At 68.3% G+C, this 51552-nt stretch carries 35 protein-coding genes and 1 pseudogene; 14 read left to right on the top strand and 22 right to left on the bottom strand.

Annotated elements, in window-relative coordinates:
• Nucleotides 1–569 precede the first annotated feature (569 nt).
• Genes ACZ7L6_RS40525 through ACZ7L6_RS40515 form a run of 3 tightly spaced genes read left to right on the top strand, consistent with a single transcriptional unit; the run spans nt 570 to nt 7620 of the window.
• Nucleotides 570–1727: a restriction endonuclease-related protein gene (locus tag ACZ7L6_RS40525; protein ID WP_471933034.1), complete on the top strand. Its 1158-nt coding sequence runs from the start codon at nt 570–572 to the stop codon at nt 1725–1727.
• Nucleotides 1724–5002, top strand: coding sequence for a DEAD/DEAH box helicase family protein (locus tag ACZ7L6_RS40520; protein WP_471933032.1), 3279 nt, complete (start codon nt 1724–1726; stop codon nt 5000–5002). The genes ACZ7L6_RS40525 and ACZ7L6_RS40520 overlap by 4 nt, the downstream gene beginning before the upstream one ends.
• A complete protein-coding gene (locus ACZ7L6_RS40515) occupies nt 4996–7620 on the top strand; it encodes an RNaseH domain-containing protein (protein WP_471933030.1) in 2625 nt (874 codons plus the stop codon). Before ACZ7L6_RS40520 ends, ACZ7L6_RS40515 begins: the two co-directional genes overlap by 7 nt.
• A gap of 13 nt (nt 7621–7633) precedes the next feature.
• Here the strand turns inward: ACZ7L6_RS40515 and ACZ7L6_RS40510 are convergent, their stop codons facing one another.
• The 9 genes from ACZ7L6_RS40510 to ACZ7L6_RS40470 all read right to left on the bottom strand — a co-directional run bounded on the left by ACZ7L6_RS40510 (nt 7634) and on the right by ACZ7L6_RS40470 (nt 18416).
• Nucleotides 7634–9895 (bottom strand): helix-turn-helix domain-containing protein, encoded by a 2262-nt coding sequence (locus ACZ7L6_RS40510; protein WP_471933028.1) that lies wholly within the window; start codon nt 9893–9895, stop codon nt 7634–7636.
• A complete protein-coding gene (locus ACZ7L6_RS40505; RefSeq protein ID WP_471933026.1) occupies nt 9892–10131 on the bottom strand; it encodes a hypothetical protein in 240 nt (79 codons plus the stop codon). The genes ACZ7L6_RS40510 and ACZ7L6_RS40505 overlap by 4 nt, the downstream gene beginning before the upstream one ends.
• A 697-nt stretch (nt 10132–10828) precedes the next feature.
• Nucleotides 10829–11527, bottom strand: coding sequence for a restriction endonuclease (locus ACZ7L6_RS40500; RefSeq protein WP_471933024.1), 699 nt, complete (start codon nt 11525–11527; stop codon nt 10829–10831).
• A 263-nt stretch (nt 11528–11790) separates the two neighbouring features.
• Nucleotides 11791–12096 (bottom strand): trypco2 family protein, encoded by a 306-nt coding sequence (locus ACZ7L6_RS40495; protein ID WP_471933022.1) that lies wholly within the window; start codon nt 12094–12096, stop codon nt 11791–11793.
• Between the two features lie 12 nt (nt 12097–12108).
• Entirely contained in the window at nt 12109–15960 is a 3852-nt protein-coding gene (locus ACZ7L6_RS40490) for a trypsin-like peptidase domain-containing protein (protein ID WP_471933020.1), read from the bottom strand.
• 133 nt (nt 15961–16093) lie between these two features.
• Nucleotides 16094–16447, bottom strand: a complete 354-nt coding sequence (locus tag ACZ7L6_RS40485; RefSeq protein WP_471933041.1) for a helicase associated domain-containing protein — start codon at nt 16445–16447, stop codon at nt 16094–16096.
• A 154-nt stretch (nt 16448–16601) separates the two neighbouring features.
• The gene (locus ACZ7L6_RS40480) at nt 16602–17132 is read right to left on the bottom strand and encodes a hypothetical protein (protein WP_471933019.1); all 531 of its coding nucleotides are present in this window, start codon (nt 17130–17132) and stop codon (nt 16602–16604) included.
• Between the two features lie 65 nt (nt 17133–17197).
• On the bottom strand, nt 17198–17827 hold the full coding sequence (locus ACZ7L6_RS40475; RefSeq protein ID WP_471933017.1) for an ISL3 family transposase: 630 nt from the start codon (nt 17825–17827) through the stop codon (nt 17198–17200).
• Nucleotides 17730–18416 carry a transposase family protein gene (locus ACZ7L6_RS40470; protein WP_471933039.1) on the bottom strand — a complete coding sequence of 229 codons (687 nt, stop codon included), beginning with the start codon at nt 18414–18416 and terminating at the stop codon, nt 17730–17732. The genes ACZ7L6_RS40475 and ACZ7L6_RS40470 overlap by 98 nt, the downstream gene beginning before the upstream one ends.
• A 968-nt stretch (nt 18417–19384) precedes the next feature.
• Here ACZ7L6_RS40470 and ACZ7L6_RS40465 point away from each other — a divergent pair.
• The gene (locus tag ACZ7L6_RS40465) at nt 19385–19771 is read left to right on the top strand and encodes a hypothetical protein (protein ID WP_471933015.1); all 387 of its coding nucleotides are present in this window, start codon (nt 19385–19387) and stop codon (nt 19769–19771) included.
• A gap of 163 nt (nt 19772–19934) precedes the next feature.
• Here the strand turns inward: ACZ7L6_RS40465 and ACZ7L6_RS40460 are convergent, their stop codons facing one another.
• The 3 genes from ACZ7L6_RS40460 to ACZ7L6_RS40450 form a co-directional block, all read right to left on the bottom strand.
• On the bottom strand, nt 19935–22187 hold the full coding sequence (locus tag ACZ7L6_RS40460; RefSeq protein ID WP_471933013.1) for a helicase associated domain-containing protein: 2253 nt from the start codon (nt 22185–22187) through the stop codon (nt 19935–19937).
• A gap of 189 nt (nt 22188–22376) precedes the next feature.
• The gene (locus tag ACZ7L6_RS40455) at nt 22377–25406 is read right to left on the bottom strand and encodes an AAA family ATPase (RefSeq protein ID WP_471933011.1); all 3030 of its coding nucleotides are present in this window, start codon (nt 25404–25406) and stop codon (nt 22377–22379) included.
• Nucleotides 25406–26560 carry an exonuclease SbcCD subunit D gene (locus ACZ7L6_RS40450; RefSeq protein WP_471933010.1) on the bottom strand — a complete coding sequence of 385 codons (1155 nt, stop codon included), beginning with the start codon at nt 26558–26560 and terminating at the stop codon, nt 25406–25408. The genes ACZ7L6_RS40455 and ACZ7L6_RS40450 overlap by 1 nt, the downstream gene beginning before the upstream one ends.
• A 527-nt stretch (nt 26561–27087) precedes the next feature.
• Here ACZ7L6_RS40450 and ACZ7L6_RS40445 point away from each other — a divergent pair.
• Together ACZ7L6_RS40445 and ACZ7L6_RS40440 are read left to right on the top strand one after the other, a co-directional pair.
• Nucleotides 27088–29208, top strand: coding sequence for a sensor histidine kinase (locus tag ACZ7L6_RS40445; protein WP_471933008.1), 2121 nt, complete (start codon nt 27088–27090; stop codon nt 29206–29208).
• Nucleotides 29208–29867, top strand: coding sequence for a response regulator (locus ACZ7L6_RS40440; protein WP_471933007.1), 660 nt, complete (start codon nt 29208–29210; stop codon nt 29865–29867). The genes ACZ7L6_RS40445 and ACZ7L6_RS40440 overlap by 1 nt, the downstream gene beginning before the upstream one ends.
• A 914-nt stretch (nt 29868–30781) precedes the next feature.
• On the opposite strand, the gene ACZ7L6_RS40435 is transcribed toward ACZ7L6_RS40440, so the two are convergent.
• The 4 genes from ACZ7L6_RS40435 to ACZ7L6_RS40420 form a co-directional block, all read right to left on the bottom strand.
• Nucleotides 30782–32230 carry a UvrD-helicase domain-containing protein gene (locus tag ACZ7L6_RS40435; RefSeq protein ID WP_471933005.1) on the bottom strand — a complete coding sequence of 483 codons (1449 nt, stop codon included), beginning with the start codon at nt 32228–32230 and terminating at the stop codon, nt 30782–30784.
• Nucleotides 32227–32709: a hypothetical protein gene (locus ACZ7L6_RS40430; protein ID WP_471933003.1), complete on the bottom strand. Its 483-nt coding sequence runs from the start codon at nt 32707–32709 to the stop codon at nt 32227–32229. The genes ACZ7L6_RS40435 and ACZ7L6_RS40430 overlap by 4 nt, the downstream gene beginning before the upstream one ends.
• The gene (locus ACZ7L6_RS40425) at nt 32706–33548 is read right to left on the bottom strand and encodes a DUF6083 domain-containing protein (RefSeq protein ID WP_471933001.1); all 843 of its coding nucleotides are present in this window, start codon (nt 33546–33548) and stop codon (nt 32706–32708) included. Before ACZ7L6_RS40425 ends, ACZ7L6_RS40430 begins: the two co-directional genes overlap by 4 nt.
• A gap of 169 nt (nt 33549–33717) precedes the next feature.
• Entirely contained in the window at nt 33718–33981 is a 264-nt protein-coding gene (locus ACZ7L6_RS40420) for a helix-turn-helix domain-containing protein (RefSeq protein ID WP_471932999.1), read from the bottom strand.
• A gap of 437 nt (nt 33982–34418) precedes the next feature.
• Here ACZ7L6_RS40420 and ACZ7L6_RS40415 point away from each other — a divergent pair, with 437 nt between their 5' ends.
• Nucleotides 34419–35219 carry a hypothetical protein gene (locus tag ACZ7L6_RS40415; protein WP_471932997.1) on the top strand — a complete coding sequence of 267 codons (801 nt, stop codon included), beginning with the start codon at nt 34419–34421 and terminating at the stop codon, nt 35217–35219.
• A gap of 194 nt (nt 35220–35413) precedes the next feature.
• Nucleotides 35414–36040 (top strand): hypothetical protein, encoded by a 627-nt coding sequence (locus ACZ7L6_RS40410; RefSeq protein ID WP_471932995.1) that lies wholly within the window; start codon nt 35414–35416, stop codon nt 36038–36040.
• A 36-nt stretch (nt 36041–36076) separates the two neighbouring features.
• Here ACZ7L6_RS40410 and ACZ7L6_RS40405 read toward each other — a convergent pair whose 3' ends face one another.
• From ACZ7L6_RS40405 to ACZ7L6_RS40395, 3 genes are read right to left on the bottom strand one after another with little or no spacing between them, the layout of a single operon-like run.
• A complete protein-coding gene (locus ACZ7L6_RS40405; RefSeq protein WP_471932993.1) occupies nt 36077–36796 on the bottom strand; it encodes a helix-turn-helix domain containing protein in 720 nt (239 codons plus the stop codon).
• Nucleotides 36796–38886 carry a hypothetical protein gene (locus ACZ7L6_RS40400; protein WP_471932991.1) on the bottom strand — a complete coding sequence of 697 codons (2091 nt, stop codon included), beginning with the start codon at nt 38884–38886 and terminating at the stop codon, nt 36796–36798. Before ACZ7L6_RS40400 ends, ACZ7L6_RS40405 begins: the two co-directional genes overlap by 1 nt.
• Nucleotides 38887–38908: 22 nt before the next feature.
• Nucleotides 38909–39508, bottom strand: coding sequence for a helix-turn-helix domain-containing protein (locus ACZ7L6_RS40395; RefSeq protein ID WP_471932989.1), 600 nt, complete (start codon nt 39506–39508; stop codon nt 38909–38911).
• Nucleotides 39509–39646: 138 nt separating this feature from the next.
• On the opposite strand from ACZ7L6_RS40395, the pseudogene ACZ7L6_RS40390 reads away from it, so the two are divergent.
• The 5 genes and pseudogenes from ACZ7L6_RS40390 to ACZ7L6_RS40370 all read left to right on the top strand — a co-directional run.
• Nucleotides 39647–39733 (top strand): annotated as a pseudogene (locus ACZ7L6_RS40390) (IS21-like element helper ATPase IstB); the annotation flags it as partial.
• Nucleotides 39734–39983: 250 nt separating this feature from the next.
• Complete coding sequence (locus tag ACZ7L6_RS40385; RefSeq protein WP_471932987.1) at nt 39984–40634, top strand: TnsA-like heteromeric transposase endonuclease subunit; 651 nt, start codon at nt 39984–39986, stop codon at nt 40632–40634.
• On the top strand, nt 40631–43015 hold the full coding sequence (locus ACZ7L6_RS40380) for an integrase (protein ID WP_471932985.1): 2385 nt from the start codon (nt 40631–40633) through the stop codon (nt 43013–43015). Before ACZ7L6_RS40385 ends, ACZ7L6_RS40380 begins: the two co-directional genes overlap by 4 nt.
• Nucleotides 43015–44070: an AAA family ATPase gene (locus ACZ7L6_RS40375; protein ID WP_471932984.1), complete on the top strand. Its 1056-nt coding sequence runs from the start codon at nt 43015–43017 to the stop codon at nt 44068–44070. Before ACZ7L6_RS40380 ends, ACZ7L6_RS40375 begins: the two co-directional genes overlap by 1 nt.
• 76 nt (nt 44071–44146) lie before the next feature.
• Nucleotides 44147–44749, top strand: a complete 603-nt coding sequence (locus ACZ7L6_RS40370) for a hypothetical protein (RefSeq protein ID WP_471932982.1) — start codon at nt 44147–44149, stop codon at nt 44747–44749.
• Here ACZ7L6_RS40370 and ACZ7L6_RS40365 read toward each other — a convergent pair.
• Both ACZ7L6_RS40365 and ACZ7L6_RS40360 read right to left on the bottom strand, forming a co-directional pair.
• On the bottom strand, nt 44727–47084 hold the full coding sequence (locus tag ACZ7L6_RS40365; RefSeq protein WP_471932981.1) for an AAA family ATPase: 2358 nt from the start codon (nt 47082–47084) through the stop codon (nt 44727–44729). The genes ACZ7L6_RS40370 and ACZ7L6_RS40365 overlap by 23 nt on opposite strands.
• A 145-nt stretch (nt 47085–47229) precedes the next feature.
• Complete coding sequence (locus ACZ7L6_RS40360) at nt 47230–49509, bottom strand: helicase associated domain-containing protein (protein ID WP_471932979.1); 2280 nt, start codon at nt 49507–49509, stop codon at nt 47230–47232.
• Between the two features lie 139 nt (nt 49510–49648).
• On the opposite strand from ACZ7L6_RS40360, the gene ACZ7L6_RS40355 reads away from it, so the two are divergent.
• Nucleotides 49649–50761: a TniQ family protein gene (locus ACZ7L6_RS40355; protein WP_471932978.1), complete on the top strand. Its 1113-nt coding sequence runs from the start codon at nt 49649–49651 to the stop codon at nt 50759–50761.
• Between the two features lie 43 nt (nt 50762–50804).
• Here the strand turns inward: ACZ7L6_RS40355 and ACZ7L6_RS40350 are convergent, their stop codons facing one another.
• Nucleotides 50805–51419 carry a transcriptional regulator gene (locus ACZ7L6_RS40350; RefSeq protein WP_471932976.1) on the bottom strand — a complete coding sequence of 205 codons (615 nt, stop codon included), beginning with the start codon at nt 51417–51419 and terminating at the stop codon, nt 50805–50807.
• Nucleotides 51420–51552: the final 133 nt, after the last annotated feature.

Raw genomic sequence — 51552 nt, 5'->3', positions numbered from 1 at the left:
GGGGGCGGAGAGCCTGTCGGCTCTTCAGTTGGCCTGGCGGCCAACTACGGGCCTGACGGCCCGTAAGGTGACGTGTCGTCATGCCTTGCGGCATGACTGTGTGTTGGGTGGGTTGGCCCTGACGGGCCAACAGGAATGGAACAAAGCGGGGCCTGGCGGCCCCGCTGTCGTGTGTATGGGGGTGTCAAGCCTGACGGCATGACAGTTGGTTGAAGTGGTATGGGGTTCCCTGCCCTGGCGGACAGGGGTTGGGTGTGTCGGCGCCTGCGGCGCCGTGATGTCGTAAGGGTTTGTTAGACAGTTATCCGGTTCCCCTCCCCCCTTGGTGTGGGCCGGCTGCTGCGGGCGCCTGGCCCTGACGGGCCGACAGAGCGGGGTGAAGCGGGGCCTGGTGGCCCCGCGGCATGCCTGCCGGCGTGTCCGGTTTCTTGCGGTGCCCCGCTGTCGCGGGGCTCATCTTGGTTGGTTTTCGGGGGCGTTGTCAGACCGGGCGTGTAGGTTCCCGGAGGTGTTGGCCCGTCTGGAATGGCCCCCGATACCACTGGTGGGGCGTGGAGGGGTGATGAGCTGTGCCTGAAAGTCAGCGTGTTGCCGCTCGGAGGATCATTACCGCTGCTCTGCGGGCCAGTGCGGCGTGGATCAACCGGGTTGAGGAGCCTCGTGCGTGGCGGGAGCTGTCGCGTATGCACGGGGTGTTGTTGTCGAGTCTACCGGTGGGGGCCGGTCCTTCGACGCCTGCCGAGATGATCGACTTGTTGCCGGTGCGCCTGCGGGAGTGGGTGCCGTTGGCGTGGGACGAACTGCCTGCGGAGATGGGTGATTTGGTTGTCCTGACGGACAACGGTGAGCTGACCGAGGAAGCCTTCGAGGCGGGGATGAACTATCTGGAGGCCCTGTACGGGGACGACGGGTACTTCGATCTCGGTGGGACGTGGCTTCCGGCGTGGGTTCGGCAGACGGCTGAGCAGACGGAGCGGGCTGCCTTTCGGCACATTCGCTCCGGCGGGCAGGCCGGCTATGTGGCGGCGCGGACGATGCTGACCGAGGTGCCGTACGGCACGGAGCGGGCGTTGGTCGAGGAGTACTCGCGGCGTGGGGCGGCGCGGATGGACGTGTATTGGCCCCTTCCGTCAGACCGGGTTTGGGTGGGGGCGTCGTCGTGGTTGTGGCCGTGTCCGCAGTGCCGGTATCCGATGGTGCTGCGGGGTGGGCAGTTGCGGTGTGAGTACCCGCCGCATCAGGGCCGGTTCGGTCTGGTCGCGGGCAGCGGCAAGCGGGGTGGGCCGCCTCTACTGACCGGTGGGCGGGGCCGGCTGGTGACGGCTGCAGAGCCGGCGGAGGGCGTGTTGTGCCTGGACTGGGGGGTGTGGCGGTACATCACCTGTCCCGGGCTGAGTGAGGTGGGCCTGATGCAGTGGCTGGAGAAGCAGCAGGGGGTGCGGGTCGAGCGCTGGGAGAACCTAGATGAGTGGGATATCGGCGTCTACCTGGCGGATGGGCACTGCTGGCGGGTGGACGTCAAGGACCACCAGGACCCGCAGATGATCATCGACCGGCCGCCTGCCGGGGAGACGGTGGTCGTGCCCAACTACCGGCGCAGCCAGGTGAATCAGCTGCAGTCCGGGCTGGGTGCGCTGCGGACTGCTGACAGGCAGCGCTACAGCGTGTTCACGGTCAGCCGTTTCAAGGCGGCCGTGATGAAGCGGCTGCAGGGGGTGGGCGCGTGACGTCGCCGAAGAACGCGAGGTACTCCGTCAGCGTGCCGCTGACGCTGCGGGCGGCGGTGCTGCTGGCCGCGCGGGTGTTCCCCAACCGGGCTCCCAAGGAGCAGGCGGCCTGGCGGCGTGTGGTGGATCTTGCTGATGCGCACTTCCTGGTCACGGGGCAGCTGCATCTGTGGGATGGCTGGCCCGATCTTGCTCTGCCCGATCAGGTGCGGATCACGCGGATGCTGCGGCAGCGGCCGGCGGTCCTGGCTTCCCGCTCGGTGTTTGTCACCGAGGCGGCAGCGGTCCTGGAGATTGGTGAGGCGGTCGAGTTCGCCCCGGGCGACGAGGAGGAGCAGGTGCTGGTCCTGCCCTCGGGTGACGAGGAAGCCCTCGTCGATGCCTTGCTGGACGAGCTCGAGGACAACGCGGCCAAGGGGCAGTCTCAGCCCAAGCCTGCGCCGCCCGGCTCCTACGTCAGTGACCTGCGGATCAAGGATCCGCTCAGCCCGTCGGGCCGGGTGGTGGACGTCTTCTACGACCTCGGCTATCAAGGGCCTCCTGCTCCCAGCGTGGTGCAGGAGCTGGGTGAGGCGCCGGTCGCGGACGAGGTGGTGATCCCCTTCGCCGAGCTGGACGAGATCGCGGGCCGGCTCGATGCGCTGCGCGGGCAGGACTACCGGCGCAAGGCGGTCGCGGACATCCAGCAGCACGCCCGCAACGGCAACGGCATGAACGTGGGCGAGGTCCTGCGTGTTGAGGCCGGGCCGCTGCGGGTCTTCCACGCTCCCACCGGCATGGGCAAGAACGTTCTGAGTGAACTCGCCGCGGTGTGGTGCGCCCGGCAGGGCCGGGTGATCTCGCTGGTCGTTCCGCAGAGTGCGCAGGTCCTGGCCACGGTGTACCGGCTGGAGCAGGATCTGGCCGACCTGGAGATCTCCGCGCAGGTCACGCCGGTAGTCTCTCCCTCCTCCATGATGGAGCTGGCCGAGCAGACGGCCGGCAACCTGCAGGACGACGCGGACTTCAGGACCTGGGTGTACCGGGAGATGTCCTACAGCTGCCCCCTGACCGGGCACGCCACCACCTCCTCCGAAGCGGTGGATGCCTGGAAGCCGGGCCAGGAGCCGTGCGACCAGCTCAAGCCCAACGGGGTCAAGGCAGATAAGACCCTGGCCTGTCCGTGGCGCGGCGGCTGCGGGAAGTTCCGCCACCACCGGGCCGCGGCAACGGCGGACATCCTCGTCACCAACCATGCGAACTTCCTCACCGGGCACATCCACGCGCCGGTGGCGGGCCGGCCCGCCCCGGGCCGGCGCATGACCACCGAGCAGCTCCTGCTGCACCGCAGCCATCTGGTCATCATCGACGAGGCTGATGCACTGCAGGCGCAGGCCTTCGAGCAGGCGGCCCGTCAGGTACTGCTGGCCCAGGACGGTGCGGAGCACACCCCGGTACGGGACCTCGACAGTCAGTTCCGGCGGCACTGCCACCGGCTGCCGATGAGTCTCGAGCAGTATCTGCGGCCGTTGATCAACCACCTGGTGTGGCTGGCCGAGTCCTACGTGTCCCACCTTGTCGGCGGGGTCATCCAGCCCGACCGGGAGCGGCGCAGCATGGTGGTGCCGCGCCGCTGGGATGGGCTGTTCGCGTCCCGGATCTTCCAGCTGGAGGCCGGGACGCGGCCCACTGAGCAGCAGATGCGTGCGATCAACCAGCTCTACAAGCGGGAGGGGCGGCTGGAGTTGGCCGATGAGGTAACGGGGCTGGCGGAGCTGCGGGACCTGCTGTCCTCGGCCACGGATCTGGTGGGTGGCTCGGACCGGCTCACCCATGCCACGTTGAAGCGCATTGGGGAGGCGTTCTCGGCGATCACTGGTGAGGCGGACGACAAGCGGCTGCACTCGCTGGCGCTGCTGGCGGCCCGGCGCGCGTATCTGGAGGAGATGCGCAGCATTCTGCACCGCATCGTGGGGGTCGCGGCGCCGCTGCAGGGGGCGGGGATCTCCGCCGGCAACGGCCTGGTGGACGCGCTGGCCTCGCACGTGCCGTGGCGGGCTGCCCCCTACGGCCCCCTGGGGCGTGCGTTGTTCGCGTTCTCCGAGACGTTCGACCCGGCCGACCGGCACCGGACGGCGCTGCATCTGAAGTCCTATGTCGGGGATCCGCACGTCCACCTGGCCTCTCTGGGCGAGGTGACCGCGCTCGCGCATACCGGCACCCGCCGGGCGGTGATCGGGATGTCCGCTACGGCGTTCATGCCGTACGCGCCGCGTCATCACCTCCTGCCGGAGCCGACGTGGTACGTGCCGGACGACGTCAACGGAAGCCTCACCGTCGAGCTGCAGGCCGGCCAGGACGACGGGGCGGGCATCGTGGTGTCCGGCACCGAAGGAACCAGCCGGCAACGCGCCTACACGGCCATGGGGCGCAGCGTCGGCAAGGACCTGTCCGCGCAGCTCGATATGGTGGCGACCGATCCGGCCACCGCGCACCGCGCGTATGCGCTGCTCGCGCCGACCGCCTACGACGCCGGTCCCGCGCTCGCCCGGGGCATGATCGACGCAGGGGTCGCGGCATCCGAGATCTGTGTGGCGGTGCGCCCGCAGGAGATGGCTGCGCTGGAGCGGATGCCGCCCGGCTGGGTGCCCATCCCCAGCAACCGGCTCGAGCAGTTCCCCCACGCCGTGGGCCACGGCCGGTGCCGGTACCTGATCGCCCCCATGGCCCGCGTCGAGCGCGGCCTGAACATCGTCGACCATGACGGGCGCTCCTTGCTGCATGTGGCCTGCCTGGTCAACCGGCCCATCCCGGTGATGGAAGACCCCCCGGTGCTGCTGTCCCTGGTCAACTCCCTCGCCCACCGTCGGCGGCGGCCCGGCCCGGAGCCTGCAGCAGAGCTGGAGCGGCTGCGGATCGCGGCGGGCCAGATCTTCGACGACATCCGCAGCGGCCAGGGCTACTTCAAGACTTTGGGCGAGGACGTCAAACTCGCCGTCGTCGCGGAGATCCTGACCCGGCTGATCCAGCTGGGCGGGCGCACCCGCCGCGGCGGCGACCCAGGAAGGCTGCGGCTGCTGGACGCCGCCTTCACCCACACCGCTGCCGATTCCACCCTCCCCGCCCTGCTGAAGCAGCTGCGCGGGAAATGGCAGGACGAGGGCCACATGCCGCTGATCGACGCCGTCTACCGCACCACCATGGCCGACGCCCTGCTGGGCCTGGCGGAGCACTCCCCCACCGGATACGGACACGAGATCGAGGACATCGAGGACGAGGAGTCGGGCGAATGGTGAGTGACGACCGCGGCCGCCTGTTCACCCTGTCCTTTCCGCTGGATGACCGGCTGCTGGGCACGGTGCACGCCTATCCGCAGGGCGAGGCGTTCGCGACTGCCTGGCGGCGGCTGCCCAGGCCGCGGGGCAAGGACGCCGTGCAGCCGATCACGTCCCTGCAGACGGCGGCACGCGCCGTGACAGGTGAGCGGCTGGTGTTCACCAACCCCGACCGGCCCGCCAGGACCGGCCGCTGGGCCGGGCAGAGTGTGATGGTCACACCCGGGCCGCTGGACGAGGCCGTGGTGCGCACCCTGATGCGGGAGTGGGAGACACGGCTGGACGGGCACGACGGCCGTGACACCCTCGCCGCCCTGCTGCACCTGGACGACGACGGGCCCCGGCCGCTCAGTTCGCTGCTGCATCGCGACACCATGGGGCGGATCACCGGTCCCCGCTGGGCGTTTCGGGTGGCCGGGTGGCGGCTGGCGAGCATGCTGGCCGCCCAGCCTCTCCACCTCGACGAAACCCTGCCCGCGCTGCGGTTCCACCTCGACAGTGAAGGCGACCTGCTGGCCTGGCAGGCCCCGCTGGTCCACGAACGGACGTGGATCGACGAGGAGAGCGGCAAGCGTCGGCGCATCGCCGGCTACGCCATGGAGCGCATCCACATCGAGGTCGAACCCGCCCCGGGCGGAAAGACGCTTCTCGCGCATCTGACGGCGCGGATCTCGCGCGTCGCCACCCACTACAAGGGCATCCGCAACGTCCTGCTGCGCCATCCCGTCAACCCGGACATCATCCTCAAGGCCCCCATCACCACCCGGTGGGAGAAGGGCCCGGACGGGCTCATGCAACCCAAGGAGATCCGCTACCGCGGGGCCACGGCACAGATCGTCGAGGCCTGCGGCGTCGGCCGGCTGCCCCAGCCGCCCCTGACGGGCCTGGACAAACTGACCGAGGTACGCGGGGTGCACCGCACGGGCAAGCACCCGATCGACAAGGGCGCCGGGGCGATGTTCCACGCCCGGCTCGAGGAGCACGCGACACGCGTCCTCGGCCAGGAACCCGTCGTCTACACCGGCACCGCCATCAAGATCAGCAAGCCAGGCGGGAGCCTGCCGCCCTACGTGCCGGCCGGCAAGATGGCCGACGCCATGGCCGCCGCACGTCTCGATGCGGTGCGCACCGTCGTGCTGTACGAGTCGGCCCCGTGGCACACGCGGGTGATGGGGCAGCTGGCCCGCGACTACGCGCGGCCCGAACTGGCCGATCTGCCCGACGAGCAGCCGGTGGTCCTGGCCCCCGGCTACGAGCTCGTAGCGGTGCGGCTGCCCGAACTGGTGCGCCACGGCAGCCACGACCGCAGCCTGATCCTGAACAGCCTGCCCTGGTTCAAGCCGGGTGCCGGGCGATCCCTGGTCACCGCCCTGTGCGAGACCCGCTACTTGAGCGAGCAGGAGAAGGAGGCTGGAGTGACGGACGCCAAGCACGCACTCAAAGGGCTCTTCGCCCAGCGCGGCATCCCCTCGCAGTTCATCACCATGGACTCCGATCCCGGCGATCCCTACCGGCTGAACACGCCCGAGAAGGTCGCGCGGGCCAAGGCCCGCAACGCGGGGCTGGCGGAGCCGGACGTCGCCTACAAGGACGACCACGCGGTGCAGATCGGACTCGGCAGCCTGCACTCCGACGCCGGTATCATCGACAACCGGCTGGCCGCCACCGCCTTCCACCGTAACGCGCGGGAGACCGCCCTTCACCGGGAGGCCGTGGCCGTGGGGCTGTGGACCCGCCATCACCGCTTCGCCGAACCTCCCGGCCACCCCCGCAAACCCGCCGTGCTGGCCATCACGCTGGTCGCCATGCGCATCCCGCTCGGCGAGGACGCCTACTGGCCCACCCTCATGTACAGCGAGCGGGGCTGGCTCCCCCTGGCCCAGGCCCGCGCCCTGCACCATGCTGGCCCCATCGGCAAACGAGGGCATCACCTGCGGGACGACCACGGCGGCCCGGACAACGTGCGCACCTATGTGGACGGGGCCCTGGCCGCACTCAGGAACCAGTTCCCGATCATCGTGTTCGCCGAGGAGCGGGAGCGGATCTGGCCCGGGCTGTGCAACGACCGGCTCGGGGACGGCCCTGTGCCCGGGCAGAGCCTGATCGCTCAAGGGTGGGATGTGGCGGTCGTGCGGGTCGGCAACGGGCAGGGCGCCCCCCAGCCGTCCCGGCGTACCGGCGGCGGGGGCAAGCTGCCCGGCAACCCGTTGCAGCCGGTCATGCCGGAGAAGATCCTCTACCGTCACGACCACGGGGGCGTGGTGTCCTGGCTGTTTTCCGGGCAGTCCCGCCAGCACGCCGGCGGCCAGCGCACCGGCACCCAGTACACGCGCCGCACCCTACCCGGCGGGCAACTGGCCCAGATGGGCGCCCCGTTCCACGCCATGACCCGCACCGAATACGTCATCGCCCACCCCGGCGGCTGGCGCGAGGAACAGCTGGCAGGCCTGGCAGCGCGGACCTCGGAGCAGGCCGCCATGTGGGACGGACGCACCAACCTGCCCGCACCGCTACACCTGGCGAAGAGCGCCGACGAGAAACATCCGGGCTTTGCGGAGCAGGAGGATTTCGGGGCGTAGGGCAGGCTGGTTGTCACCGACTCCAGCCGTGACGACCCGTCACCCGGCGAGCAAGAATGCCTCGTGCGACTGGCGTGGTGGACGGGGTGCGCTCGTAGTGGCGTGCCAGTACCGGGTCGGTGAAGTGATAGGCGCCTGCTTCCTCTGTCAGCAGGCCCTGATCGCAGGCGTCCGTCAGGACTGCATCCAGGTCGCGGACCGCCTGCCGGTCTGCAGGGACCAGCCAGCAGCGAGCCCAGCTCAGTCCGGCCAGCGTGAACGCGATCAACGCCAGCAACAGTATGAATCCGAACATGTCCGCCAGCGCGATAGTGACGGATCGGTCGGTATCGAACCAGGCGTTGAGGAGCATGAGTGAAGTCCCGAGTGCCAGGGCGAAGCAGACAGCTCCTTCTGAGTGCATACGCGCAGGCTGCCGGTTGCTGTCTGGCCGGCCTGGAAAGGGAGCAGGCTGAATGGCGTCCGTGAACGCGGCCCGGCAGGCGAATGCCGCCGCATAGCCGTAGAAAACGTAAGCGTTCATGCCAGTGTTGGGCCACCCGTGAGACTTTGAGCTGATGTGCGCTACAACAGCGCACATGAGACATGCCACCGCTGGAAGGCTGGCGCGGCTTACGAGGCCGCGTGCCATGTCGGCAGGACGACGGCGACGGATGACGCAGGTCGGAACTCGAGTGACCGCAGGATGCATCACGGCGGCAACCGCTGCGCCGATCATCACTGCATACAGGAACGTTTCCAGAGTGAGCCCGTACTCCTCGCGAATATATCTGTAAGCACCGGTCCCACTCGGAACCAGCATGTTGGCCAGGGTCATCCAGGCATACAGGCATGCCAGGACACCGATCAGCCAGCTGGCGTACGCAGGCTTGGGGCCTGCCCATCCGGCGCCTCCAAGCGTTCGGCTGCCGTCGGCGCGCGGCGGCTGCCTCAGGAACAGGGCGAGCGAGGCGCGGAAGAAGTCGGCGGAATTAGGCTCCGGACCGTGCGGTGGCAGCGGCTTCCGCTTGGCGAAGGCGGGCAGATATCCGGTCTCGATGAGCTGGCGCTCGATCTCGTATCGGGACGTTTTCCTCATCAGGTCCTCGGGATCGGCCCGTCCGTCGCTGCACATAAGGCGAGCTGCGCACGCCAGGGATGGCGCCGACAGTGCCTCCAGCAGGTTTCGTACGCCGGGAGCATCGGGGGCACTGCGGCATTCGGCGAGGACCGGCCGCCACTTGGCGTGCACGAGCGCTTCGTCGGCTCGGTTGGTCTGCTGCAGCCAGCCGTCGAGGTCGTCGAGTTCCAGAGAGCTCAGCACGATGCCGCTGCTGCGGGTCAGGGGGGTGTTCGCGGACTCCACCAGCGCTCTGAAGGGGTCTATTGCGCTGACGAGGATGACGCTGCCGAGCCGAGCGTCGATCTCTTCGAGCGCGCGAGCTCGGTAAGACCGGTCGATGCTGTCGAAGTCGTCCAGGATCGGCAGGAGTTGCCCGGCGCCCAGCAGAACCGATACCCGTTCGGCGGTGAAGTGCTCGGTAGTGAGGTCGTTCAGGCTCTCGGCGATCCACTCAAGGAGGGGGACGCGTGCAGCATGCCATCGGGCGAGCGACATCCTGACGGGAGTGGCCTTGTCCCGCAGCAGGGTTCGCCCAAGGTGGAGTGCAAGTGCACTCTTGCCGCTGCCAGGCTGGCCGAGGATGACCAGGCGTCGTGAGGGCAGCAGCGCGAAGAGGGCCGGCAGGTCCTGGTAGTGGCCGTGGAGGTTGACCGGTGGTGGTCCGTCCATGAGGTCAACTGGGGCAGGAGTGAAGCGGATCGGGATGGGTGTGACCCGATGCGGTGACTCCGCTTCGTCGCGCACGCCCCACCGGGTCATCAGGGATGCGAGCGTGTGCTGGCTGGCACCCTCCAGCCCGGACGGCCTGCCGTGCTCGTCGGCTGTGGTCTGCGGGAGCATCTCGCGGACGGCGGTCGGGAGCTCTTGGTCCAGACCGTGGTGTGCTCGATAGGAGCAGGCTGCCGTTGCATAGCGGTGGCCCCACAGGTCCACGTTCGCCTCGGGCCGGCAGGCGGTGACCCAGGCCCTGACCAGCTCCCACCGGGGCAGGTGGGAGCCGGTGGTGGCTGCTTGCAGGGAGGCTTTGCTCCAGTTGACGCGTTCAGAGAGCTGATCAAGTGTCAGCTCGGCCTGATAGCGCAGGGCCCGCATCTCGCGGGCCAGCTGCGCCAGTTCGGGGATGGTCTCGTCGACTGCCTTCTCCGGGCGTCCTCGCGGCATGGTGCGGCTCACTGCCCTGACGTGGGCCGGAGGTCTTTGAGCGACGGTGTGGGGTCTGGTGCCAGCAGGCGCCGGGCCAGGTCCATGGCGGCCCCTCCGGCGATCGTGATGAGGGCCAGGGCGCTTCCGGCCTCGTAGCCGTGCCGGACCAGAACGAGCGTGGTGGTGACCACGATGATGATGACGGTGACACGTATCCACACTGCATGCGGGAACGGCAGCAGGCAGGGGGTCGGGCGGACGGACATAGCAGGCTCCTGTGGTGACGTGACGGCCCGGATCAGCAGCGCGTCGTCCAGACTGCAGTTGGCGCTGCGCCGGCTGGGGCAGCCGGACGGACGACACACCCCCAACATGCCTCAACTCGCCTTTCCCGCAGCAGGAATGACGCAAGCTCAGCTATGTCACATATGGTCCCTGTTAGGGTGCATTCTCAAACAAATCCAGGTGCCCGGCTCGTGCGCTGAACAATTCCGCGCGCCTGCCTGCTTCTCCTGGACAATGCGGCCCTGCGGCCGCTTCATACCAGGTCACGGTGTCTGAGCGGTCGGCGGCGGGAGGGTGCTGTCCGGGAACAGGGAGAAGTCCTTCCGAACAATGAGCAGGCCTCCGATCCTGCTGTCAGGGCCGCAAGCATGGACAATGGTCTGCGGCCTGGGGGCCCAGGATGACGGTCCGGAACCCTCGCCGGGCGGTGGAAGAGCTGTTGGCGCAGCGCTCCCCCGTCCCGGCACCTCCGTCCACGCGCAGCAGAACTCCCGGGCGCAGCGCCCGTGTTCAGACAGTGAGTTCGGCCAGCGTCTTCTGCCGCTGCGAGCTTGCCCCGCGTGCGACGTCGGCGCGGCTGCTCCGCCGCAGGACAACGGCTCCGATCACATCCCGCGGCCGAGCCGAGCGAGCAGCGTGGCCCTCAGCAGGATCAAAGCGAGGTAGATGAAGTCGAGTTCATCTGGAGTACGTCTGTTTCCAGCGTGCACGGTGGCGAACTTCTCCCTGTCCGCGTCCGTTGACTTCGGCCAGAGACAGCAACGGTGTCCCGTTGTTCCACAAGCCGAAGAAGTCACGGTGCAGGGTGAGGATGTGGTGCTTGACCGCGAACGCCTCGGCCTGGGGGCTGAAGCGTGTGGTGGCGACGAATATGGCCACGTCCGCCGCGAAATGCACCTTGGCTCCCAGCAGATCGCGTACTTCGCGGCTGGCGATCGTCCGGCGGGGTGCGTACCGCTTGCACTGGATCACCATGCTTCGGCCATCGGGCAGCGAGCCGAGCACGTCGGCTCCGTTGTCCCCGCTGCCACCCACTCGACGCACCTGCGTGCAACCGTCACGGCGACACAACTCGGCGACCACTTCCTCGAACTCGGTGCCGGACATCACGTCGATGGCAGCCAGCGTCCGCTGTCCCGCTGCGATTTCCTCCTGCCGCCTCCAGGCCGTGTCCTTGCTTCGCAGGAGCCGGTCGGTACGCCACAGCCGCCACACCATCCAGCCGATGCCCGCTGCGGCGAGCAGTGCACCGAGATACCGCAACAGCATCGGCCGGAACAGGCCTAGCAGGACCAGTGCGGCGAGCGCGCCTGCTGCTGCTTTGTTCCGCGCGGTGCGCCGTCTGCGCATCGCCTTGCCCTTGCGTTTCGCTGCCATTTCTGCCCCCTCTTGCGCCGGCCGGGATGGTTTCCTCCCTGTTGTGCAGTGTGGGCATGCCGCGCGGCCCCGCCAGGGCGCAGTCAGGCCATTGGCTTGAACCTCTTTCCCTTGGCAGGTGGCCGATGCTCGTCGAGAGGGCGGGTTCGCCTGCTTGCAGGCCGAGTTCGGCCAGGGCTGCTTGCCTCTGCGGTTGTAGCCGCCGACTTCGGCTAACGGTCATATGTGAAGCGGCAGTTGGCGAACCTCTGAGACGCCTCGTTTCACTCTTTGTCGCGTACGTTGACGGGGCGTCCATCAGGGCGGTGCGGATCAAGGCGTACGGTGAGTTTGTGCGTGCTGCGGTCGGTCTTTTCCTTCTTGCCTCCGATACTCACCACGCTGAATCGCAGCCCTGCGTTGGCGCCGCCAGTTCGGGCCAGTTCCATCCCCAATTCAAGGGTGATGTCGCTGAGTTCGAAGACGACCCCGCCGTCCCCGTTGTTTTCCAGCCGCTTGCGCGCTTCGGCCACCTGGTCACGTAGCAGCGTGATGGCATCGGCGAGGTCCATCCACTCTTCTTCGGCCATTCTCTTGCTCCTTTATCCCGGCAGCTGCCGAACAGGACGCGAGCGGGCGCTCGTACGCCCGTAGTCACGAGCGAGGTGGTCTTGTAGTTCTCGGTGGCGGAACTGGTAGGCCCCGCCCGCGATGCGTAGCAGACCAATCCAGTGGCAAAACCGCAGGAACCGCCCCAGTCTGGGCGGGAGCAAGCCGTGTGCGCACAGCAGGAAAGACAGGTATCGCACCGAGGCACGCCCTGCGAAGCCGGTGCCGAGCGCGACTGTCAGCCCGAGAGCCAGGCCTGTCCCGAAGCCCGCTGCTGCGTCGATCACCTTCCTCGTCACGAGGGCATACCCGGAACCGATGACGGTGGCGAAGCACAGGCCGAGGCCCAGCCACGCGCGGCGATCACGCCGTAATGGTTCATGAGGGTCGGTGACGGGCCTGTCCTCCGAGCTTGTCAGGCCTTCCGCGAGCCCGAACACGAGTCCCAGCCCCGCCCCGATCGGTGCTCCTTGCGTGAGTCCAAGGGTGGCGCCGACAGTGAGGCTCTCAGCGAGGCGTGTCTGCAGGAGCCGGAGCTCGGCAGGATTGCGGGGCAGTCGCACGCTACGGCGCGAGGGAGCCGGCGCGGGGTGGCCGTGCACGGCAAGTACGGCCAGGAGTATCAGCGGAAACGCCCAGACAAGGACCATGGGGACCTCGCTGGTGACGCCGGGGAGCACGGGGAGCATGACCGCGGGCACGGCAGCAAGGGCAGCGGTGAGGACGTGGTCGGCGTGTCGCACACGGTGTGCGCCTGGCAGCGGCCAGAGGTTCCACAGGGCCAAGTTTGCGGGCGGAGACGCGGTGCCGGCGGTCGGCGCTGGATGACGGAGGTGGCGGGCCAGGACACTCAGGTACTTGCGTGTGGCGGGTGCCGCAGTGTGCGGACCCCGCGGCATGGAGGCGACGGCGGCTTCCACGTAGTGTTCCAGAAGATGTTGGTGCAGGCTTCCGTCGGCTGCTCGGGTCAAGAGGTCGGCGGGATCGTGGATGTAGTGCCCCTGAGCGTCGCGCTGTTGGTAGACGGTGACGGCCAACTCAAGACGCCAGGGCGTGGCCAGAGCGTGTTCCAGCGCCACGGCCTCCTGTGCGGCGAGTGCCTCCAGTACAGGGTGCCAGCGGCCCGGGTGGGGAGAGTTCATGGAGCACTGTTCAAGATATGTCCGGGCCTGCTGTGGGTCGACCGGTTGCAGTTGCCACAGCATGCTGTTGTGTAGCCGGTGACCTGATCGAACGAATGCCTCATATTCGGGGCGGCGGCAGGTGAGTATCAGCTCCCCGTCGTCGAGCCCCGTGACATAGCTGTTGGCGGCGTCCAGCAGCGCAGCGGCGCGATCTGCAGGCAGTTCGTCCACTCCGTCGATGACCGGCAGCACGAGACCGGAATCCACCAGCAGGGCAGCCTGGGAGCGTCGTATCTGCCAAACGTCGGTGAGCTGTTGAGTGAACCAGCGACGCAGGTCGCTGCGCGGCCACGATGTCGCCGGCAGCCGGACGGGGACGGGGTCACGCTTACCCCGTTCTTGCAGCAGGCCGATGATCAGGAGCACTGCCGTCCGTGTCTTGCCTGTTCCTGCGTCCACGTCCCAGGAGGATTGTGGCCGCGGGCCGGTGATGACCAGGCGTCGTGGCTGTCTTGCCGTCGTGAAGGCTTCGACCACCCGGTGCAGCGTGTATGAGGTGTGAGGACCGTTCCGTGCTCCGGGCGCATCGACGGTGAACGCAAGGTCGATGGGCGCGTCTCCCTCTTTGGGGCGCTCTTGCCGGTGGCTGTAGAGCTCTGCGGACGCGACCTTTCCTGCCAGATGTGCAGCGGCGTCCTGAGCACGTTGATCCGCGAGCAGTTGCAGCGCGGCGGCAGCGGTTGCGCGGCTTTTGAAGCGTTGAGGATCGAGGGAAAGGATCGCGGAGATTGCCTCCGACGTCCGCTCGTGGGCATCTGGGCGGTCGCTCTCGCGGTGGCTGACAGCGGCCCGAGCCAGGACGTTCAGCAGTTGGGCCTGCTGTGTGGCTGAACTGGCTTGGAACAGCTGCTCCAAGGGAAAGTGAGGATCGGTGAGTTCGCGCGAGACGTGGAATTCGGCGAGGCGGTCCGGCTGCACGGAGGCCCAGTACTGATCCGGGCCCGGAGGGTAGAGGGCGTGCAGCCATTCGGCGACGTCTCGGGCATTGCTCTCGGGTATCCCAGGGATCCGGCAGATGGTCGCTCTCGCCTCTTCTGCGTTCGCTGCGCCGCATGCTGCGGCCACGGCCACCGCCCGGTGCAACAGTTCCGGGCGCAGGCCGAGATTGAAGCCCGAAGGGCCGGCGGTTCCTTCCCAATAGGGCTGCTCGTGTGTGAGCAGAGCCGCTTCGAACGGCTGAGTCACGGTGGTGTGCGCCGGCCTCCGACCGTGCTCGAGGAGAGCGATGAGCGCGGCCATCTGCAGCGCGAGGGCAGACTCATAGCGCGGCGTTTGTAGGTCAGCGGGAGGCAGCACGCGTTCCGCCACACTGGTCCACTCAATGTCGGCGAGTGCGGGCACAGCAGCAGCATTGGTCGCTAGATCCCGCGCGGCACGCAAGAACGCGGTAGTCCGTGGGTCTTGTGCATCCTCCTGCTCCGGTGCTTCGGGAGGATCCAAGGTCGACAGGTCCAGCACTGGCGCGGAGGCCAACGTGTTCACTACCTGGGTAGCGGCCCGAAGGGTGCTGGTGCGCCATGGCCCATCGGCGCGGGCGATGAGCAGCAGGCGAACCTGGTGGCGGGTGGCATGGAAATGGTCGATCAGGTCCCGGACGGTTTGCGGACGGGTCTCGGCGTAGTCGACCACCAGCAGCAGCGGTAGGGAAGTTTCCAGTGTGGCAAGGTCCGTGGCGGACAAGGTGCCGTCCTCGATGCGTCGTAACTGCCCCGTCACCCACCCGTCAGCCGCTCTGAGCTCGGCCAGTCTGCGGGCGAGGCGTGTCTTGCCCTGTCCACCGGAGCCGGTCATGACCTGGACGCTGAACGCGGTTTCGTCATCGCACCAGGCGGTGAGCAGGTCGATTTCTGCCTCGCGCCCGTAGAACTCGACGCACTCGGCGTCCGCGCTGAGCAGGGCGGCAGGCGAAGGCAAACGCCGCGTCGCCGCAGCGGCCAGCAGCAAAGGGGCCGGTTCGGCCGGCTCGATCAGCGGCGTCCATCCGGTGTGCGCCTTCACAACGGCGCGAAACCGTTGATCGGCCAGCAGGACTTCGGCTGGGACTGCAGTGAGGCGGCTGCCGCCGTGTGCTCTGCGGTCTTGCCAGATCACCCCGCATAACAGGTCATGGGCCAGTACAGGTGCCCCGGATATGCCCGACCAGCGGGTCCTCGTGGAGTCGTCCGGTGCCGGCAGTGGCACGGTGGGATCCCTGCTGAGGACCTCCAGTCGACCCCCGAGCGATCCTGTCCCCGGCACGATCTGCCCGAGGACATGCTCGTCGAGACGTTCGTTGGTGTCGGGGTCCTTTTGCATGCGCGGAAAGCCGACCACATCAACGTCCAGCGGGCGGGTACCGATAACGCGACCCCACCGCTGGGGAGACCACCGGTGTTTGTCGTGATGTGTCTTCGGTGGCGCCCAGCCGGAGTCAGCTTCGACTTCGATCAAGGCCGCGTCCACCGTGGCATCGTCAGGCTGCCATACGATCTGTGCGGCGAACTCCGCCTTGCTGGTGTCTGGCTGGCATACCGTCAGGTGATACGCCGCCCGGGAACCGTCATTCACAACATGGGCAGCGGTCAGAACGAGGCGGGGCGCCACCAGGTAGCCGCTGCCGAAATCCGGAAGGGGGCCGTCGGCGGTATACCGGCGCACCTGTACCCGACGGTCGGTTTCCACCCCTGCACCTCCGCCCCATCTGTCATTGCGAGATGAAGTCACACTTTATGGCCATACCCAGGGCCTGTCCGCAGTTTGCGTCCACAGGGCCTCGTTGGGCGAGGCTCAGTGGTGCCCGGACTGGGGCGAGTTGTCAGCAAGAGGGCGCTGAGGGCGAAGCTCTGGCCTCGCGGGGTATGCCGGCTGCACCGGAGCGGGTGCACACAAAGCCGGTGCCCAGCCAGAGACATTCGTCCGGCACCTGTATTCCGGAGAAGACGGATGCAGGGCGATGGTTGCATCCCCTCCATCGTCTGCGGTACGTGCTAAATCTGCAGGCCAAGCTTGGCCAAGGCGGCTTGCCGCTGGGGCTGAGGCCGGAGTGGCGGCGGCGCTGGTTGCTCAGCCATTGTCCCAGCCGCACCGTTTCGCCCTCGATCTCCTCGACGTGCCGCTGGGGGACGTCGAGATGCCCCTCGCGCTCGCGAAAGGCCCGTGCGGCGGCCAGCCCACGCTGGAAGGCCAGCTCGCGTGCCGGCAGACGACTCTCTGTCGCCTGGCTTTGTCCACGAGAACGGGGTCTGGCTCAGGTTCTGTGGCACCGCCACGTTGAGTGAGCGGATCAGCTCGCGGTTGACCGATCCCGATGCGAGAACCCCGGGTTAGTCCCCCGCCTCGGCTGCAGACCTCTTGCTAAGGAACTGCTTCGCTGCCTCAACCGCTTCCCCGTTGAGTTCCTCGACGGAGACTCCCCAGCTCTCCTCCCAGCCGTCTAGGTTGTGCGCGCAGTGCACAAGGGGTTCTAGCTCTTCCGGGTAGCCGAGGTCATAGGCGATGTCTGCCCAGATGAGGTGAGTGCCGGCGGCGGGATCCAGGGATCCCTCGGCGATCTGACCGGCGATCCAGTAGGCCATAGCCCACTTTGCGGCCCGGGGGTCCGCAGGTGGGTGGAGGAGCAGTCCCAGCTCCTCAAGTACTTGGTCGAAGAGCTCTGACGCTTCGGGCTCTTCGCTCCGGAGGAGTCCAGCCAGCATGGCCAGGGATGGGCTCTCGACACCAGCCATCAGCGCGTCCAGACCTGCCTGAATGAGCCTGTCCGACCCGACATGCCTGCCAAATGCCCTCTCACGCGCGATGTGTCTGAACTGATCGAGGGCGTCGTCGCTGGTCATTACGGTCTTCTCCGTCGGCATCTTGAAAGGGAAGGCTCGCACATCCGCCGACGCCGCTGCCATCGAGTTCCTCCCGTCGTCGTTGATCAGGACATGAGGACGCGCTTCCGCAGGAGGGCAAAGCCAGCGCGGCCGAACATCTGACGCTTGAGCATCTTGATCCGGTTGACGTGCCCTTCCACGACGCCCGAGCTCCAGGGCAGAGTCAGGCCGGCGATGACGGCGTCGCGGTCGCGTTCGATGCCTGCGGCGAGGGTGTGGAGGCTGGGCAGGTCGTCCCGCCGGACGGCATCGAGCCAGTCGGGCAGGCGCTCGCCCTGGCGCTCGGTGAGCATGGTCGCGAAGGAACGGACGTGCCCGGTGAGAGCGTCGAGTTCTGAGCAGTGCGCCCGGACGGCCTTGAGCTGGAGTTGCTCGGTCTCGGTGAGGGTGTCCGGACGGCGGAGGATCCATCCGGCGACGGCCCGGGGCGAGGGTGGCCGGGCGGTCACCGGCTGCGGTGAGGTGCGCTTGTCGTGCAGGTAGGCGCGAACGCGCTGGTAGCTGCCCTTGTAGCCGAGTGGCACGATCTCCTCCCACAGCTTCCAGGCGTTGGTGCAACCCTCGGTCCAGCGGTCATCAAGGTAGAACTTGTAGTCGTCGAGGACGGAGGGCCGGTTCTGCGGTGCACCGGCAGTGGCGCCCTCGGCGAAGAACGGCGCCCGGTCCCGGCACACAACCTCGATGCCAGGCCGATCGGCGAGCCAGGCTCGATGCCTCCCGGTCGGGCAGCAGGTCGATAGGATGGCGGGTTTCGACGTCGACGAGAACGGTGCCGTAGTGGCGGCCCTTACGGGTGGCGTACTCGTCGACGCCGACCACACGCCGGGCGGGCACCTCCGGCTCGGGAAGAGCCTCGACCAAGCGCAGGACGGTGCTCCGGCTGACGGAGACCCCGAGCACGGAGCTCAGGCGAGCGCCCGCCCGGCCTGCCAGGGCGAGACCGACCGCGGCCAGCGTCGAGCGCAGCCGCTCGGTCCGCTGACCGTGCCGACGGGTCAGGCCGGGTATCTGCTCGACGAACGTGCGTCGTGCGCACCCCGAATTACCACAGGCGAACCGGCGGACCCTCAGTCGGAGAACAACGCTTCGTCCGGCGCTCGGTACATCAGCGGGAAACCGCAGGTAGGAACCATGAACCCGGTTCGACCAGACCTCGCACACCGGGCAAGCGGCACCATTCGCAGTGCATTCGGCGTCGACGCGCACTATCGCAATGCTCACGTCCACCGACAGCACTGCGACGTCCGTGATCGACGGGAACATCAGCTCCTGCAACCGGAGCGCGATCTCTTCCACGGCCCCGAACTGTCATCCCAACCGGTCTGACCAAGGCTCATTTTCGGGCGACTTCACATACTGCCGGGAGAAGCTCAGCCGTCACTCAGCGTGGCCGCGTCACAGAAGTTGAGCCAGAATCGAAACTCGTGAACAGAGCCAGTCGCCGGGAGTGCGGGCGGCGTGCCGGGCAGTTCGAAAGGTCCCAACTTCGCGAGTAGGCATCCCTGTACGGGGTGCAGGCGCTCAAAACGCACACGCTGGGCCGCAAACCATGTCTGTGTCGATGCCGGCGCGGGCGACGACGATGCAGGCATGCCGGTGGCGTGAGGTCAGCACGCACAGGCGGCCGGCTTCGAGGTGAAACAGCTACCCCAGCGGTCGTGGACCGGACCCGCAGAACTCGCCGACGCCTGGCCACTGGTCTTCGCGGCAACGGGGCGTCATGCGCCATCTTGATCCTGGGCTCGCCAGCACTGTAGCTGATCTTTGCACCGCTCCCGCCCGCGCTGCTCGAGCCCGGCGCACTGGCCGGCGGCATTCTGCAGTGCTGGGCCAGTTCGTCAGGCTCGACAATCAGCTGACGCTTTACAGATTCGATCAAATGTTTAATCAATTCACCCTGACGGGTGATACTCGCGATGATCTTGTGACATCGACCGGCCTCAGGACCCTTACAAACAGTAAGGGGCTCAGCCCGCCGAACGGAAGAGTGGGCGGCCCACAGTGAGAATTCCAACGGAGAACCCGATCCGATGGGACGCCGTCCTTGGCGGGCCTTGAGGCGGCTGGTGCAGCGGCAAGAGAGGAGCGCGATGTAGACACAGATTGCCCGCCGCCTCCGGGTTCACGGCCACGGGAAGCGGCGGGCCGAGCAAGCAGCCCACCCACGCACATCCAATACGCAGCAGGAGACCGCTATGCCCGCTAAGCGTCGCACGAATAAGGGCGCAAATATGCAGAACGAGCCGGAAGGGGCCCCGGAAGGAGGAACGGTCGAGGAACAGACAGGAGGTCAGGAGGGGAGCCAGGCTCGTACACACGTGTCTGATGCCCCGAACATCGCAAGCTCCGGAAACGAGAGCACACACGACATCGAGGCCCATCGGGCCTCCGCCGAAGGGACGTTGGCCAAGCGCGGCTGGAGGAGGAGGCAGATGGCCTTCTGGACTCCGCCTATTCCGCCCGCCACGGGAATCGGTGTCGGAACTGGCACGGGCTGGTTCATCTTCACGCTCGTCACCGACAACGTGGAGCCGGGTTTCGTGTGGCCCTCCGTCGTCCTCATCGGTATGGGTATGGCCTACGACCTGGGACGGCGGGTAGTCGACCGCCAGGGATAGGTCAGGCGACGTCGATACGACTTGGTAGTGGACTGGATTTCCAGTGAGTGGTGGCGCCGCCCGGAAGGCCGGAGCCACCACTCATTCCGCCATCTGCCCGCCTACCTCCTCAGCACCTGCCGACCGCCTTGGACGAGTGGCCAAGGAGACCGGGGGTCGGCGGCTACAAGCCGAGCTCGGCCAGGGCAGCCTGCCGCTGCGGGCTGAAACCGGAGCGACGGCGGCTCAGGTTGCTCAGCCACTGCCCCAGGCGTACGTGGTCGCCTTCGATCTCTTCGATGTGCCGCTGGGGAACGTTGAGATGGCCCTCCCGCTCGCGGAAAGCCCGTGCGGCAGCCAGTCCGCGTCGGAAGGCACGCTCACGGGCTGGCAGCCGGCTGTCCTCCCTGTTGGGGACGGGCGCATCCGGCAGGTCGAGCCCCAGGTCCTTGAGGAGGCGGCGCTGCTCGGGGTGCAGTTCGTCGGCCCTGGCACGCTGGGCCGTGAGCCACTCCCCCGCCGGTGAGGCGGTCGTGTCCCTTTCCGCTTGCTGGCGGGCGGCGTGATAGGCGCGTTGCCAGGTGATGGGCCATGGCGGGTTCCACCACCGGTCCAGATCGGCGAGCGCGGCTGCGCGCTCGTGCGTGAGGGCCTCTGCTCGGGTGCGTTGGGTGGCCAGCCAGCGGCCCAGGGGGAAGTCGTCGTGGGTTTCGTTGACAGGGGCGGCGAGGTGGCAGTGATGGGCGGCGTAGGCGGCGGCGTGGGCAAGGCCTCGCTCGAAGGCCTGTTGGCGGGGGTCCCAGATGATGCCGAGGCGTTCCAGAGCGCTGGCACGGGCGGCGTCGAGGGCTCCAGTGGTGTGCAGGTGGCGCTGCCAGGTCAGCCAGCGGCCCAGAGGGTAGCCGGTTCCGTCTTCGTAGGCCTGGGGGACGTCGAGGTGGTGGTGGGTGCGGTGGTAGCGGCGGGCGGCTGTGAGGCCGCGTCGCCATTCGGCGCTCTTGGGGGCCAGGACCCGCAGGGAGAGGGCGAGGGCGACTTCCTGGGCCTGGATGGGCCGGTCGAAGTGCAGCCACGCCTCGGGGTCATGCGAGGGCATGGTAGGGCGGTGGGTGCGGGGGTCGGCGAGGCGCGCTTCGAGGCGGTCGTCGTGGGCGCGCAGGGCCCGGATGGTGTGCCACAACGGGGTGTAGGCATCCGCGCCGAGGAGGTCGTCGGGTTCTTCGCCGGGGGTGAGGTAGACGGGGACGACGAGGGTGGCTTTCTTGCCGGCGCCTGGCTTTTGGCGCAGGGCGCGGCCGACGGCCTGGACGGTGTCAACGGGGCTGCTTTTGGGGTCAGCGAAGACGACGGCGTCGATGGAAGGCACATCGATGCCCTCCCCCAGCACGCGGGCGTTGGAGAGCACGGCCGGGCTGTGCGGGTCGCTGTGGGAGGCGAACTCGAGCAGGAGTCGGCGGCGGACCTGTGGGGTGTGGCTGCCGCTGATCCAGTCCGCCCACAGTCCTTGGGGGCGCAGGTTGGTGGGGAGGGTGGCGGCGGTGTCGTGCAGGGTGGTGGCGAAGGCTCGGGCGTCGGCGACGCGATGGTGGAAGGTCAGGACGCGGCGCAGTTGGTGGTCGTGGATGGCGCGCAGGGCGGCGACCTGGCGGCCGGCCAGGCGCAGTCCGTCGACGCCGACGCCGGGTCCGGTGGCGAGCCAGTCGCGCAGGTTTTCGTCGGTGACGACGGGGACGAGGATCTGGTAGTCGGCGAGCAGGCCTAGGTCGATGGCGTCGGAGAGGGTCAGGCGGTAGGCGACCGGGCCGAAGAGGGCTTCGTCGTCCATGGACGCGACCGCCTCGGCGTCCCCGTCCCGGTCGGCGTCGGCGTCCCAGATGCGGGGGGTGGCGGTCAGGTACAGGCGGCGGGCGGCGGGGACCTGGTCGTCGTGGTGGACGGCGGCCCAGGCCTTGCCCAGGCGGCCGGCGGTGCGGTGGGCCTCGTCGACGACGACCAGGTCCCAGGGGGGAAGGCGGTGATCACGGTGGGCGGTGACCACTGCGGGCAGGGAGGCGTAGGTGGCGTAGACGGTGACCGGGCCTGGCCGGGGTGCGGTAGTGAGGGCGGCCAGGTCTGCGGGGTCGGTGGTCATGGGGACGTCGGCGGCAAGCGGCTCGTGGTCGAGGGCCTGGCGGGCCGAACACACCGCAACCGTTGTGCCCTTGCGTCCCGCCGCACGCCAGGAACGGATCGTCTGGGACAGCAGGTCCAGGGTCGGCAGGAGGACGAGGACGCGACCACGAGAGGCGATGCGGGCTGTGGTGCGTGCAGCGATCAGGGTCTTGCCGGTGCCGCACGCAGCCACCACGCTGGCTCGCGGGTGAGTGCGCAGCGTGGTGGTGGCCCCGGTAACGGCTTCCTTCTGATGGGGCCGGAGCTCGATTTCAGCTGTCGGCATGCTCTCCTGCCGGGGGACGCGGGTTACGAGGTGTCTCGCGAATCTGCTGTGGTCTATCTTCCTCCACGCACTGATGCCGCAGGCTAGCCGTCGATCTTGCTGGGTCTGCGTGGACGGGTGGAGAAGAGGGCCGACAGGGGCTCGCTGCTGCCGGAGACGAGTCCGGCAGCAGCGTGGGTGGGAAGGGGGTCACAGGTCGGTGGAGACCAGCGGCCGCAGCGTGGAGCCGTTGCGGTGTTTCATCACGCTGAGCTGGCTTGGGATGCGGCGACTGAGTTCGGCAACGTGGCTGACGATCCCGACCGCCCGGTTGCCGTCGCGCAGTTGGTCGAGTACGTCCATCACGTCCTGCAGGTTCTGCTCGTCGAGGCTGCCGAAGCCTTCGTCGATGAACAGGGTCCCCAAGGGGCGGCCACTGGCTTCCTGGGTGACCACGTCGGCCAGGCCGAGGGCCAGGGCGAGGGATGCAGTGAAGGTTTCGCCGCCAGACAGGGTGGAGGTCTCGCGTTCGGTGCCTGTCCAGGTGTCCAGGATCCGTAGCCCCAGTCCTGCCTTGAGGCGCCCGCGCCGGCCGGCGTCCTTCTCGTCGCTGTGCACGAGGAGATATCGGTCCGAGGTCATGGCCTGCAGCCGAATGTTGGCTGCGTCGGCGATCTCTTCGAGGCGGGCGGCGAGGACGTAGGCTTCCAGTTCCATGCTGAGTGTGTTGGCCGCGATGGTGGCCGAGGCGATGCCCGCCAGGCGGTCAGCCAGGGCGTGGCGAGCTTCTAAGGGTTCGAGTTCGGTCAGGCGGGTTTCAAGGTCGGCGACGAGTGCGGTCAAGGCGGTGAAGCGGTCGCGGGCTTGCTGAGATGCGCCTGCGGTGTTCTTCATGCGTGTTTCGGCTTGCAGGAGCGCATCGCTGGCGGCTTGCAGGTCTGCGGGGGGCTGGGCGCTGGCCTTGAGCAGGTCCGGCGTGTTCAAGGTACCGGTGATGACGGCGTTGTCCTTGTCCCACTGCTGGAGTTCCTCAAGCCACTGTTGCAGGAGTGCGGCCGATTGCATGGCCGCTGCGGCTTCCTCTCGTGTGGAGAACCCCGCGTCCTGGGCTGCATCGTCGGCGGTGGTGCAGGCGTCGCGGTGGCGATCGGCTGCGGCGGCTGTGGTCTGTGCGGCGTCGACGGCGGCTGTGAGGTGTTCTGCGGCACGGGTGAGCTCGGTTATGCGGTCGCCTAGGGTCGCGGCTCTGCCGCGGGCAGCGTCCAGGGCGAGGGCGATGGTGTGCTGTTGCTGTGCCAGGGCTTTGTGGCGTGTCTGGCATTCGGTCAGGCGATCTTTGGCCTCCTGGCTCTGCTGGGTGCGGGTTTCGCACTCGTCTTGGAGCCTGGTCAGTTCTTCTTGGACGGAAGGCAGTTTGCTGGCCTGGTCGCAGGCCGTCTGGTGGGCTGTGCGAACGGCCCGAAGCCGCAGCTCAAGCTGGTCGGGGGGAGTTGATCCGGCTGTTCCGAGCGCCTGTGCGTGCTGTTCGGCGAGGTCACTGCGGGCGCGGCTAGCTTGGCTGCGCGTGGCTTCGGCCTGTTCGTAGACGGTGCGTGCCTTCTCTTCGTCTTCGCGGGTGGGCTGGTTGGGTCGGAGCTTTGCCCGGGCTGGGTGGACGGTTGACCCGCACACCGAGCATGGGGCTCCGTCCGTGAGTTCGGCGGCCAGTTCACCGGCCATGCCGTCCAGACGGCGTTCGCGCAGGTCAAGCCAGTCTTTCTTGGCGTGCAGGGCCTCCGTTTCGCGTATAGTCTCGGCCTCCTCAGCTGCGGCCAGCCGGGCGGCGAGGCTGTCACGCGTGCGGGCTGCTGCGAGTTGTATGTCCAGGGACTGGATGTCTCGCTCGAGCTGGGGGATTTGGTCGGCTGCCTTGGCTATGGCCTCCATGCGGCCGGTGTGCTCGGCCTGCAGGGCGGGCCATGCTTCCAGCCACCGTGCGGCCTCGTCGTAGTCGGCTTGCGCCTGCTCTTCCTTCTTGCTCAGCGCTCCCATCTGGGCTCCGAGCTGGGTGTGTCGCTCCTCGTCCGGCAGAAGACCTTGGAGGCGGCCTCGCTCAGCGTGGTGTTGTTCAAGGGCCAGCTGCAGCTGAGGGATCTCGGCGTGGGTGTGGGCGGCTTGCAGCAGCGTGCGGGCGGTGGCCTCTGCGGTTTGGGCCTTCTGAAGCGCGAGAGCGCTGCGTTCAAGGGCGTCCAGCAAGGGGCGCAGCGGTTCGGCGCGTTGGCCCGTCTCGAGCAGTTCGCGCAGTCGTGGGTGGTCGGCGGCCTGGTCGTCCAGAGCGGCGCGCTTCGCGAGGGCTTGTCTGTGCTGGCGCTGGTGAGTGTCGAGGTCGATGGCGCGCTGATGGTTCTGCTTGGCCCTTTGGTGGGCTTCGTCGCTGCGCTCTTCGTCTGCCAGGGCTGCGGTTTGGGCAGCGGCGGCGCGGGCGAGCAAGTCCTGGGCCCAGGAGCGAGTGGCGGTGGGGTGCTCGGTGTCGGGGCGGACAGAGCGACTCAGGGAGGTGTCGGCCTCCTGGAGGTCGGGGCCGGCTTCCTGGTCGATGCGCTCGCTGAGCTGCTGCACCGCAGTGGCGACTTCGTCGAGCTGTCTCTTCGTGGTCTTGCTGCGCGCGGTGAGCCAGTTCTGGAGTTCCTGGAAGCGTCCGGTGTCAAACAGCCTGCGCAGCAGGGAGGCACGGTCTTTGGCGTCGGCCCGTAGGAATTTCGCGAAGTCTCCCTGGGGCAGGAGAACAACCTGGCAGAACTGTTCCTTGGACAGTCCCAGCGCCGCCTCAATCTCTCTGCAGGCGTCTTCGTTTCTGGCGCAGATCGGTTCCCAGGCGGCGGTGGCGTCCCCGGTGCCGGTCCGTTCGTGCAGTTGGACGGTGGCTTCGGCGGTGGCGGTGCCGGTTTTGGCACGTGCGCTGGGGTAGGTCTGCTTGGGTGTCCGCGTGATCTTCAGACGGCGGCCGGCTGCACTGAACTCCAGTACGACCCTGGTACGTGTGTCTATGGGGGCATGGTCACTGCGCAGGCGGTGGGTGGGGCGGATACCGGGCACGGTGCCGTAGAGGGCGAAGCAGACCGCATCCAGGATGCTGGTCTTCCCCGCCCCGGTGTCGCCGCGCAGCAGGAACAGGCCTGCGCTGGTCAGAGCATCGAAGTCGACGTCTTCAGTGCGGGCGAACGGGCCGAATGCCTGGACAGTCAAACGGTGGAGATACATCAGCTGGCCTCTCGCGCGGCGGCTTGGGTGCGGACGCTTTCCAGTCCCTCGTACAGCAGGTCCTGTTCCGCGTGGGTGGCCGGGATGCCGCTGACGTGGTGGAGGAATCCCAGGGCGATCTCGTGGTCGGTACGGCCCTGGACGCGGGAACGGTAGGATTCGCTCCCGGGCTGACGCTCCTGAGAGAAGCTCAGCCTCAAGGCGTGGGGGAAGCGTTGCTGCAGGCGCTCCATGGCCATGTGCGGCCGGTCCGGATCGGTGAGAGTGATGTGCAGCCAGCACGTCTCGTACTCGGTGTACTCGGGGCTGGTCAGCAGCTCCTGCAGGGCGCCGGTCATCTGTCGCAGGCGGCGCGGGACGGGGCAGAGGACCTTGCGTGCCGTGATGGCGGCGTCTGCGCCCAGGTCGACCAGCCACATGGCCTTGGGGTGCAAGGCTTCAGAAAAGGAGTAGGCCAGCGGGGATCCGCTGTAGCGGATGCGCTCGCTGATCTGCTGGCAGCGGTGCAGGTGCCCCAGTGCCACATAATCCGCCCCGGTGAAGACTGAAGCGGAAACCGAGGGAACGCCGCCAGCGGTGATGTCGCGCTCGCTGTCGCTGGTGTCGGCTCCGGTGACGAACGCGTGGGCGAGGACCACTGACCGGGTACCGGAAGGCCGATCTGCCAGGTCGGCCCGGACCTGGTCCATGGCCGCGCTGAGTACCGCATGGTGGCTGGCGCGCTCTGCGCCGAAGTGGGCGTGTACCAGCCCGGGTTCGAGGTAGGGAAGGCCGTAGAAGGCCACCGGCCCGTGCTGGTCCTGCAGGATGACCGGACGGGCGCAGTCCTCCACGCCGGTGCGCAGATGGATCCCGGCGTGCTCGATCAGACGGGCGTTGACCCCCAGCCGACGGGGTGAGTCATGGTTTCCGCTAATCATGACGAGCGGGACCTGAAGGGCGGCGAGTTCTTCGAGGACCCATTTGAACAGGTCTATCGCATCCAACGGCGGGATGGCGCGGTCGAAGACATCGCCCGCGACGGCCACCGCCTCAACCTCTTCTCGCCGCACCGTGTCCAGCAGATGCTCCAAGAAGGCGCGTTGCTCGGCCAGCAGGGGGACTCGGTGCAACTGGCGGCCCAGGTGCCAGTCCGAGGTGTGCAGGATCCTCATGAGCGCAGACCGTAACCATGGAGGTAGCAGGCGCGGGGGGTTTTCCCGATAAACGGTCATGTTTGAGGTGACGTCGTGACAGACGGGAGGAAGGTTCCTCTTCATGCCACGTTCGAGGTGCGGGCGGGGCCGCTCGCAGCGTAGTGGTCAGTGGCAGGAGGCAAGGTAATGGGAAAGGAGGGAACCGCGCACCGTCCCCGATGCTCCTGCGACGGCCCTCGAGGCACACCTCTCCCCACCCACGCCGCACGCACCGGCGTCGAGGCCGACCTCAGCCGCGCCTGCGGCACACACCCGTAGACCTCGGCCCACTGCGCGATTAGCTCGCCGCGGCCGAGACGTCAGAACATGGGCAATCGCGCCGTACGCCGAAGAGCTCCACTAGACCCCCATACGCCCCATGGCACGCCCTGCCCGATGAGCCGGCACGCGGCAATCCTGTCGTAGCCAGTCCCGGATGCCCGGGAATCGACTCCCTTGTTGACGGGATCACCGCCCGCCGAAAGTGCCCTTACTGGAGGTGAGCCATGAACAAGCTCGCGGGGAACGAAGAGGCACGCCCGATTCCGAGCACGATGCCCCTGCTGGCGAAGCTGGCGCAGAAACGAACCGCCTGGATCCTGTGGATCGCCACGCTGGTCGTGGCGGCGATGGCCGTGGTCTTCGCAGCCCTGTCCCGGGCGGCACCTCGTCCCGAATGGCACCCATGGGCACTCGCCATGGTGGAGCCCGTGGTGCTCATTGCGTACGCCTACCCGGGGTTAGTGGTGGCCAGACACAGACCGCAGAGCCCTACCGGATGGCTTCTTCTGTCCTCTGGGTTCGGAGCAGTCCTTGACTTGCTGGGGCATGCCTACGGGCTCTTCGCGATTCCCCGGAGCTTGCCGGGGGGCGTCTTGGCAGCTTGGGTGTCGAACTGGGCCTTCGCGTTCTACCTCTTCCCGGTCTATTTCCTGTTGCTGCTCTTCCCTAACGGGCGGTTGCCGTCCGCCCGCTGGCGGATTCCCGCCGCGATCGTGGGCGCGTGTTGGGTCTGGGCCCTGCTGTTCTCAGCTTTCGTTCCCGGCCCGATTGATCGTGGCTACTTCCCAACTGTGCGCAACCCAGTCGGCAATTCGGTGCTGGCGTTCGGTGGCCCGAATGAAGGTCTGCTGTCGTTCACAGTTGTCGCGTGTCCCTTTCTGCTGGCGGCTGCTTCGCTGCTCCGACGCTTTGGTGGCAGTGGCGGGGTGGCGCGCCAGCAGATCAAGTGGATGGCGTTTGCGGTACTGGTGGACGTGATCATGGTGGTGGGACTGACCGTGGCCTGGAACAAGGACGCGATGGGATCGATCGCAATCGATCTGGCCAGCGTTGTCCTGAGTGCGGCCATCGCCATTGCGATCGTGCGCCACAACCTGTTCGACATCGATCGCATCCTGAGCCGGTCACTCCTCTATGCGGGCCTGACGGGCGTCGTGGTCGGCCTCTACATAGGGTCCGTGAGTGTCTTCGGACTTGTGCTGCAGCACTCTGCCTCTGGAGTGGCTCCGCTGCTGGCGACCGGCGTTGTGGCCGTTGCGCTACAGCCCCTGCGTGACGTGCTGCAGCGACTGGTCGGCCGGCTCGTGTACGGACTGCGGGATGACCCATATGCGGCATTGACCGGGCTCGGCCGACGGTTGGAAGCGACCACCGATCCGAAAAGGGTGCTGCCAGAGGCCGCAGCGACGGTGGCGCAGGCGCTGCGCCTGCCGTACGTGGCCATCGAACTCGACGACGCCACCGCGCCTGACACAGACAGTGCGCGCGTCGCCGCCCACGGCACCCAATCCCAGGTCGCGCTGCGGTTGACGCTGGTGCACCAAGGAGAGGAGATCGGCGCTCTCGTGGTGGGGGCACGGGCGCCCGATGAGGCTTTGTCTGCCGCGGATCTGCGGCTGTTACGGGATGTTGCCCGGCACATCGCACAGGCCGCCGCTGGTGTTCGGCTGTCCCTGGCACTTCTGCGCTCCCAAGAGCACGCCGTCGCTGGACGAGCGGAAGAGCGCCGACGCCTGGCCCGCGACCTCCATGACGGCGTTGGGCCGGTCCTCACCGGCGCCACGTGGACCCTTCAAGCTGCCACCGCCCAGCTGCGTACCAATCCCGACGCCACCTGTGACCTGCTGAACACCGCTCTGGTCCACATCCGGCAAGGCGCCCAGGACCTGCGCCGGATCTCCATGGGCCTGCGCTCCCCGGTCGACCAGCTCGGACTGAGCGAGGCCATCCTGGCCTACACCGACCGCGTATCGCTGGCCGTACACACAGATCTGCCGCAGCAGATACCCCGGCTTGCCGCGGCAGTTGAAGAAGCCGCGTACTGGATCCTGGTCGAGGCGGTGGCAAATGTGCTGCGGCACGCGGAGGCCGCCAACTGCTGGGTATCCCTTGAAGTGGGCGACGACGCACTCCAGATGACGGTCGCCGACGACGGACAGGGCCTTCCTGCCCGGATGCGTCCCGGGGTGGGGGTGGGGTCCATGCGCGAGCGTGCCGCCGAGATCGGAGGCAGCTGCGAGATCCGGCCGCGGAACGGCGGCGGTACCGAGGTCGTCGTGCGCCTGCCCGTCACGTTGCCAGGCGCAGAAGACACCAGCCGCGCCGAAGCAAGCAGGAGCATGTGATGGAGCAGGGCATCCGCGTCGTGATTGCCGACGACCATCCCTTCACCCGCTACGGCCTGCGCGTATTACTGGAGTCAGATCCCGGCATCACCGTGGTCGCCGAAGCGTGCGACGGCCGCGAGGCGGTCAGTCGCGTCCTTGAGTTCCAACCCGATGTCGTCGTCATGGACGTGCGGATGCCCAACGGCGACGGTCTGTGGGCCACCCAGGAGATCCAGCGCGCCCGGCCCGGCACGAAGGTCCTGGTGCACTCGGAACACGAGGCCGACCCCAACGTGATGGCCGCCATGCGCGCCGGTGCTTCCGGCTTCCTCCTCAAAGCCGGAGAAGACGTCACACAGCTCACTCGCGCCGTGCGCGATGTAGCAGCCGGAGCCTGGATCTTCCACCTCTCCGACACCGACCGCATGCGCCCCTGGTTCGACCAACTGCGCACCGCCCGCCGCGACAACGCCTTCCCCCAACTCACCACCCGAGAAAGAGAAATCCTCAACATCATCGCCCTCCCCAGACAGACCACCCGCACCGCAGCCGCCCGCCTCGGCATCAGCCACAAACGAGTCGAGAACGCCCTCACCGACATCAAAACCAAACTCGGCGCCACCGACCGCGCAGAACTCATCGCCCTCGCCCGCGCAGCCGGCCTCGGACAACCCTGAGCAGCCACTCCCACTGTTTCGGTAAGCCCGTCCCGTGACCGCGGGAATCCCTCAACCCCACCCTGGACACAACGGATCCCGCAAATGACGACCCGTGGTGGAAACGGGAGGGGCGGATGCACCAGAAACAACGACAGCCCGGCGAGAACACTGTCACACGACGCAGGCGGCGTTGGGGCAGGACAACACGACTATGGACACCGGTCATCGGGACCATTCTCACAACAGCAGCCGCCATCTACCAGGCCTGGCACGGCCAACCATTGGGCTAACACCACGCCCTCGCCTTCGAGCAAGGCCTCACCTCGAACCCTGGCTAACAGGGACCGGTGAGGCCTTCTCTTCTGCCTGTTTCCTCAAGTTGGGTCCGCACTAGCGGAAAAGGCCGTCAGCAGCCCATCAGTGAGGACGCCGCGAGCGGGGAAGGCGTCGCAGCCATCTTCGTCGCACGAACACAGTGCCGGGCGGGGCAGCGTCGAGGAGCGTCAAGGCGCCTCTCATCACCGAAGATCTCCAGGGAGCGCTCGCGCACGGGGGACGACACCGCGCCGGTCCTCGTCCCCATCGGTGTCGCGCAGCCACCGATTGATCGGCTTGAGAATCTCGATCTGCGTAGTGGTCAGCTTGTCCGCATTCGCCCAGGAAAGCTCGCGACGCCAAACGACCGGTGCTGTAACCCGCCCCGATCTGGGGCTCTGGCGTGGGCGGTACGGGTGGACGGAGCCAGCGCGGCAGCGGCGGCTGTGCGCCGTCCCACCCATCACGGCTGCGCGGCAATTCCACCAAGGGGGGGGTCGGCGAGTTCGCCTGCCGCAGGCCGCCCTGCCAGCCGACCACGTAGGCGTCTCCGCACAGTTCAAGCCGGAAGCTTCGCGTTGGAACAAGCCTTCCGCGAACGACCTTCGCCTATACGGTCAACCCATCGGATGGTCCTGGATCCAGGACAGGCCTCCCAGGTCAAGGCGCTGGCGGGTGCGGGTGACGGCGACGTAGGCCAGCCGGGCTTCGGCGTCATCGATGGGGTCAGGCGGTGGTGTGGTGTCTGTCTGGTCGCCTGTGTTGTCCTTGGGGCGGGCGAAGTCGTCGGCAATGAGGACGCGGGGCCATTCGCGTCCCTTGGCCTTGTGGGCGGTGGAGACGGTGACCTGGGCGTGCGGCTCGGGGGCAAGTTGGGCGACTGCGGCGAGGATGGCGTCGGTGCCGTGGGTGTCGACGAGGTTGACCAGGGGCTGCAGGTCGCGGCCGGCCGGGTCGTGGGCGGCGTAGTCCTGCAGATCGCTCCAGCAGGGGAAGAGGATGAGTTCGGGGTGGTGGGTGCGGCGGCCTTCCTTGAGGTCACGGGCAGCGAGAGCCAAGGCCTGCAGGCTGCCTCCTCCCCCGGCCAAGGCGACCCGGTAGCCGGCCGCCATGAGGGTCATGACCTGGGCCATGGCGCCGACGTTGGTGCGGCACAGCACGGCGTCCGGCTGGGTGACGGGGCCGAGTTCGGTGGGCACGGCAGGGGTGCCGGTCAGGCGGATCGGGGCGTCGGCGAGGTGCAGCCAGCGGTTGGCTTCCACGGCGAGGTCGGGGCCGAAGCGGAAGGACTGGGACAGGGTCAGCTGGGTGCCGTCGAAGCCGGTCATGACGTCTTTGGCGCCGCGCCATTGGTAGATGGCCTGGGCGGAGTCGCCGACCATGACCAGCTGGGCGTGATCGCGTTGGGCGAGGAAGATCTGTTCGACGACGGGGTTGGTGTCCTGGGCCTCGTCCAGGAGCAGGAAGTCGGCCTGGATGCGCGGCTGGGTGAGGGCCCAGGCCTTGAGGTAGTGGTCGTGGTCGTAGCGGATGTCTTCCGGGTGCTGCAGGTCGGCCCAGGCTTTGCGTGCGAACGGCACGATGTGGGCGGCGAGTTGGGCGTGGAGTTCGGTGTCGTCCAGGCCGCGCAGGCGTGGGACGTGATGGCGGGTGATGGCCTCGTCGGCGGTGTGGCAGAAGCGGGTGACGGTGCGCAGGGTGGCGTTGGAGAGCGCTTTTGGGGTGACTTCGCGGTCTCCGATGCGGAGGGCTTTGGTGATGCCGAGGGCCTGTCCGGTCTGCCAGGCCGGGCGGCGGGGTGCGTTCAGGCGGCGGGCGTAGCGGTGGCCGATGGCTGCGTAGGCGAGTGCGTGGGCGGTCTTGCACTGGACGGTGGCCGGGAAGCGGGTGCGTGCGTCCTGGGCGATGGCGCGGTTGTAGGCGAGGTAGCGGCCGCGGCGGGTGGTGGCGTGGGCGAGCAGGGTGAGGGTGGTGGTTTTTCCGGTGCCGGCGCCTGCCTGCAGGGCGAGGTGGTCGCCTGACTGGAAGGCGTCAGCGGCTGCTGTCTGTTCGTCGGTCGGGTTCACAGCGCGGGTCCTTTCAGGGAGCGGGTGAGGGCGTGCCCGACAGCGGCCAGCAGGTGGGCGGGAGTGGTCCCGGCGAGGAGCTGGCGCACGGCGTGGGCGAGCCGGTCGGCCTCGCGGTCGGCATGTTCGGCCAGATCTCGGTGGAGGGCTTCTCCCAGGGAGCGTTCGGGGGTCAGGCCCGCGCGGCTGGCGTCGCGTTGGAGGGCGGTGTGGATGTCGGGTGGGAGGGCGACGTTGAGCAGCATGTGGCCGTACGCGTCCGGGTAATGGGTGGTGATCACATCGATGGGCAGCTGGCTGGTGAGGCGTCGACGCAGACGATGGATGGCGCGTTCGGGGGTCTTGGCGCTCGCGAGTGCCATGAGGCGGGTGGCGTCGTGGCTGGCGGCGAGTGGCCAGGCGGTGGCGGCATGGCGGAGTTCGTACGTCGTCAGTGGCCGGGTCAGCATGATTTCCAGGGCGTGGTGAGGCATGGTCACCGACCTCCGCCCCGGCGGGTTTCATGGTGGGGCGCGTTGGGACGGATGTGTGCCGCATGCGCGAGGGGGTGTAAGGGCTGCCATCCGGCCAGGGTGAGGTCGGCGGCGCCGGGAGTGACGGCGTGTTGCGGGCAGCGCTGGGCGCGCCAGCGCAGTTGTTCGCTGTAGGGGAGGTGACCGAGGTCGTAGACGGCCATCAGGACGTCGGGCAGGGCGAGTTGTCCGCGGCGGGATCCGCTGGGCAGCAGTTTCCAGATGCCAGCTGGTGCGGTGGGGGCGAGGACCGGGTAGGTGCAGCGGTGGCGGTGGCGGGTCTGGGCGACGCAGCGGAGGTGTTCGACCGGGCTCGCGGCGAGGTAGCGGCACAGCAGCATCTGCACGACAGGACGGGTGGGGTTGTCGGCGCCTGTGGCCGGTGCGTTGGTGAGAGTCGGGTCGGAGGTGAAGGCACCGGCGTCGGTCAGGCGGCGGGTGCGGACGGCGAGCTGGCGGCGGAGCGCTTCGAGGTAGGGGCTGTTCCGGCACAGAGGGGTGCGGCGTGGGCAGAGCACGGCGTGCGGGATGCGGCACCAGGGTCTGCCGTCGCCGTGCGGGTAGGCGATGCCGCCGGCCAGGTGCCAGCGGCAGGGTTCGGGAACCTGCGGCATGGCCAGTTCGGTGGGGTGCAGGGCGATGGGCCGCTGGTCGGCGCGCTGGTAGAGGTCGATGCGGTTGCCGCACTGGCGGCAGCGGCTGCTGTGGCCGGCGCGCAGCAGGCGGCTGGGGCTGGCGCCTGCCAGGTGCAGGGGGCAGGGGCTGCCGTCCCAGTGCTGGCCGGCGGGGGTGGGCGTGGAGCACATGGCCGGGACCGTGCCAGCTGGCACACGGCGCTACGCAACGCGGTAGGGCTCGGGTCCCCTGATCAGCGCAAGGCCACCGAACAGGCGACCTTATAGACGATATTGCGTTCGATGTCTGCTCGCCGGATCGGGTGATCTGCCTGATTGCCCGGGCGAGAGTGCCGAGGCGTCAGGAGCCCTGTGTGCCGGGTGGCGTGTGGTCGTCGCAGAGGGCACCGAGGAGGTGCTCGATGGGCACGTCGAAGGCGTGGGCGAGGGCGTGCCAGGTGGTGACGGTGCCGGCGGTGTGGCCGTGTTCGAGGTCGATGAGGGTGCGCCGGGCCAGGCCGCTACGGCCTGCGAGTTCATCGAAGGTCCAGCCGCGTTCGACCCTCAGGCGCGCGAGGTTCACACTCAGCGCGGTGAGGTCGGGGTCGGGCGGCAAGATCGTCACTCCACCATCCGACGGTGCAGAGACCTGCCCTGTCAGTGCAGATATCTGCACTATTTGTCTGAGAGTTAGAACGCCCGATCAAGGTGCAGGACTCTGCACTACCGTGCGTCTGCCCGGCTTCTGCCGCCGGGTCACCGACCACCTCGGGCACGGACACGCGGGAGGACGAGCAGCCCATGAGGCTCGCCGGCACGTACGCAGCAGTGCGACGCATCTGGACAGTGGAACTGCGTCCGCGACCGGGCGGCCCCGCACTCGTCTGCCCCACCTGCACCGCCCATACGTCTTCGCTCCCGGGACCCTCCGCACGGTCGGCCGTCCTGGCCCATCTCGCCTGTCACGCCCGCGCCGACGCGCTGCCTGCCCATCTGCGCAGCTGCCAGTGCCAGGCGCGGGGCTGCCGGTGGCATCCGCGTCACCGCGGCTGCGCAGGGCCGGTGCTACTCGCCCTCACCCGCGATCGCAGCGGCCGTACCTGGCGGCTGGCCGACACCTGCGCGGCCTGCGCCGCGGCGACCAGCAACACCGCCGTCGTACCCGACACCCTGTCCGGCTCCAGCCGGCCGCCCGTCTCCCCCTGTCCGCCTGCGCCCGCGCACCGATTCGAGGCCGGTCTTCAGGAACGGGTGCGGGTGCGGGAGATGCTCACCTACCTCGGCGCCGCGCTGCCTCGGTTCACTTCCCCCGCGGCCCGGCTGCTGGCCCTGCAGTGCGCGCTGCGTACGGACGTCTGCGGTCATGTCCGGCTGTCCGCAGGCCTGTTGCGGGGGATGCGCCTGCACGGGAACCGAGAGTTGTGGCTGGAGCTGGCCCATGCCGACTGGCTTGCGCTGCCGGACTTCCGTGCGCTGCCCACACAGGTGCGGCTGCTCGATGCCGCGGTGTTGGACCAGGCACCCGGCCGTCGCGCCCGCTGCCGCGCCGCCGACTGGGCACTGCGGCCCACGCCGTTGATCCTGCCGGCCGCAGCGCCCGCACTGCGGCTGACGGCCCTCGCGCTGGCAGCACACACCAGTGCCCGCACGGAACACAGCACCGACATGGACACCCTCACCCGCCTGTGCGGGCACTCCCCTCCGCAGACCGTCGACCTCCTCGACCGACTGGTAGCCACACGCACTCTGCAGACATGGCAGCACAATCGGGAGACCGACGAGGTGGTCTGGCAACTGCCCCAGCCGCAGGCCCAGTCACGTATCGCCGTACTGCCCCGCCGACACCAGGCATCAAAATTGTGAGACTGTCTCAAGAGTAAGAAGACACGACCTGACACGAACAACCAGCACTGTTTGTCCGTACCATCTGTACACCGAGGCATCTTGCGGCACTTGCAGCACTTCCTGCCGGGCCGCCTAGACCTCGCCCAAGAGGGCCTTCACTTCAATGTGGTGCAGCCCCGCAGGACGTTCAACCGCCGAGGAAGGCCAGCCCCATGCCCGAGACAACGGCTCCCGCCACCGAACTGACATCCCACTACGTCGCCCAGGTGACCGGCGACCTCGAACGCAATGTGAAAGAGCAGGAACGTATCACCGCGGAGATCGCCTCCCTGCAAGAGCAGCTGGCCGCGGTGCAGCACGACCACACGGTGCTGGTGAACGTGCAGCAGGCGCTCGGTATCACCCAGGCGCCGGCCCAGCCCGAAGCAGAGGCCGAGAGCGCCGCGGTCCCCTCGCCCCGTCAGAAGACCGGCACCGCGCGCGGCGGGAAGCGAAAGGTCCCGAAGTCCACCGCCGCACCGAAGAAGGCAGCAGCCAAGAAGCCCCTTGCCAAACCGGCGGATGCCGCTAAGGCGGCTCAGCCGACTCTGGTCGAGCTCATCCGTCGCCACCTCTTGGAGCTGAAGGAACCGCGCTCGGCTGCGGAGATCTCTGCCGCGCTCGGCCAGGCCCACCCCGAGCGCCAGTTCGCGGACAAGGTCGTGCGGGTCACGCTCGAAGGGCTCGTGGCCAAGAGCCAGGCGGAGCGCACCAAGCAAGGAAGGTCCGTCTTCTACACCGCTCCCAAGTCAGCAACTGCTCCTGAGGCCGAGGCACAGCACGCCGAGACTGAACGCTGACAGCTCCGCGTGAAGGGGCAGTTGCCTTCGGTTCGGTCAGCGGGGGCGCCAGGTGCGGACCTCGAGGTGGATGATCTGGGCGTCCGGGCGGATGCGTCCGGTCTCGACCAGCCACTGGTGTACGGCGGCGGTGACATCACCGCCTGCGGCATCGACGCGGCGGGCGAAGTCGGCGGCGTCGAAGCCGCCGGTCTGCGCGGATCCGTAGGAGCGTTCCTCGGTGTGGTCTGCCCGCTGGATGACCTCGCGCCGGATCCCGGGTGAGTCACTGCGGCTGCCGGAGGGGTGCACGTAGCCGGTCTTGGCGAGGCGGACGGTGAAGGCCAGGCGCAGTCCCAGGCGGGCGGCTTCCGCGATCAGGGGACGCAGGCGGGCGGAGCCGGAGGCGATGGCCTGGGCGCTGACGCGGCCGGTGCCGGATCCGGTCGGGGTGATCAGGACGGCCTTGGTGCGGACCCGGGCGCGGGCACCGGAGGCAGTGGTGCGCCGGTGGGTGTGGCGGGCGGCGATGGCGGCGAGTTCGGGCAGATCGGTAATGCCGCCGGTCTCGACGGCGGCCAGGACCTGCCGGAGGGCAGGGACGAAGGCGGCACCCTTGTGCTTGGTGTAGAACTGCGAGACCAGGGACGGGTCGCGGTTGATGATGCGGGCGATGTCGCGTTTGGTGTAGCCGGCCTGCTGGAGCCGGTCGGCCAACTGCGCCGCTTCGTTCAACTCTCTGTGTTGTCCTGACTGGTTGCGGCGTCGGGGTGGCATCAAGCCTCCCGCTCAGCGGTGAGGGCCGCGCGTCCGGTATCCCTCAGGCTGAGGAGTTCTTCTTCGGTGGTGGGGGCAGTGAGGGGGCCGATGAGGTGGCCGCGTAGGAGGTAGTCGCCGGGCTGGTGGTGGTAGGGCCAGGCTTGGGGTTGGGTGAGGTAGAGGGCGTCGGTGCGGAAGGCGACCACGGTGCCGGGTTCGGTGTGCAGGGCTCCTGCGTAGGTGTCGTCGTCGCGGTGGCGCTGGGTGAGCAAGGCGGCGCGGGCGCCGGACCAGATCGCGGCGGCCCATTCGGGGTGGGCGTTGGGGTCGCGGGCGAAGCCGGTGGGCTTCTGCCAGGTGATCAGTTCGTCGTCGAAGCCGATGATTTCGGCATCTGGCGGTACGTCGCGTTCCAAGTTTCGGGGTGTGGTGCCGGTGACCATGCGGGGGCGCTGGGCGAACGCGCCGATGCCGTACAGGAGGATGGAGCGCACCGCGCGGGAGGCGAGGTGGGCGGCCCGGGCTTGCTGGGCGTCGCCCTGGAAGTGGGCCTGGGCGGAGAGGTTGGCCCAGGTCTCCTTGAGTTTCTTGGCCCAGTCGTCGAGGGGTTTGCCGTCGTCCCACAGAATGCCGTCGAGGATCTCGATCTTCCACGGATGGATGGGGTTGGTCAGGGCGGTGTGGATTTCGGGTCCGCCGGCCCAGGTGGTGAAGGTGGTGCCGGGGGCGGCCGGGTAGTGCCAGGCGCGGTCTCCGGGGGCGGGCGCCGGGAGGAGACCGACATGATTCCAGGTGTCGGGGACCGTCACGCGGACCTGCCAGTGCCCGCACCCGTACAGGGCGCGCATCTGCTCCTTTTCCGACCAGGTGGAGAAGGTGTGGGCGGTGATGCGGCGAGGGGTGCCGACCGGGGACTTCCAGGTGTGCTTGGCGTAGGCGAAGGTCCGGTCGTACTCCACGAGTTGGGGCAGCTGATCCTTCACCCGGGGCGGGGTGATGAGTTCGTTGCGGCCCTGGCCTGCGGTGGCGTGCAGCAGGCCGCGCAGCTCTTCGGACAGCACGGGGAAACCGTCGGCGTACTGGCCACGCTGCGGGATGGTGCGGGTCCACAGGTCGCGGCCGGTCTGTGAGGGCGAGCCCATGACGACGGCATCGCTCCAGTGGCGGCGCAGGGCCTGCCATAGCAGCACGAATGCGTCGCGGACCGTTGCGGGGTCGTCGCCGTCGACGTCGAACCACTCCCCCACCGAGCGGATCTCCACGTGCTGTTCGCTGTTGTCGCGCTGGTAGCGGCCGACGGGGTTGCGGGCGTGGACGAAGTGTCCGGCCATCCGGTCGCCGCCGCGGCCGGTGTCGGTGCGCCAGCCGGGGGTGGGGGCGTTCAGCCAGGCGGCGACGGCGTCGCGCAGGTAGGGGTAGCGGCCGGTGTCGCGGTGCCAGGGGTCGCCAGCGGTGATGTAGATCCGTTCCACGCCTTCGGGGACCGCGTGGAAGACAGCCGTGAGGATGTCCGCGGCTGACCTGTCGGCGAGGTCGAGGTGGTGTGTCTGGTTGCGGTGGACCAGGACGCCGGTGGTGGTGTCCAGGAAGACGGTGGAGCGGGCCTGCTGGGTGAAGTTGGGCCGGGTGGAGGCAAGTCCGGAGGTGTGAGCAAACCAGCTGTCCCCGTGGGTGCCCTCGGGAATGGAGGGCAGGTCCCGCGGCGTCTCGGAGGCTGCAGCCTGCCCTGGGGCAGTGGCTTCGGCCGGGTCGGGGCGTGCGGGCGCGGGGGTCATTGTGGGAGCGGCTGCTGCGTGCTGGGGCGGGGCGGGTGTGGATCCGACGATGTCCGCCCCGGGGGCTGCGGATGGCTCTGGTGCCTGCGGTTGGGGGTCGTCGACGGCAAGGCTGTCGGGGGCCAGTCCCGGGACGAGTGCGACGACGTCGGCCACACTCAGACCGGCTGCGGGGGCAATCCGCTGTGCCGTCGCCTTCTCATGGGCGGCCAACTGCACGATCCGCTTGTCCCGGTCCGCTTCCTGCTTCGCCAGCGCGGCCCGGGCCTTCTTGATCTGGTCCCGCACAGCGCGCAGATCGGCCAGCGCGGCGTTGTAGCTCTTTGCGTCCATCGGGCGTTCCTTGTCCGGACGTTCAGCGGGCGGTGGTGTGGGTGGTGACGTAGGCGATGGCGCCGCCCGAGTGGGAGGCGAGCCGGGTGCCCAGCAGCAGCTCGGCGAGCTGGCGGTCGCCGTTGCGGGTGGAGGTGATCGAGATGTGGGGGGTGGTCAGGTCGTTGACGTAGCCGGCCAGGCGGGCGTCGGGGAAAGCATGACGGCCCTCTGTGTTCCTCTCCCACCTCTCGAGCCCGGTCAGTACCGCCACCACATAGCCGGACAACGTAACCGGCAGGACTCCCCCGGCCGCGACACTCGCCGCGTCGCACCGCCACCAGCCGCGCAGCGCCTTGAGTAGATCCTCAGGTGGAAGGGAGGCGGCGAATCCGAGCCAGGAGCGCTCCGGTTCATCGGTCCTGCGGGCTGTGTCGACCCGCAGGACGGCGATTTCCCTGCCCGGAAGTTGATCGATCGGCGCCTGCTTACGGTCCTGCAGGGCCTGGACCACTTCGAGCGGGATCATGACGCGCACGCCGCGGCGGGACAGGCCCGGCAGCAGGCCGGCAGAGATGAGCCGCCGGAAGGTGGTGATCGCGCATCCGAGCTCCGCCGCGGCCTGCCCGGTCGTCAGCAACACCCTCAACCACCCCCCTCATCCCTGATCCGATATCTGATTTGGCATGTAATTTACTGGGCGCGTGACAGGACGTCAAACTCCGAACCTGCGGGCAGGAATGCGCTGGACCGATCCGCCGGCTGCCGACGCTGCTCTTCCAAGAAGTCTCTGCGGCAGTTCGATTTCGACGCCAACCAGAACATCGACCCGGGCGTGATCCACACCCTCGCGTCCTGTGAATGGGTACTGCTGCCGCAGGATGGCGCAATCCTGATCACTGAGCCCTCACCTGCCTCTAGGGTTAACTCCCCTACTGGCAAAGGTGATTGGCCTGCTCGGCGGCGGCGCGGCCGGTGTCCGCGGGCCCGGTGCAAGGGGAGGCAGGCAGGGTGTCTGACGCGTTGGAGGTTGTCCACCGGGTCGAGGACGGCAGCAGGAGCATCACGGTTTCGGCGGCGCAGGCGGGGGCTGTCCCGCTGACGAGCCGCGGCGAGGTGTGGCGGCCGGTGCGGCATCCCTCTCAGCGCAGCATTGCCACCTGGTGGTGGGCGGCCACGACAGGCAAGCATGTGGGCTGCCGGTCGATGCATGTGCTGGCGGTCGCCATGCTGCTGGACTTCGATCCATCGGTCACGGATACACCGCCTGGCCGGCGAAGATCAAATGGCGGGCACAGGGCCGCGAGCGCAGTGTGGTGCCGGACTTCTTCGTCCGCACTCGCCAGGGGGCCACGGTCGTCGTGGTCTGTCCCCCGGTGAGCGGGCCTAGTCCGCGTTGGCAGGGCCAGCAGCAGGTGCTGCGCCAGGCCTGCCAGGAGGCGGGCTGGGAGCTGGGCATGCCGCGGATTCCCACGCCGATGGCGCTGGCGAATCTGCGGTGGGTCTCCCGCTACCGGCATCCGCGGTTCGGTGACCGTGAGGTCGAGCAGGCCTTGAAGGCCGCCTTCCGCACGCCGCGTCCCCTGCAGGAGGGGATACGGGCCACCGGGCTGCCGCGGCTGTCGACGCTGCCGCGCCTGTATCACCTGCTGTGGCGGCAGGAGCTGGCCATGGAGTGGAACCGGGCGATGGAGCCCGCCAGCGTGATCGGTGTATCGGGCCGCATGCCGTCGGCGATGCGCCGTCCGGTGGAGGCGGACGCGGCATGACCGAGGTGCTTATGCAACGGCCGCAGGCGACCGGAGTGGCGCCGCGCGGCATTGTGGCGCCCGGCGACCGGCTGAGGTGGATGGGCAACACCTACACCGTGTCGGCACTGTCGGGCATGTCGGTGCATCTGGTGCCCGCGCCGGGCAGTGCAACGCCGCCGGTCGCGGTGGGCATTCAGTTCCTGGCTGCTGCCACCGACTTCGCTGTGCTCGACGAGACGGGGCTGCCGCTGCCGGCTGATCCATTTCCGGACTGGGCCATGTTGGAGGGCGTCAGCGCCGAGTGTGCCCGGGATGCGCGGATCTGGCGGCGTCATGTCATCGAGGTCGACACGGGTCTGCTGCCTGGTGCCGAGGAGGGTAGCAAGCCGCGCGACGGCTACGACCCGGCCCGGTTCACGCTGGTCGAGCGTTATCAGCGCAAGGCCGCCGAAATGAGCGCCGTGCTGGACTGGAAGGTGTCGTGGAAGACGGTCCAGCGCAAGCGGCTGGCCTTCAGGAAGGACGACATCTGGGGGCTGGTCGACAAGCGGTGCACCCGTAAGAGCAGTCTGCACGGGCGTACTGACGGGCGGGTTGTGGACCTGCTGCTGGCGTTGCACGAGCGCCAGGCGAGGGAGCAGGCTGCCACTGACGCGCGCACGCTGTTCAAGGATCTGCGGCGGGCGGCGAGGGTGGTGCTGGGTGCCGGGGTGAAGGTGCCGGCTGACCCGACGCTGTATGCGTTGCTGAGGCGGCTGGGGATCGATGCGATGAAGCTGCGGGATCCCACCCGCAGTCGCAGGGACCGCCTCAACCGTCCGGCGCCGCCGTTCGGGGTGACCACCGCTACGGCGCCGGGTGAGCTCGTGCAGGTCGATTCCACGGCGCTGGACGTGAAGGTGCTGGGCGATGACGGGCGCCCCACGCAGGTGGAGCTGACGGCGGCCTTCGATGTGCACACGCGCAGCATCATCGCGGCTGTGCTGCGGGCCAAGACCCTCAAAAGGCGCAGGAGGACTCGGCAGCAGACCAGGGCCTTGCTCAGCACCACCACCAGCGTGGGCCGGGCCACCAAGGCGGTGGATGCCTCCCTGCTGCTGGCGCTGTGCATGGTGCCCGCACCGATGCGGCCCGGCTTCGATGCGGCCGCGTCCGCGGCCCGTTCGGACCTGCCGTATGAGGAGTTGCTTGAAGTCGACGCGCGGATGGAGCACGCCGCGGCCCGGCCGGTGATCATGCCGGAGACGATTGTGATCGACCACGGTACGGTTTTCGCCGGGCAGACCTTCTTCGACGCGTGCTCCTACCTCGGTATCTCGGTGCGCCCGGCGCGCAAGCGCACGCCGACTGACAAGGCGATGGTCGAGCGGACCTTTGAGTCGATCAAGTCGCTGTTCAGCCAGCACGTCAACTCCTATACCGGGCGGGACTTCAGCCGGCGCGGCAAGGAAATCGATCCCGATCGGCTGTGGACGCTGCAGGAACTGGACGACCTGCTGCAGCAGTGGATCGCGGTCGGCTGGCAGAACCGGCCGCACGAGGAGCTGCGCAGCCCCTACGAGCCGAACCTGCCGCCGCTGACGCCGAACCAGATGTACGCCGCGAGCGTGCAGGCCGCCGGTTACCTGCCGATCCCGCTGGGCGCCGAGGACTACCTGGAGCTGCTGCCCACCGCCTGGGTCGGCGTGCGCGATGAAGGGATCCGGTTCAAATACCGCACCTATGAGAACTACAAGGGAGAACTCGGCGAGGGGATCCGCAACACGCCATCCGGGCTGAAGGGCAAGAAGCGCGACGGGTGGGAGCTGCGCTACAACCCCTACACCCCAGAGCAGGTATGGCTGAGGGACCACCGGTCCGGCAAGTGGATCACCGCAGTGTTCAAGCACCAGCACCTCATCGGCGCGCCCTGGACGCAGCACCTGTGGGAGACGGCCACCGCGGAGCACGTGGCGCGCGGCGGCCGTCACGAGGACGACGAGAACATCGCCCAGGTTCTGGCCGAGCTGCTGGAGCGGGCCGGTCGGGGCCCGGACGAATCCGGCGTGGTGAGCGTGCCCGACGGCTGGGGGCCCATGCCCGGGCTGGCACCCGCACTCGGGCCGGCCGAGCCAGGCAGCTTCGATCCGTTCGCCGGCGCGGACAAGCTCGACCTGGACGCGCTGGGGCCGCTGACGGTGATGGAACTCGACGAGCAGAGCCTGTACGCCCCCGACGCCCCCTCCCTCCCGGAAGAGGCCGGCCTGGGCCCTGCGGCCGGTGAGGACGGTCCTGGCCGTGCCGAGGCCGACGCCACCTGGCTCCTGGCAAGCCTGGACGACCTGGAGGACGGCCTTGACGCCGCTGCGCGCCTGCTGCTGGACCTCCCAGAAGCCGATCCCCCACAGGAGGACGCGTGATGATGGAGCTGCCGGACATCCAGGACGACGACATCCGTCTGCTGGTCGACTCCCCCGCCCCCACACCGGTCTTCACCCCACCCCGGCCGCTGTGGCTCAACACCCTGACCAACTGGCGCACCTTCGCCGCGCTGGACCGCACCCGGCCAGACCTGGCGGACAGCCCGCCGACCGGCACGAAGGTCGCCGACAACGACCTGCGGCTGCGTTATCACGCCCTGATGCCGACCATTCCCACGCCCGCCATCGGCAAGGCCCTGCTCACCGTCCACGAACACCTGCTGTCCAACCGGGAAAGGGAGCACGGCAAGACCGGCGTCATCATCGAGGGCCCACGTGGCACCGGCAAGACCGAGATCCTGCAGTACATCGGCCGCCACTACGAAAACAAGATCGCCCGCCTGTACGAGCCGGACGAGAACCGCATCCCGGTGATCGCTCTGAGGGTGCCGCCGCTGTCCCGCGGCGGGCGGCGGAACTGGCCAGCCGCCTTCGCCTCGTTCCTCGGCCTCAAACACGACGGCGGCACCGAGGCCACCCGCTCCATCTGCCATGTAATGCGCACCAGCTCCACCCTGCTGATCCTGATCGACGGCATCGAACAGCTACGGGCCGGCGCAGACGCCGAAGAGACGTTCACCTACCTGGAAGACATCAGTGAAAGCACCGGCGCCACCTTCGTCTTCGCCGGACGAGCCGCCCGTTCCATCGTCGACCCCCTCACCCGTGACCGGGAGACTGCCCTGGCCGACAACGAGGAGATCTGGGGCGACTACGCGAGCTTGCGCACCAGCCGGATCGGCTACGACGAGGACGGCCGCAAGCTGTTCGCGAAGATCGTCCGCAAGTTCGACAAGAACCTGTGCCTGTACCACCACCAGCCGGACGACCTGACCAGCCTGCACGAGTACCTGCACCGTCGCAGCAAGGGCTACCTGCGGGCCCTTTCCCAGCTGGTCAGCCAAGGCGCCCAGAAAGCGATCTGGACCAAGAAGGAGCGCATCACCGAGGAACTGCTTGAATCCCTGGCCATCGGCCGCAGCCGCACCATCTGACACCGCTCGAAACCACCCGGGCACAAAGCCAGGGCGCGGGCACTGTTCACAGTCCGCCTATCAAGGAAGAACCGCCGTGGAGTACGACGATGTCGGAGAGGACGAGGACACCGGTGTGACGAAGGTGACCGTCCGAGTCCTGCTGGGCACCCGCCTCGCCCTGACGAGCGGCCTGGAACGACACCAGGCTTGGACGCAGCACCTGAAGGCACACCATCGGGCGCAACTGAAGGTGCTGACACCCGCGGAGCGGGACAGCCTGCGGGCCGACCAGCGCCAAGCCCTGCATGTCCTGCGCAGCCGCGGCGATCTCCTGGGCCAGAGGGATCTTCTCATTGCCTTCGGGATCCGCCAGGAACTCCGGGGCCGAGGCTGGGACCGCTCCTGGACCGGCGTGGACTGGGAGGAGATGCCCATGGGGCTTCTGCCCGGTGCCATCGGCAACAGTTACCCCGAAAGCCTGTCCCTGCGCCTGCCGGCCACCCTCGTGGAACAGGTCCATGCCGGATGCTGGTCCTCCTCAAAGGAGTCCATCCGCCGACTCCAGCAAGGGCGGCCCGACTACACCGCCGCCGTCCTGCAGTCGCGCGCCAAGCCGCGGGAGGAAACCACAGCGGAGTACGAACGCCTGGCCGCCGCCTCAACGCCGCCGCCGGTCACGGCTCTTGCGCCGCGTTGACGGGCCGGTACGCCAGCTTCTGCAGGGCCTCCTTGAAAGCGTCGAAGTCGCCGATCAGGTCGCGTGGCTCCTCATCGAGAGTGAAGGTGTGACGCACCGTACGGAGTTGGCTTTTGAGATCCTCGGCTTCCAGGGAGTTGTCGAGCGCGGCGTCGATGTCTTCGAGTAGCAGGATGGCTTGCTCGCGTGTCGCGCCGGTGGGGTGGTCCTGGAGGAAGGAGCTCCTGAGCCGCTTGAGCTTGGATGTGGTGCGCTCGGTTGCGATTTCGCGCAGGGCCTTGCGCTGTCGGCTGCCGAGTTGGCTGAACAGGGTGCGGAAATTACGATCCAGGTCGGTGATGGCGTCGGCAAGGGCGTCCTCCTCGTGGGTGAGGACGTCGAGGATGTTTCTGGCGAGGCCCACCTTGTCCAGGTGGAATCCGTCCAGCTTGCGCGCGGCGGCGTTTTCCAGCGCGTCATGGGTGCCCTCGTCACCGTCGAACACCACATCGCCCGCCTGCAGGTCGCTGAGCTTCTCGGCGTCGTCTGGGGGAAGGAAGACGGTGGCGTAGCGCTTGACCGCGGCGACCCCGACCTCCAAGGGGATGAGGTCCTCGATGGCCACCACGCCGTGCGGGCGAGGACTGGTGAGGTGCTGGGCGGGCAGCTCGTTGAGCTGCAGCACGAAGTCGTCGTCGATCAGCGGTTTTCCGTGGGGACCGCGGCGTAGTTTCTTGCGTGCGTCGTCACCAGAGCGGTCACCGTCGAGGAGGACGATGACGGCTGGCCGGTCGACGTCGCGTCCTCGCGCGAGATACACGAGGTAGGGGACGTGGGGTGCGGAGCCCGCCGGAACGAGGGTGAGCGTGTTGAGGTCGAGGTGCTCCAGTTGGGACGTCTTCAGGCGGCGCAGCCGTGCCGACATGCCGGCCAGCAGGATCTGGTCGGACATCCCCTCGCACATGAGATTGCAGTTGCTGATGAAGGTCGTCTCTCCGACGAAGCTGCCGAAGGCTGATCTCAGCGGCTCGTAGTGGTTGCGGGAGGCGTTGCGAACGACGCGGGTGCCTTCGTCACCTTCTCCCTTTTCGAGGACCCGAATGCGTTCGCCGTGGTTTTTGTCGATGAGGAAGGGTGAGTGCGTCACGTACACGACCTGGCAGGACAGTCGGTCGGGGTCGGCCGGGTAGGCGAAGTCTTCGAAGATGCGCAGCAGGTCTTGCTGACCGCTGCCGGAGAGGTAGGCGTCGGGCTCGTCCATCAGCAGCACCTCGCCCTGTCCGGACGCGGAGGGCTCGTGGGCCAGGTACTGGATGAAGTAGCTGAGGAAGTACTTCAGTCCGTGGCTACGTTCGTCGGCTGAGTACTCGGTGCCGGTACGGTCCTTGATGGTGAAGACGAGGTCTTGGTCGCGCAGGGTCATCTGAAGCTGGAACTGGTTGTCCTGGGTCCACCACTTGGGGAAGTTCAGCGACTGGGCCAGCTGCCGGTTCATGCGCTCGACGATCCCGTTGGCAAAGCCCTCCTTGCCCTCCTCGACGGCCATGAGGAGTTCCTGGAACGCCGTGCGGTCGATCTTCGCGACCTTCAGCAGGAGCTGGTCGGCCAAGGCGAGTTGTTTGTCGTGATCCTCGTCGGGTTGGTTCGCGGTGGAGAACGCCGACGTCAGGTTCGGCACAGCCGTGGCGAGTTGCTCGGCGGTGGTGAAGGAGTCGGCGTTGTCGAATATCGCCCGGAAGAAGGTGCGTCGGGCGGTGCGGGACCTGGTTCGCAGGGTGCTCTGCCGACCGGCCAGATGCTCAACGGGCACGCTCTGGGGCAGCGCGGTGTGGGCGTCTATCTCGAACCAGCGTGGCAGGATGTCCTCCAACGGCCCGCTGTCCTCGACGGGGTACTCGCTCCAGCCGCTGTCCTCGGGCAGGTAGACAACGGGCTGGCCCGCGCCGATGCGGAACATCAGGAACCTGTCGAAGTCGTCGCCGTCTTCCCTCCCGCAGGCCTGGAGCACAGCGTCGCGCTCGCTGGGCTGCAGGTGATCGAACCGCAGGCCGAAGTCGGGGTAAGCCATGGACTTGTTCACCGCGAAGAACTGCGAGTAGCGGCAGAAGTCGCCTCGTTCGATGTGCCGTCCGGTCAGCGCGCGCTGGATGGCGGCCAGGAGCTGGCTTTTGCCGGATTCGTTGGCGCCGACGACGGTAGTGACGCCTTCCTCGATGGGCACCTTGACGAACGGGTATTTGAGGTCGTCACTGTCCAGGACGTCCCAGGGGTCCGGGTCGAAGGTGTCGCTGGCCTTGCGGAGGTAGTCGAAGTTGAACGAGCGGAAGAAGCGGATGTAGACAGCGGAAATGAACATGGCGGCCCCCGGGTCCCGGCTCATGGTGCGAGGCAGGCGGCCATGCTACGGGCGGGGACTGACAGTTAGAGGGACAGTCGTCGTCAGGAGCAGAACAGGCGCTGCCCGTTGCGGGTGTGCTAGGCGGTCTCCTGCGCGTGCGTCGCTACGGCTCTTCGGGGGCTTCTGGTGTGTTCCAGGCCATGCGGAGGATGTCGAGCGCGGCGCGTTCTTCGTCGGTGAGTTCGTTGGGGGTGCGGCGGATGTGGTCGATCCAGGAGCCGAGCCGGAACGGGCCGATCCAGTCGGTTTCGGTGTGCCGGCGGGGGACGTCGAGGTGGCCTTCGCGGGCCAGGTAGCTGGAGGCGGCGACGAGGCCGCGGCGGAAGATGCGGCCTCGTTCGGTGCCGAATGCCTCGGGGTGGATGCTTTCGACGTGCGGGGTGACGCCGATGTCGATCAGGAGTTTGGCTTGCTCGACGCTGAGCGTGGTGAAGGTGTTGCGCTGGCGGCTGAGCCATTGGCCCAGCTTGAATCCGTCCGGAGTGGTGAAGGAGCCGGGGAGGTCCGGGCTGCCGCCGGTTTCCATGTGGGCTTTGGCGCGGGCGTGGGCGCGTCGCCAGGTCAGCGGCCAGCTGGGGTTCCACCAGCGGTCGAGGGCGGTGAGCTGGTCGGCATGTTCCTTGGGGAGGGTGTGGGCATTGTCCTTCCTGCGGCATTCGGCAAGCCAGGCGCCGATGGGGTGGCCGCCCAGTTCGGCGTCGGTGGGTGCGGCCAGGTGTCCGTGGGCGGCGGCGTAGGCGCGGGCGTGGTCAAGCATGCGGGTGAAAGTGTGTGCGGGGGTGCTCCACAGCATGCCGAGGGCGTCGAGGGCGTCGGTGTGTTCGCTGGGCAGGCGGTCGGCAAGGTGGCGAAGGCGCTGGTTGCTGATCCACTCCCCCAGGGCGAAGCCGGTGTCGTCACGGTAGGCGTGGGGGACGTCGAGGTGGTGGTGGGTGTGGTGGTAGCGGGTGGCTGAGGCCAGGCCGTCGTTCCAGGAGCCGGTGGCGGGCAGGGTGATCTCAAGGCCGAGGGCGAGGGCGACCTGCAGGGCGCGTTCGGCGCGGTTGTAGTGGACGGCCCGGCGCGGTCCGCCGCCCAGGGAGCGGCTGCGGCGGGGCATGGCGATGTGGTCGAGGAAGCTGTCGTCGTGGGCCCTGAGGGCCTGGAGGATGGTGTAGATGCCTTCGAACTGCGAGTCGTGCAGGGCCTGTTCGGTGGCCTGTCCGTCGGGCAGGTAGACGGGCAGCACGAGGGTGGCCTTCTTGCCGCTGCTGCCGGGAACCAGGCGCAGGGCACGGCCGATGGCCTGGATGGCATCGACGACGCTGTTGCGGGCTCCGGCGAAGACCACGGAGTCGATGGCGGGGATGTCGATACCTTCGGCCAGGACACGGACGTTGCTCAGGACGGCGCACCCGTCGGCGTCCTGGAAGGCGGACAGGTGGCTGCGGCGCTCGTCGACGCGCTGCGTCCCGTCGACCCAGAAGGCCCTCAGGTCCGGCCGTTTGAGCTGCGCGGCGGTATGGGGCAGGTCCTGAGAGAACGCTTCGGCTGCCGCGACACGGTTGTGGAAGACCAAAACGCGCTGCAGGTCGTGGTCGGTGATGGCGCGCAGGACGGCCACCTGCAGTGCGGCCGCGCGCAGGCCGCCGTTGTGCGGATCGAGGTGGGGCTTGCGGGTGAGGATGGCGTGCAGTTGTTTGTCGCCGACCACGGGCATCACGACCTGGTAGTCGGCAAGGAGTCCGCGTTCGATCGCATCGGACATGCCCAGGCGGTAGACGTGGGGGCCGAAGATGTCGCGGCGGTCCATGGTGGCGGTGGGGGCGCCGTCCCACCCGCCGGCGGTGAAGATGCGGGGCGTGGCGGTCATGTACAGGCGCAGCCGGGCGGGGATGGCGTGGTCGTCGTGGATGGCTCCCCAGCCCTCTTGGGTGCTGATGCAGGTTCGGTGGGCCTCGTCCACGACGATGAGGTCCCAGGCCGGCAACTGGTCGCTGCGGTGGGCTTGCTGCAGTCCTGGCAGAGACGCGTAGGTGACGAAGACCGTGACGGGGCCGTCCTGCTCGGCGACGATGCCGGGCAGGTCTGCCGGGCGTTTGACCATGCGGGCGGTGCTCCGGGGCAGGCCGCTGCGGGTCTGGCTCATCGAGGACAGGCCCGCCATGAGGCCGGCGCGGCCGCCTTCGCACCAGCGCCGGATGGTCTGGGTCAACAGTTCCAGGGTGGGCACGGCCACCAGGACGCGGCCTGCCGGGGCGATGTGGCGGGCGGTCGCCGCGGCGGTGAGCGTCTTGCCGGTGCCGCAGGCGGAGACGACGGTCGCGCGGCGTTCCCCTCCCTCGAAAGCACCGGTGATGGCTTCGAGGGCTTCTTGCTGATGCGGGCGCAGCACGAGGGACATGACCGGCAGCTTCTCCTAGCGGGGGAATTCTGGATCACGGGAAACGTAGTGGATCATCGAGACGGTGCTCGTCAATTCCGGCCAGAATGCAGGGAGTTGGCGGGTCATGCCGTTATGGGTGCGTTCGGGTTGAGGAGAGATGGGCAGCACGTTGGATCGGGGTTCGCTGGGGTCTTTCGGGGGCGGGGACGGGGCGAGCGGGGTGCGTCCGCTGCCGCGGCGGCTGCGGTTCATCGCGGAGGAGTCCACGAATTCGTTCGTGCACCGGCTGGCGGAGACCAACGGACTCGATCCCGGCGAGCTGCTGTCGATGCTGGGTGCCGGTGACGCGCCCATTCCCGAGCCGCAGTTCAGCGAAGTGCACCTGAACACGGCCGCGCACGGCATGCTGGCCGCTCTGGCGGGATGCCGCATCGATGTCCTGGCGTTCGTGCTGCCCACGCTGCGGGTGCATCCGCTGCCCGATCCGGCCGGTGCGCCGCCTCGCTGGGACGTCCCCAATCCCTGGGAGCCGTCAGGTGACTGCCTGGTGCGTGTGTGTGACCTGTGTGCGCTGGCCAAGGGGGCGCGCCGGGACGCGTATGCGGTGTCGGCGGCCGGCTGGAGGGTGTGCGCCCGTCACCGGCGCTGGACGGACAACCTGCGAGAGGACGGGGTGACCTGCATCCCGCTCGCCGCTGTCCCGGACGTTCTCGCCGCTCACCGGGAGCGGGTGCGGCTCGAGCGGCGGCTGGGCGCCGGCGGGCGCATCGCGTTCGCGGACGCGTTCCACATCGCCGTCTTCTGGTGGAATCAGGACGCCCAGGTGCCCCGCGGGTGGGCGGAGCGCCACCTGCAGCTCGGCCTCAGGGAGGGCAGCGACCGGCGGGTGGCTGCTTTGGTGGCCTACCCGGAAGTCGTCCAGCTTGCCCGCGTTCTGGCGGCGCGGGAGCGCCGGCGGCTGCGGGGCAGCTGGTCGCATGCTCAGAACACCGACTGGCTGCGGGGCGTGCAGAGCCTGTTCTCGTCGTGGGGGCTGCGGGGCAGTTTCCCGATGGAGCCGGTGCTGCAGTGGGCGGCCCTGCATTCCGGACGGACGGTCACATCCGGGCCGGGGCCCGCGCGGGGCCGCTATCGCCGGCTGGGTGCGTCGGGCCCCCACCCGCAGATGACCGGCACCGCGGCGCTGGAGGCCGTCACCTGCCTGCCCTGGCGGCTAGGCGAGGTCGAAGAGGAGCCGGCCCATCGGTGGAGCGTGCGCAGCCGTTTTTGAGGATGCCGCGGCCGCGTGCGGTGGGTTCGGGCTGCGGGAATGTTCAGATGCCGAAGCCGATGTGGGAGACCTGCCGGTAGGCGCCGTGGTCGGAGCCGAGGCTGTCCGAGATGGAGTTCCAGGCGTCGTCCAGGGCTTGCTGGTCACCCGTGTTCCAGGCGTCCACGACGCGTCGCCAGTCGGTGCGGACATTGATCGTGCGGATGTTCAGCTCACGGCGCCGGTTGGGAGCGACCTGCTGCTGGTCGACCGGATAGATCTCGATCCGTGTGCCGCGACCGCCGTCCCACAGGCGCTGCTTGTAGTAGCCGACGAGGTTGTGGCGGCGGCAGGCCCAGAACGCCCGGTCGATCTTTTCCAGATTGGCTGGCAGCGGGCGCTGCCGTGCCGATCTCCAGCGGGCCATGGTCCGCTCGGTCACGGTGATCTGAGCCAGCCGTAGCCAGGCAAGTCCCTGCTCGTCCCAGGCCAGGTAGCGCAGGCGGATGGCCAGGCCCCTCGGATCGCCGACCGGTGGCAGCGTGTTGATGCCCGCCCGCTCGTCGAGCTGACGCGCCAGGGCGAGGCCGCCGGATACACCGGCGGCCCCGTAGTGCCCGTACCCCGCCACCGGCCGCACCGGGGGCGGGGGAAGCGTTCCGCTAGTCGGGAGATTCACAGGTGCCATGGTCGGCTCTTCCGTCTTTCTGCCGTGTCTTCGCGACATGTAAAGAAGCATGTCGCGGCCGCGTTGTGGATCACCATAGAAGACGGCAGGCAGCAGGCACTGCAGGTCCCCTCGGGGGCAACTC

The organism is Streptomyces sp. NPDC107522 (assembly GCF_055657525.1).
This window is presented reverse-complemented; position numbering and strand designations above follow the sequence as displayed.

Bases quoted from the DNA above. Each gene is read 5' to 3' on its own strand.
- ACZ7L6_RS40455 (WP_471933011.1), bottom strand. From the start codon at position 25,406: ATGTATCTCCACCGTTTGACTGTCCAGGCATTCGGCCCGTTCGCCCGC.
- ACZ7L6_RS40375 (WP_471932984.1), top strand. From the start codon at position 43,015: ATGATGGAGCTGCCGGACATCCAGGACGACGACATCCGTCTGCTGGTC.
- ACZ7L6_RS40470 (WP_471933039.1), bottom strand. From the start codon at position 18,416: ATGTTCCCGTCGATCACGGACGTCGCAGTGCTGTCGGTGGACGTGAGC.
- ACZ7L6_RS40440 (WP_471933007.1), top strand. From the start codon at position 29,208: ATGGAGCAGGGCATCCGCGTCGTGATTGCCGACGACCATCCCTTCACC.
- ACZ7L6_RS40425 (WP_471933001.1), bottom strand. From the start codon at position 33,548: ATGTGCTCCACGCCCACCCCCGCCGGCCAGCACTGGGACGGCAGCCCC.
- ACZ7L6_RS40405 (WP_471932993.1), bottom strand. From the start codon at position 36,796: ATGCCACCCCGACGCCGCAACCAGTCAGGACAACACAGAGAGTTGAAC.
- ACZ7L6_RS40480 (WP_471933019.1), bottom strand. From the start codon at position 17,132: ATGCCGACGGAGAAGACCGTAATGACCAGCGACGACGCCCTCGATCAG.
- ACZ7L6_RS40410 (WP_471932995.1), top strand. From the start codon at position 35,414: ATGCCCGAGACAACGGCTCCCGCCACCGAACTGACATCCCACTACGTC.
- ACZ7L6_RS40445 (WP_471933008.1), top strand. From the start codon at position 27,088: ATGAACAAGCTCGCGGGGAACGAAGAGGCACGCCCGATTCCGAGCACG.
- ACZ7L6_RS40505 (WP_471933026.1), bottom strand. From the start codon at position 10,131: ATGTCCGTCCGCCCGACCCCCTGCCTGCTGCCGTTCCCGCATGCAGTG.
- ACZ7L6_RS40465 (WP_471933015.1), top strand. From the start codon at position 19,385: ATGCAGAACGAGCCGGAAGGGGCCCCGGAAGGAGGAACGGTCGAGGAA.
- ACZ7L6_RS40355 (WP_471932978.1), top strand. From the start codon at position 49,649: ATGGGCAGCACGTTGGATCGGGGTTCGCTGGGGTCTTTCGGGGGCGGG.
- ACZ7L6_RS40500 (WP_471933024.1), bottom strand. From the start codon at position 11,527: ATGGCAGCGAAACGCAAGGGCAAGGCGATGCGCAGACGGCGCACCGCG.
- ACZ7L6_RS40495 (WP_471933022.1), bottom strand. From the start codon at position 12,096: ATGGCCGAAGAAGAGTGGATGGACCTCGCCGATGCCATCACGCTGCTA.
- ACZ7L6_RS40360 (WP_471932979.1), bottom strand. From the start codon at position 49,509: ATGTCCCTCGTGCTGCGCCCGCATCAGCAAGAAGCCCTCGAAGCCATC.
- ACZ7L6_RS40450 (WP_471933010.1), bottom strand. From the start codon at position 26,560: ATGAGGATCCTGCACACCTCGGACTGGCACCTGGGCCGCCAGTTGCAC.
- ACZ7L6_RS40460 (WP_471933013.1), bottom strand. From the start codon at position 22,187: ATGCCGACAGCTGAAATCGAGCTCCGGCCCCATCAGAAGGAAGCCGTT.
- ACZ7L6_RS40380 (WP_471932985.1), top strand. From the start codon at position 40,631: ATGACCGAGGTGCTTATGCAACGGCCGCAGGCGACCGGAGTGGCGCCG.
- ACZ7L6_RS40365 (WP_471932981.1), bottom strand. From the start codon at position 47,084: ATGTTCATTTCCGCTGTCTACATCCGCTTCTTCCGCTCGTTCAACTTC.
- ACZ7L6_RS40515 (WP_471933030.1), top strand. From the start codon at position 4,996: ATGGTGAGTGACGACCGCGGCCGCCTGTTCACCCTGTCCTTTCCGCTG.
- ACZ7L6_RS40400 (WP_471932991.1), bottom strand. From the start codon at position 38,886: ATGGACGCAAAGAGCTACAACGCCGCGCTGGCCGATCTGCGCGCTGTG.